The sequence below is a fragment of the Rhizobium sp. BK049 genome (assembly GCF_014193135.1).
In the GTDB taxonomy this organism is placed as follows: Bacteria; Pseudomonadota; Alphaproteobacteria; order Rhizobiales; family Rhizobiaceae; genus Rhizobium.
Window position 1 is genome coordinate 1 of sequence record NZ_JACHYV010000011.1, and the last position, 56673, is coordinate 56673.

Sequence of the window (56673 nt, forward strand, 5' to 3'; positions counted from 1 at the left end):
GAGGGCAAGCTGCGTATAGCATCGGGACATGCCAAAATCTCCAAAGTGAAGCCATTGAAATCATTGGCATGTCGCACTTGGAAATAGAATGTACCCGGCTACAATCGAATCTGGCGTAATCGATCTTATGGAACTTGAAAGCGTTGAGTAAACGCCACTGCGTAATTGCTTGAAAAGTAGCAGCAATACCGCTTTTATTCCTTCCACATCAACGTGCGAGCGTCAGCCAGTCGCCGATCGTTGTCCCGACACGTCGCATGGAACGTGTTGCTGGGATGGCCGGGTGCTCGGTTGCTATGGTCTTTCGGACTTCACGCGGGCTGAGCCCGAATTCATGGCTGAACGCGCGCGTGAAATTGGCTGCAACGTCGAAGCCGGCGGCCTCGGCAATCTCCGAGATCGGCCTGTTGTCGGTCGGATTGGTAAGATCCGCATAGGCCTGCAGCAAGCGACGTTTGCGAATGTAAGCGAAGACGCCCCCGCTCGTTTCGAACAATCGGTAGAGCCGGGTCCGCGAGATTCCCAGCGCTCGGCACATGACCTCAGGCGTCAAGCTATCTGAATGAAGATTGAGGTGAATATAGCGATGCGCCCGCTCCATCAGCCCCATATTGGTCTGTTCCTGGCCGCGGTCCGAACTTGTGGAGGATGCAGCGCATGCAACGACCATATCGCCGATCGTCCGTATGATCCGCGGCACCTCCTCCACCGTCAAGCTGCTCAGGTTCGTTTCCAGGCCGTTAATATAGCTGACCAGCAATTCAGCCAGGCTACCGGAGAAGGCGGTGTTGTTGGCGCTCTGCAGAAGAGTCGCATCACCGGTCAACAGTTCATAGGGCAGGAAGACGAGCACAGCGACTGAATCGGTCATCCGCCCGCGGTACGGATAACCAAGAGACCTGAAAAATATCTCACCCGGGCCGGTTTCCGTTACATGCCGATCGGCTTCGGTCCAGGCCCGGCCGCTGCGCAGTATGCCGACGTTCCAGTGATCAATTGGGCTCGATCGCAGCATCGCCTGATCGCGAATATAGCTGCACGCCTGCGCGCGCTGCTGAACGATGAGGATATCGCCGAGGTGCCAACCGGTCTGTTCCGCGAGGAAACCATCGCCCTCTGATTTTCCATCCGGCAGATGTACATCCATAAGGGGCGCCACATGTGATCGCCAAGCCTGGAACTGTTCTTTCTGTGGCAGTTCGTGCGTCGAAAATCGCAGGGGCACCAAGGCCGGTGGCACGTCCACCCGATGTTCTTTCTGGGAAGAAGGTTCGCGCGGCCAGCGCCGCCGCTCCAGGTGCGCCGGCCATTCCCGTCCCGCAGCCGGGTCATCTCCAGACTCCGCAACCATCCAATTCCTCCAGCGCATTAGCAGATCCGGGCTGTTGAAACTGAAGCAAACAACAGCCATCCGAGATCCGAATTGGCTAAAGCTCTACGTGCATAAGCTACTTATCATATTCCTCTGCGAGCAGAAATGGACGGACCGATAATTTTCTGGATGCTGCGATAACGACAAGCGCATCCCGTTCATATATCTAAATAAGCAATGGTTAATTCCGAAGTAAGTTCGCAAATTCCAAATACTTAGCTGCCGGTGCGATAGCCCCGACAACGCAAAACGACAGTTGTTCAAAACAAAAACACGCAAACATGGGAGGATAGGTCGTGAACTATCGGAGAAGCAGTCGTGCTCGCCCTGCGCAAGCAATGGCTTTCAACGGAATCAATCCAAGGGTGAGCCAGGAAAATTGTATCGCCCGTCGTTTCAGACTGATACGAGGCGCTCCTGAGGCCGACATCGGCAAATAATGGCGCGCGAGGGGTTGCGCGCAGCCGAGGCCATACATGTCGATGCGTAATGGCTCGAGGTCTGTACGCAACCCCTATCATATCCACCCATTGTCGAATTTCTTTGACACTGCCCTTCATGTGGCAGAGGAGGCTAAGATGACTACCGCATGTGATGAGAATGTTATCGAGTTGAGGCCAATTTCGACCTGCAGACGAGAAGTCGAAGTCGCAATGGTGGAAATGCTCGTCAGTTTGCAGAAACGTGGATGGTCGGCCGCGGAATTGGCATTGACGCTCGCCGATGCCTCGGAAGATCTCGTCATGCTGATGGCGACCAAAGAACTTCGGCCGCATTAGAGCCGTTCCGGGCAAGGTGAGAAGCGGGTTCCCCAGGTAAAGCGCGAACCGCTTTTGCCGGGAACTGCGTAAATAAAAAAGTTGGAGCGGTTCTGCGCTTTCGTGAAAAGCCAAACCGCTCCGCTATTTCTGTCTCAACGAGATCGCGGCCTCGCCAGGCGCGGTAATTTCCATCATCCCTATCTACCCATTACCCCCTCTTCAGTCGCCGCGCCGGGCTTGACCACAGGCCAGCGCCACGCCTGCGTCGGTGGCATTTCGTTCAGAGCCGAACTGTTTCTGTCGCAGGTTTACGACCATCACTTGTCTATAAATTTCCATGCGCTAAAGTATGCAAGAATGAGTTGCATCCGTCCGTGTCAGCGCGAGAGCGACGAATGGCTGCAGAGCGATACCTTCGGATGCCAACATGATCTGGAACCATCGCATCACACGCATCGTCGTCGGCCTGTTGCTGCTGGCACTGGTGACCGTCGTCTCATTGCCGACGATTACCGGCTTTACCAGCCTTGATGGCACGGTCAATGCCCGGTTTGCTGTCGTTAATGCCCCAATCGACGGCACGATTGCGGAAGAACCCCTCAAGGTCGGCAGCCCGGTCAAAGCGGGACAATCCCTCGCAGAAATCAGAAATACACGCGTCAATCGCGCAATTCTCGCTTCGCTCGAGGCAGATCGGAACACGGCGCTGGACCGCGTCGCGGCACTTAAAAAGGAACGGGAGGAGCTCTCCGCCCTTCGCGAGGAATTGTCTGCAAGATTGGAAGTCTACAGGCAGACAACCATTGCCAATCTCGAACGCGAGGTCGAAATCCTGCGGAAAAAGGTCGAAGTGTCGCAGGCCCAGGATCTTGTCGCGCAGGTCGACCTGAACCGCCGGATGGAGCTCGAGTCAAAAGGTATTCTTACGCAGAAGCTGGTCGAAGTCGCGCGAGCCGCCGGTGCTGCGACCGGCGGCGAGGTCGAAATCAGCAATCTGACTGTCGATCAACTGGAACAAAGGCTCAATGCGGTCCGCCAGGGTATCTTTGTTTTCGGCGACGGGCAGAATGACGTGCCTTATTCGCGGCAGCGCGAGGACGAGGTTGTCGTTCGCATCAACGACTTGAATTCGCGCATAGCGGAGAATGAGACACGAGCGACAGAAGTTCAAAAACAGCTCGTCAAAGAGGCAAACCGCGTCAGCAGCCTTGAATCCGCAACGGCAATAGCGCCGTTCGACGGCGTCGTTTGGACCAGAAGTATCGTCAACGGTTCCAACGTCGTGCTGAACGACGAGCTGATGCGCCTTCTCGACTGTCGGGAGCTGTTTGTGGATATTCTTGTTCCCGAGGTCAACTATGACGAGATCTATCCCGGACTTGTCGCTCAGGTGCGCTTGTTCGGCCGCAGCGATGTCTTCAATGGTACGGTCATCTCCGTCAGAGGCAGTTCGGCTTCGGTTGAGGCCGATTCCTTTGCTGCCAGCTTGCCGCCGTCGACACAGCGCAATGCCCGCATTCGGGTTCGCCTCGATCCATCCTTCATGAATGATGACTTTGCGAACTCCTGCCAGGTGGGGCGGACAGTACAGGTACGGTTTTCCAAACACGGCATCGACGTGTCCAACTAGGTAAAAAGCCTGTGGTTCAGTATCTTCTAGCGCTGGTTCCGACCTTTCTCGTTTCGGCCTTCTTTTTCCTCGGGCCGTTCAATTGGTCGCGGCATCACACCTGGACACGAGCGGTGACCTGCGCGTTTGTCGCGGCATTCGCATTGCGATACATGTACTGGCGCTTGACCGAGACGGTGCTTCCCTATCCCAGCGACGGTGCGAATTTCTACTGGGTCTGGATCCTCTTCTTCGTCGAGATTCTGGCGTGCGTCGAAGTTATCCTTTTTCTGGTATTGATGAGCCGCTATGTCGACCGGAGCGCGGAAGCGGACAGGCTGGGTCGTGTTTTTTTCGCGCGCGATAAGCGTGAGCTGCCAACTGTCGACGTTTTCATCCCGACCTATAACGAGCCGCTCGACGTGCTCGAGCGAACCATCATCGGCGCCCGCGCGCTGGATTATCCTGCCGACAAATTGACGGTGTATGTGCTCGACGATCAACGCCGGGATTGGCTGAAGGCCTATTGCGAGGAGAAGAACGTCATCCACGTCACGCGTGGCGACAACAGCCATGCCAAAGCCGGCAATATGAACAATGGGCTGAAGGTCAGCTCGGGCGAATTCATTGCGATCTTCGACGCCGATTTTGTTCCCTATCGACATTTCCTTCGCCGGACGCTGCCGTTCTTTTCCGATGAAAGCATCGGCATCGTCCAGACACCCCAACATTTCTTCAATGTCGATCCGGTCCAGTCGAACCTGGGTCTGGAGAATATCTGGCCGGACGAGCAGCGCTTGTTTTTCGACGAGATCGCGCCCAGCCGAGACGCCTGGGACGTCAGTTTCTGCTGCGGGTCATGCTCGATTGCCCGCCGCAAGGCCGTCGACGCAATAGGCGGTTTTCCGACGGAGTCGATCACAGAAGACCTGCTGACCACTCTTTCGATGCTCAACAAAGGCTACAAGACCCGCTACCTGAACGAGCGGCTATCGATGGGACTGGCCGCCGAGAACCTGACCGGTTATTTTGTCCAGCGCGAACGCTGGTGTCAGGGGGGTATTCAAACCCTTTACCTGTACAATGGCCCGCTGCGCGGCCCGGGATTGACGCTCTTTCAACGGATCATGTTCCTGCCCGCGTCATGGCTGGTGCAGTATCTGGTCCGCTTCGCGATATTGCTCGTCCCCATCGTCTATCTCTGGTTTGGCCTGGTCCCGCTCTATTTCACTGATATAGCCGCGTATGTGTCTCATCAGGTGCCGCTGCTGGTGGCCTATTTTCTGCTCATGCTGTGGATCACGCCGACGCGCTATCTGCCTGTGGTTTCCAGCGCTGTCGGGACCTTTGCGACATTCCGCATGTTGCCGACCGTGGTCTCCAGCCTGGTGAGACCATTCGGCAAGCCTTTCAGGGTGACGCCAAAGGGCAGTGGCAACGAGGCGAACCAGTTCGACCGCTACAGTTTCGCCTGGATCGCAAGCATGATCACGATCACCGTGGTTGGCCTGCTGGTCAACGTCGTACCGGAAACGTCGCATGTACAAGGCCAGTTTTCGCCGGTCGCGGCCTGGTGGTCAGGGATCAATATCGTCGTCCTGCTCATCGCGTCACTCATCTGCTTTGAGAAACCTCGGCGCCTGTTCCATGCATTCAAGCTCGATGAACCCGCTATCGTCGACGATGTCCCCGGTCAAGTCGTCAGTCTGGCACTGGACAAGGCGGTCGTTGCAGTCCCCACCATGGCCCGGTTGCAATCCAAATCGGTGATGCTGAAACTCTCCGGCTTCGCCCCAATCAAAGCCGAGCTCGGTCAGGTCACTCAACGGCGAAGAAGCGTAAGTCGCGGCGGCGACAAGAAAGCCTATTACCTGCACCTTTATTTCGAACTCAGCGGCTCTGCCCGCGACAGCATGATTGTAAAACTCTACACCGGCCGATATTCGCGGGACATTCGCGACATCGACAAGGTTGCCGTCTCTCTTAATCTGCTGTTGCGCTCATTCGGGCGGACGCGCACGTTGTAGCCCGGCTCGGGAGCGAAGTTGTCGCGTCTTCGACGAAGTTGTCCCGCCATGGCCGGAGTCGTCACTCTTCGCGAACTACTGGCCAGATCGTTCGTCGAGGATGGACAACGCGTCCTGCAGTCTGAGCGCCGCCAGCGCTTCCGTTGCCTCGTCCGGAGACCATCCTGCTTCGAGCGCTGCAGAAAGAACCAGCGATTCCGTTTGAAGCTCGAGCTTCTCATACAGCGGCTCGATAGCTTCGCGTGCGGTGACGACGTGCTGATCGGGCGGAGTAATGGGCGTCGCGGCAACCGTAGGCATGATGCTCCTCCTTTTAAACGCTAAGGTTCGAAACCCAATTGCAGGCATGCTTGTTCCGTTCACAATCGCATTTTTAGCCGGATCAAGGCTGACGGAAACTGTCCGCAGCTCTGGACGATCGTAATTTCGCCCGTCCTCGGCATCTCTGGGCTCTCAGCGAAATCTTCGCTGGATGTGAACGAATGGACAGGCTACCGCACAATTGCCGAAAGCGGAAGCGACTTGCGGTAATCACTGTTGCCGCAGAAGCGCGCCTCGTGAAGACCGTCGCCACATCTGCCGAAATTTCCTCCACTTCAGAAGCGCCCTGATGACGAGGGCCGACGGTATGTCCTTATGGTCGCCGACGGTCCCCTGCTTGGCGACCGGTGCGTTTGCATAGAGGAGAAACGCGATCAGGGTGGCTGGATCCTTGGCTTCAAGGTCGAGCCGGTCATCGGACAGATGCAGCCCCTGCTCGCCCTGCCTGAAGGTTTGACCATCAACGGCGATTGAGCCACGGAAGACATAGAAGTAGAGATCCCGGCCATGTTTCCGCGGGAATTCCGCCCGCGCGCCCGCTTCCAGTCGGATGTCGAAGATGTCGACGGCGCTACGGACATAAAACGGCGTGCCTTCCCCTTCCGGGCCGACCAGGTGTCGCCAGACATTCGCCGCGACCATAGGGATCGCGCCGTATTGAATTTTCGGCACCAGATCGGCCGCACGCGGACGAATGACGATCTGTAGCATTCGCAGCGGCGGATCGGTCACCATCGTCTCCTCCGAGTGCCAGAAGCCTTTCCCGGCATTCATCACCATCAGATGATGGCGGTCGATCAGCAGCCAGCCTGTGGCCCGATCCTGGTGACGCATCACGCCGTCAGGCACCCAGGAGACGATCTCGTCGTTTCTGTGCTCGTGCATCGCGATCAGCCGGCCAGGGACTAGGATGGATTCGACGATCATAGCGAGAGGGCCGTGGCCATGGTCCGTCGGCTTCGGCTTCAACCATCCCGGCATATTGATGTGCGCGACAAAACCGCCAGCATCCCGCACCAGAAATGTCCGTTCGCCTTTGAGCAGCATCGCGTCCTCCATGCCTGTCAGGCTATGACGACACGTCTTGCTGAGGATGCCGATGAATGGCCTTAGTGGCAATTTGAAAAACATCCGCCGCAATTGATTCGCTGACGGGATCTCCAATGACCATCGAAGCCGCACGAAATCCGCATCCGATCTACTTTGCTGGCGCTTTCGCCACGGGTGGGCTCCTGACTTTCATGGTGCACCTCAATGGCGAGCTGGCACGCTACGGAAATCCGCTGTTTTCTTCCTGGACCGCTCACGGCACAGGCATCATCGCCGCGGTCATTCTTCTCCTGCTCATCCACCGGCGACGCAGGCCAAAGCCGGAACAGAGCTTGCGCGCGCCTCTATGGGCTTATTTCGGCGGTATCTCCGGCGCGGCAACGGTCATGCTGACCTCGACCGCGGTCAACTCACCGCTCGGGCTCTCCGGCACCCTGGCTCTGGGCCTGGCAGGCCAGGTCATCTTCAGCGTCGCGGCGGACAGTTGGGGACTGTTCGGCATGCGCAAGCGGCATCCCGATGCACGAGACATCACTGCGCTCGGCCTCGTCGTTGCGGGGGCGGCGCTCATCATATTGTTCGGGCGAGGTGCGGCGTGACGCTCTTCATTCTGCTTGCTTGCCTCGGCGGCGTGCTCGTCGGCCTGAGCCGTCAGCTCAATGGGCGGTTGAGCATCTCGACGACGCCGCTGATCGCATCCTTTTGGAATCACGCCGTCGGATTTGCCGTCCTCACCTGCCTCGGGCTCTTCGTCGGGGGCCTGCTTCCCGCGGGCGCCGCCGAGGCGCCCTGGTACGCCTATCTAGGCGGTCCGATCGGCGTTGTCTTCGTGGCGGCCGGCAGTTGGGCGATTGCGCGGATCGGCGCCGTCAATTCGGCTCTGCTGATCATCGGCGGGCAGATGGTAACGGGGGTGGCATTTGATTATGTCAGCGGGGCCCCGGGATCATTCTGGGCGAACGCCGGCGGGATTGTTCTCATCGTCGGCGGAATGATGCTCAGTCGGGGACGGCGCAAGGTCGACCGTTCGCAATAGCGAGACACGGGCCATGCGGCGGGGATGGCTCCCCGCAGCCTCACGCCACTGCATTTTCAGGCAAGGTATTTCGTAAACCAGTCGACCGTTCGCTGCCAGGCGAGCTTGGCTGCCGCCTCGTCGTAGCGCGGCGTGGTGTCATTATGAAAGCCGTGGTTGACGTCGGGGTAGATATAGGCCTCGTAGGTTTTTCCCGCCGCTTTCATCGCGGCTTCGTAGGCCGGCCAGCCTTCGTTGATCCCCTTGTCCAGCCCGGCATGGTGGAGAAGCAATGGCGCCTTGATCTTCGGCACGTCCTCGGCGCGCGGCTGCCGACCATAGAAGGGCACGGCTGCGGCCAGTTCGGGATAGGCGACCGCCGCAGCGTTGGCGACGCCGCCGCCATAGCAGAAGCCTGTTATGCCGACCTTTCCGCTGGTGAGATCACCCTTCATCAGGAATTCGACCGCCGCGAAAAAGTCGTTCATCAGCTTTTCCGGATCGACTTTCTGCTGGAGCTCCCGCCCCTTCTCGTCATTGCCGGGATAACCGCCGACCGACGTCAGCCCATCCGGCGCCAGGGCGATGAAGCCGGCTTTTGCCACGCGCCGCGCCACATCCTCGATATAGGGGTTCAGGCCTCTATTCTCGTGAACGACGACCACGCCCGCAACCTTGCCATCGGCCTTCGCGGGCCGCACGAGATAGCCGCGGACATCGCCGTTTCCTTTGGGAGAGGGATAGGTGATGTATTCGGCCGATATATCGGGATCGGTAGACTCGACCTGGGTCGCCAGCGCGTAGTTCGGGCTGAGCGACGCAAGAATGGCGGCTGCCGTCACCCCACCGACCGCAAACTTGGCGGCCCGGTCGAGAAACTCGCGCTTAGTGATTTTTCCATGCGCATAATAATCGTAAAGTTCGAGCAGTTCCTGCGGAAAGTCCTTGGCTGTCATGCGGGTCATGATGGCTCCTCCTTCGGGGTATCGCCCATCCTACACACCCGGGCTCGCTACTCTTTTCAACATTTCGCGATTTTTGCGTGAGCTTGCCGGGTCCGCAACAATGACGTCAGCATTCCTGCTTTGAAGATGGCTCTTCCACCGGTTGCCTCCGCATTTTGGCGGTGGCAGCGCTTTAACGATCCTCGCCCGCGAATTATGAAAATCAATTTCATACTCGCGTCTTGCGCCCCGTTTTCTATTGACGCCCTTTGTTTTTTGTCCCAACTTAAAGAAAATAAATTACTTAATCGGGAACTTGATCGGCATGAAAGTGGGCATCATCGGGCTAGGATTCCGGCTCGGCTATCTCGGCTACGTCTTCAAAGCGATCGATAGCAGTTTCGATATCGTCGGCTACGTCGACCCCGATCCTGCCGGCCTTCCCGGTTTGACGGAAAAGGGCGTTTCCGCCGGCAAGGCCTACGGCTCGCCGGAGGAGCTCCTCGCCTCCGAAAAGCTTGATCTGCTGATGATCGGCTCCCCCAATCACATGCATCTCGACCATATCAAACTCGGGCTGCAAGCCGGTCTCAAGGTCTTCTGCGAAAAGCCGATCGTCACGACCATCGCCGAAAGCATCGAGCTTGCCCATCTCATGGCGAAGTTCGGCCATGAGCGGCTGATGGTCGGTCTGGTGCTGCGTTACTCCCCTCTCTACAAGGATCTGCGCGCCATCCAGGCCGAGGGCAAGCTCGGCCAGATCGTGTCGATCGAGGCTTCCGAACATATCGAGCCCTATCACGGCGCCTTCTTCATGCGCGATTGGCGCCGCTACGAGCGCTATTCCGGCAGCTTCATGCTGGAGAAATGCTGCCACGATCTCGACCTTTATAACGGCGTCGTCGGCGCGCGGCCGGAGCGTGTCGCCAGTTTCGGCGGCCGCAAGAGCTTCACGCCGGCCAACGACCCGGCGCGCGAGGGCATCAACGATCTCGAGCTTTTCCACCGCAAGCCGAGCGGCTGGATGGGATCGGACAAGGTCTTCGACAGCGATGCCGATATCATCGATTATCAGGTGGCGATCGTCGAATATGAAAATGGCGTCGGCATGAACTTCCACACCAATCTGAACGTGCCTGACCAGTTCCGCCGTTTCGCCATCATGGGCTCGCGCGGCATGGCCGAGGGCGATTTCGTCCGCGGTTATCTCAATGTCCACGAACAGCTGACCGGCAACAAGGTTGTCGAGAACACCTATGCCGCTACCGAACTCTCCCAGCATTACGGCGCCGACGAACAGATGGCGAGCGACCTGCTCGAGAGCGTGCGCACCGGGCTCGAACTTCCCGTCTCCACGCTGAACGCGCTCGAAGCCGGCATTCTGGCTCTGGCGATGGACGAAGCGAGGATCAAGAAAACGGTCGTCGATTTGCGTCCTGTTTGGGACCGCTTCGACGAAGCCCTTCACGCCAGAGCGGCTTGAGGAAGGCGGCAAGATGAGTGTCCAAAGAAGCGCCTTCATCTTCGCCTGGATCCTCCTCCTTCCGGCCGTTCTCTACGTTCTCGCAATCGTCGCTTATCCCCTCGTCGATACGTTCATTCTCTCCTTCACCGATGCGTCGCTGAAGAAGACCACCAATTGGGTCGGCTGGGTCAATTACGAGAAGATCTTCAACGCCACATTTGCGGAGGTTATCCTCCGCACCTTCGTCTGGACCTTCTTCTCCGTCGCCCTGAAAATGGTGATCGGCACCTTTGGCGCATGCATGCTGAATGCCGCCGTACCTGGCCGCTCGCTGTTCCGGCTCTTGACGATGCCGCCATGGATCGTGCCGATGGCGATCGGCATCTTCATGTGGGGCTGGATGTATAATGGGCAGTTCGGGATGATCTCGGGCCTGTTGCAGCGCTTCGGCCTCGTCGACGGCCCGGTCGCCTTCCTCGCTTATGGCAGCACCGCCTTCTGGGCGACGATCGTCACCGATGTCTGGATTGGCGTACCGCTGGTGACGATCTATTTCCTGGCCGCGATCCAGTCGATCCCGAAGGATCTCTACGAAGCCGCCTGGACCGACGGCGCCGGCCGCTGGTACCGTTTCCGCCGCATCACCCTGCCGCTGATGGTGCCCGCCATCATCACCATGTCGATGCTGTCGCTGATCGCCACCTTCAACTCGTTCGACATCATCTGGATCCTGACGCAGGGCGGCCCGAGCGGCGAGACGACGACGATGATCATCGATACCTATCAGACCGCGATCGGTTCGAAGAAATACGGTGAAGGTGCGGCGCGCGCCGTGCTGATCTGCATCTTCCTGTCGCTCTTCTGCTTCGCCTATTTCCGTGTCACTCGCCGCCTCAATCCGGAGAAGCGCGCATGAGCAGCCCCGCCATGATCGACCGCTACCGCTGGTGGGAAATCGTCCTGATCTATTGCGGTATCGCGGTGTTCCTGTTCTTCGTGCTGGCGCCCTTCGTCGAGGGTTTCCTGGTTTCCCTGAAGCCCCTCGCCCAGCTTTTCTCCTCGCCCTACCGCTTCTGGCCTGAGAACGGCTCCTTCGAGGCCTACCGGACGATGTGGATCAGTGTGCCGGGCTTCGGGCGCTATATCTTCAACTCCTTCTTCATCTCGATCATCGTCACGCTGATCGTGCTCTGCCTGGTCATTCCGGCCGCTTACGCCTTCGCCAAGTTCGAATTCAAGGGCATGGGCATCCTGCTCGGCGCCTTCCTGACGGTGAACATGTTCTCCGGCGCCGTGCTGCTCATCCCGCTCTTCCGGCTGATGCGCAGCATGGGCGTGCTCAACACCTATCTCGCCATGATCGTGCCGGGCGTCGCCTTCCTGATCCCCTCGGCGATCTGGCTGCTGCGCACTTATATGATCCGTATTCCCCAGGAGCTCAACGAAGCCGCCTTCATGGATGGCGCCAGCCATTTCTATACGCTTCGTCGCGTCATCCTGCCCATCGCGATGCCGGGCATTATCGTCGTCGCCATTACCACCTTCATCGGCGCTTACGCCCAGCAATTCATCTTCGCGCTGACGTTCAACTCGAAGACCGAATACATGCCCTTGCCGGTGGGACTCTTTGCTTACTTCGGCAAGCAGGAGGTCATCTGGAACGAACTGATGGCGGCTTCCTTCGTCGGCATTGCGCCGGCGATGGTCGTCATCTTCTTCCTTCAGCGTTATCTCGTCGGCGGTCTGACCGCCGGTGCGGTGAAACAATAAGAGCAATAATCAGTGAACAGCTAACAACCACATTGGGAGTCACAACGTGAGCATAGCAATTAAGACAGGCCTTATGGCGCTCGCCCTGCTCGGTTCGACGGCATTGACCGCGGTCACTGCACATGCGGCCGACAAGGAAATCAGCTGGATCTATTGCGGCGACACGATCGATCCGGTCCACACCAAATACATCAAGCAGTGGGAAGAAAAGAACGCGGGCTGGAAGGTCACGCCTGAGGTCGTCGGCTGGGCGCAGTGCCAGGACAAGGCAACGACGCTCGCCGCTGCCGGCACGCCTGTTGCGATGGCCTATGTCGGCTCGCGCACACTGAAGGAATTCGCGCAGAACGATCTCATCGTCCCGGTGCCGATGACCGATGACGAGAAGAAGGCCTATTACCCTCATATCGTCGATACGGTGACCTTCGAGGGCAATCAGTGGGGCGTTCCGATCGCCTTCTCCACCAAGGCGCTCTACTGGAACAAGGATCTCTTCAAGCAGGCCGGCCTCGATCCCGAGAAGCCGCCGAAAACCTGGGCTGAAGAAATCGAGATGGCCAAGACCATCAAGGAAAAGACCGGCATTCCGGGCTTCGGTCTTTCCGCCAAGACCTTCGACAACACCATGCACCAGTTCATGCATTGGGTTTACACCAACAACGGTGCGGTGACCGACGCCGAAGGCAAGATCACGCTCGACAGCCCGCAGATCCTCGCTGCGCTGAAAGCCTACAAGGATATCGTGCCCTACTCCGAGGAAGGCCCCACGGCCTATGAGCAGAACGAAGTCCGCGCCATCTTCCTCGACGGCAAGGTTGCCATGATCCAGGCTGGATCGGGCGCCGCCTCCCGCCTGAAGGAAACGAAGATCAACTGGGGCATCACGACGCTGCCGCTCGGTCCCGACGCCAAAGGCCCCGGCACGCTGCTGATCACCGACAGCCTTGCGATCTTCAAGGGCTCGGGAGTCGAGGACAAGGCAACCGAATTCGCCAAGTTCATCACCTCGCCGGATGTTCAGTCGGAATACGAACTGCAGGGCGGCGCCGGCCTCACACCGCTGCGTCCCTCGAAGAAGGTCGACGAGTTCGTCGCCAAGGACCCCTACTGGAAGCCGCTCATCGAGGGCATCAGCTATGGTGGTCCCGAGCCGCTGTTCACCGATTATAAGGGCTTCCAGAACTCGATGATCGAGATGATCCAGTCCGTCGTGACGGGCAAGGCCGAGCCCGAGGCCGCGCTCAAGAAGGCGGCTGGCGAAATCGAAGCCTTCAAGTAAGCTATCTCCAAGGGGTCGCTGCATAAGCCGCGGCCCCTCCCCTTATATCGAGCGTGCGACGAAGGCCGCCGGCGGAGACAGATTTTTGGGACAGCTTCTTCTCAACAAAGTCCAGAAGTTCTATGGCGACTACGAGGTTCTGAAGGGCGTGCAGCTCGAAGTGAGGAATGGCGAGTTCGTCGTCTTCGTTGGCCCGTCCGGCTGCGGCAAGTCCACGCTCCTGCGCATGATCGCCGGCCTCGACGCGACGACGGCGGGCGACATCGTCATCGACGGCGTCAGGGTCAACGACCTGCCGCCGGTCAAGCGCGGCATCGCCATGGTGTTCCAGTCCTACGCGCTCTACCCGCATATGTCGGTGTTCGAGAACATCGCCTTCCCGCTTCGCGTCGAAAAGATGGAAGAGTCGAAACTCAAGGCCAAGGTCGAGAATGCCGCGCGCATCCTGCATCTCGACCAGCGGCTGCAGCAGAAACCCGGCATGTTGTCCGGCGGCCAGCGCCAGCGCGTCGCGATCGGCCGCGCCATCGTGCGCGAACCGAAGATATTCCTTTTCGACGAGCCGCTCTCCAACCTCGACGCGGCGCTGCGCGCAGACATGCGCATCGAGCTTGCCAAGCTGCACCGGGCGTTGAAGGCGACGATGATCTATGTAACGCACGACCAGGTCGAAGCCATGACCATGGCCGACCGCATCGTCGTCCTCGACTCCGGCAATATCTCCCAGACCGGCGCACCGCTGGAGCTTTATCACAAGCCCGCCAATCAGTTCGTCGCCGGCTTCATCGGCAATCCGAAAATGAATTTCCTGCCCGTGACCTGCAAGGGCGTTAGCGCCAACGGCGTCGAAGTGGATTATCAGGGCCAGACCGCCGTTCTGCCGGTGACCCCGCGCGATGGCATGGCCGGCAAGACGCTGACGCTCGGCATCCGGCCGGAGCACATCCAGCTGAACGGCGGCGATATCGTCTTCACCGTGACCCCGACGGTCATCGAACGCCTCGGCGCCAATACGGTAGCTTATGCCTCACTCAACGGCGAGGCCGAAAATTTCTGCGCCATGCTCCCCGGCAGCGTCGGCATCCGCCCCGACGCACCTGTGACAACCGGCATCAATGCCGTTGACTGCCACCTCTTCGACGAAGCGGGCATTGCATTCGAGCGTCGCGTGGAACTGACCGAAATCGATACGAACGTGATCAACCCGACGGCGGCTTGAGCCGACGGGCTTGGTTTGTTCCACCGGGAGTCCCGTCGGGGGCGAGATGACACCCTCTTCCGTCAATCATCGCCGCCAAGAGTATCGCCAATGGGATGGGAAGCGCTCGGACAATGGGGTGAAGACGCGGTCCGCATCAACGGCTGACGGGCGGAGTTGCCAATGACGTGTGGAGCGTTCGCATCCACGGCCAGGTCGCGGTCGGTCGTGTCGGCTACAGAACCGACGCCGATCTCACATGGGAAACCGAGCTCATCCCAGTAAAGGCATGCACGTTTTCAGCGCTGATCCCGACGACCGACGGCCGGCTGTTCGCGAACGGTCTGGTGGTGATGAAATACATGGGGCCGCCCGAGACAGAGTCCGACTGGCGTCGCGTGGCCGACACGCTCCGCGAATGCATCGGTTGACACAGGGCAGCGGCCGCCTAGGGAGAAATCACAACAAGAGCCGTCGAGATTCCCTCGCCTTCCCGGCGGTAACTGTGCGGAACGCTTGAGTCAAAATACGTAGCGTCGCCCGCATCCAGCGCTGTCTCCTTGCCGTCCACAATGACGACGAGCCGACCGCTGAGCACGTAGATGAACTCGGCGCTGCCATGTTGATGCGGCTCCGAGGGCGACGAATCGATCGGGAACTCGGCGTAAAACGCCTCCATCCGGCGGTCGGATGCGGGATAATCGAGGCTTTCGAAGAGGAAGGCCGGGTTCTTTTCGCCCGGCGGGCTTGGAAGTTTGAGGCGCTCGTGCTTGCGGACGACCGCAATGAGCGGCTCCTCCTTGTCGGATTTGAAGAAGTGATCGAGGCCGACCCCGAAAACCATAGCGATCCGAAGCAGCGTGGGCAGCGTCGGAAACATCTGCCCGCGCTCGATCTTCGAAAGCATCGCAGGCGAGAGCCCTGTATGCCCCGCCAACTGCACCAGCCCCAGCTTCTTTCTCAGTCGCAGTGTCTTGATACGCGGGCCGATCGCGTAGCGCTGAAGCTCATTGGACAGCGTGTCGGAGAGCACTCGTAAACTCCTTTTCGTTTCGGGAAACTACCCCAATGACTATTTTCATTACAAGATAATTCGGTTTCTGCTCACGAAAATTTGAGTGGCAATAAAATCTATGTTCTCCAAATGAAAGACGTGAGGTGCAACGCGCACCTGTCATCGAGAGGAGAATGACATGAAGTTGAGAAGCCTTTTAGTCGCTGCAGCAATCACGCTTGGCAGCAGTTTCAGCGGGGTCGCCGCGGAGAAGGATGTCGTCGACACTGCCGTGGAGGCGGGTAAATTCAAGACGCTGGCGACCGCGCTCGAAGCGGCAGGCCTGGTCGCCACTCTCAAGGGAACGGGTCCGTTCACGGTCTTCGCTCCGACCGATGAAGCCTTCGCCAAGTTGCCGGCCGGTACCGTCGAAAACCTTCTGAAGCCGGAAAACAAGCAAAAGCTCACCGCGATCCTCACCTACCATGTGGTCGCGGGCAAGTTCATGGCTAAGGACGTGGCGGGTATCAATGAGGCGAAGTCGGTCAATGGCAAAACGATCGACGTCAACGTCGAGGGCTCCACCGTCAAGGTGAACGACGCCGTTGTAACTGCCGCCGACGTTGCTGCCTCCAATGGTGTCATCCATGTCATCGACAAGGTGATCGTGCCGCCGGAAGGCTGACCCTGGTCCCCTCAACTGGAGAAGAACCATGAAGTTCCTCAACATACTAACGCTCATCCTCGTGATCGTAGGCGGCCTGAACTGGGGGCTGGTCGGGCTATTCGGCTTTGACCTCGTGGCCGCCATATTTGGGGCCGGCTCGGGGCTCGCCCGGGTCGTTTACGTCCTGGTGGGGCTGTCGGCCGCCTGGCAGGTCATCCCGCTGTTTTCTGCAGTGGGTTCCGGCGAGTTCGCTGCTCGCCTGAACCAATAGGCCTTTGGAGGGACCCGCTTGCCGCGTCGGCGGCTCCCTCCACCTTTTGTCGGATGGACATGGATTCCCTTCTTGTGCTGGTCGCCTTTCAGGCCGCGAGCTTTGCTGCGGCGGCCACCGGCGTGATTTTTCGGCCAGGCGACTGGTACAAGCAGCTCGACAAGCCACGATGGCGGCCGCCCGATTGGCTGTTCGCCCCGGTCTGGACGGTACTCTATGCCTCGATCGGACTGTCGGGCTGGCTCCTGTGGCTGGAGGCAGGCATTGCCGGCGCAGCATTCCCGCTCAGTGTCTATGCAGTCCAGCTTCTGCTCAATGCTGCGTGGTCGCCGATCTTTTTTGCGCTTCACCAACCCGGGCTTGCCGCGGTGGAGATCATGCTGCTTTGGGCTGCGATCCTGGCGACGATCATCTTGTTTTATCCCGCGAATTCGGGTGCTGCCCTGCTCCTTGTTCCTTACCTCACGTGGGTGAGTTTCGCGGCGGCACTGAACGTGTCCATCTGGCGGCGCAACCGCCCGAAACCGCTGTCGGAGGGCGCCCGATGAAACCCTGGTGGATCGTCGTGAATGATCGGATGCAGCAAGGCTACCGATACGTTCTCGCTGCACCGAGTGGCCGCAACTTCCATCCCGACTTCCGGCCAGAGCTGACCCCCGCCGAGATGCTTGCACTCGGCGTGTTCGGCGGCAAATACATGACCGATTGTCGTGACGAATTCCCGGAAGGCTGGTTCGCAGAGGCCCGTCTGTCGCCGCTGCGAAAGGATCCGTCACTGAATTGCTTCGGTGTCGACGCCAGCCAACCCCTTAACGTCTGGCGAGCCAAAGGATGGATACATCCCGACGATCCGCGTGGCTGGTTCCAGTGGTATTGCCGCTATTATCAAGGTCGCCGCATGCCTGGCGAGGACGAGCGACAGATCGCCCGCTGGAAAGCCATTCGCCGCCATATCGCTCAGCTTCGCCGAGCCTGCGAGCCTGGAGATTGCTGGTGCCGGCCGCGCCAGCGCCAGGCGCTGCTGCATTGGGCATATGACAGTCGTTCGATCTAACGGCCGCTGTTGCGCCGTTATGCACATCGAGCTTGCCAAGCTGCATAGGGCGTTGAAGGCAACGTTGATCTATGTGACGCACGACCAGGTCGAAGCCATGGCGATGGCCGACCGCATCGTCGTGCTCGACGCCGGCAACATCTCCCAGACCGCGGCACCGCTCGAGCTTTATCACAAGCCCGCCAACCAGTTCGTCGCCGGCTTCATCGGCAATCCGAAAATGAATTTCCTGCCTGTGTGAAGCAGTCGCACCGGTGCCTGATCGTCATGGGCGGATGCACACCTGCGGGTACGCTACTGGGCCATCCGCGCGCGGAGGCGAGGCCCGATCCAGTCGAGGAACCACCGCACCTTCAGCGATAGGGGATCGGCTGGACCGTGCATAACGTTCACAGGCAGAGGTTCCGGTGCGAACTCGGTCAGCAGTTCCTGCAGAGCGCCGGAGCGCAGCTGATCGGAAATCTGGTAAGACAGCACGCGGATGATGCCGATGCCGGCCATTGCAGCCTGAATCGCCGCTTCCGTCGTGTTGACCGCGAGTTTGGACCGCGGTTCGATGGTGAAGGCCGGACCGTCCCGGCGGTAGCGCCATTCTGGCGCGGTCGCAAAGCCCTGGAAGCTTATGCCGTCATGTCGCCCGAGGTCTTCCGGTCGACGCGGCACGCCACGGCGGGCCAGATATTCGGGGCTCGCGCAGATAACCCGGCGGACGCTGCCGACGCGCGTCGCGATCAGCGCGCTGTCCGTCAGGTGACCAATTCGCAGAGCCACGTCAACCTGCTCATCTGCCAGATTTATCTGCCGATCAACCAGCGTCAGGCGCAGGTCGATGTCGGGTTGCTCCTTCAAAAATTCCAGCGCGATTGGCAGCAGATAGCGCTCGCCGAAAGCAATCGGTGCGGTCACATGAAGCCCGCCACGCAGCGCGCCATGATCGCCGCTGGCCTGCCGCTCCGCCGCGTCCAGGTCCTCGAGAATGCGACGTGAGGCGGCGACGAAGGCGCGCCCCTCCTCTGTCAGCGAGAGACCGCGGCGCGTGCGCAGCACTAAGCGCGCTCCGAGGTGCTTTTCAAGATCGGCGACCTTGCGGCTGACCGTCGCGAGCGGTGCGTTGAGCCGCCGCGCCCCGGCCGAAAGACTGCCGGCATCGACCACCGCCAGCAGTACCGACATCGCGTCAAGACGATCCATCCAATCCTTCCGAAATCTGAGAGTAAGCTTCCCGAAATGGCAGGATACCCTACTGGTTGTGGATGTCATAGCTTCACGTCATTCGAGGGCGCTGCCAGGCTCCCCATATTTGCCAATCATCAGGATGGACGTCATGCCCCAGCTTTCGCGTCGTGCCTTTGCAAGCGCTCTCCCTCTTGGCCTCCTCGGGGGAAGCCTCTTTGGCGGAGGTATGATTGAAGGAGCGTCCGCGCTTGCTGCGACGCAGGAGGCCGCCAAAGCGCCGGTCAGCGTTACGCCGCTCGCGCAGATCCGCATCGGCCGCTTTACGGTGACGGCGTTGACGGACGGGTATGCCGACATGCCCTATGAATATTTTCCGGGGCGTACCGCAGCGGAGGTCGAACAGGCGGCAGTCGCGCAGTTCACCGCCCGGCCGAGTGGGGTGCGATTCCTCTTCAACCAATACCTCGTTGAGGATGGCGAACGCCGCATCCTGATCGATGCCGGTACAGCGGGCTCGATCGGGCAGACCGGGCAGTTGCCGCAGGCGCTCGCCGCTCTCGGCCTGCAGCCCGACCAGATCGACGCGGTGATCGTAACGCACATGCATCAGGACCACATGGGTGGGCTGATTCTCGGCGGCAAGAACAACTATCCCAAGGCCGAACTATATGTAGATCGCCGCGACGTCAGCCATTGGACTGATCCGGCCAAGCGCAACGGCGCGCCCGATTATCTTCAAACCAGCTTCAAGATGGCGGAGGAGGTCGTGCGTCTCTACCCGAGACTTCAGGCGATAGATGGAGAGCGAGAAATTGTACCGGGCGTCTCAATTGTCGACCTGACCGGCCATACACCCGGACATATCGGGGTGCGTGTCGAAGATGGCGCACAGAGCCTGATCATGGTCTCGGACATGATCTTTCCCGTCGTGCATCCTGCGGCCACCGATGTGTTCTTCCTGTTCGAGCAGGATCGTGCAGCAGCCAAAGCGATGCGCGACCGGTTTTTCCCTCGCGCCGCTTCGGAAGGCGCCCTCATCGCCGCCACCCACATGCCCTTCCCAGGGCTCGGCCGTGTCGTTGCCGACCGCGGGCAGATGCGCTGGCAGACTGCGGACTGGGCCTTGCAGAACTGAAGTTCGCTTCGAAGATGCGGCTGTTCTGCGCCGTCGCGGCCCCTTGTTGAGCAGGCGCAGAAGGTTGATTGCTGCCTATCCGTTGGCCATATGTCATGCTCAATACGGCAGGTGATTGCCAAATTTCATTTGCCAGTAGAAGGTCGCTTAGCATAGGCCGGCACCTGAAACCGGCGGCGATAGTTGCCGGGAGCCAAGCCGGTTACCCTCCTGAACAAGCGTCGAAAGAAGGCCGGTTCCTCATACCCTACCTGCCAACTTATCTCGTCGACGGAAGCCTCCGTTCGCTCTAGCCGCCGCTTCGCCTCCTCGATCCGCAGCCGTTGCACATAGGCGATCGGGCTCATGCCGGTCGCCCGTGTGAACCGCCGCTTGAAGGTCCGCTCCGTGAGCCCCGCCTGCTTGACCATCTCCTCCAGCGGATTGGCGACTGAAAAATGGACGGCAAGCCAGTCCTGTGCGGTCTGGATCGCCTGGTCGCCATGGTCGCGCCGCCCCTCGAACACCATATAGGGAGCCAGCCCGTCCTGGTGCCATTGCAGCGCAAAATAGCGGGCCACCGTCTGCGCTGCCGTCGCCCCCGCATGGCGGGCGATCAGGTAAAGCACAAGATCGTGCCATGTCATCGAGGCGCCCGATGTAATCAACTCGTCCCGCTGGCCAGCGACCACCAGCACCTGTTCCGGATGGATCGGGATCTGCGGATAGGCGTCGCGGAACGTCTGGGCATAGCCGAAGTGGACGGTGGCATCGGCGCCATTGAAGACCCCGGTCTCGGCAAGCAGGAAGATTCCCGAACAGGCCGAGCAGATCAGCGCCCCTTTCTCGTGCATTCTCCGGCACCATTCCACCAGCGCCGGATATCGGCGCTTCACCCAGCCTTCCGGCCCGAGCACGACCGAGGGCACGATGACGATGTCAGTCCGCTCGATTTCGGCGACCGGTCGCTGCACCACCAGCGGCACGCGGCTGGCGAGCGTCAGCGGGCCGGCCCGTTCGCCGACGATCTCGACGTGGAAAGGAGGCGTCTTGGCAATGCCGTCTTCCGGCGGGACGATGGAAAAGGCGTTCATCACATCAAAGATGCCGCTGAGCGTCGAGACTGCCGCCTCCGGCAGCGCCACCAGGCTGACATGGAGCGGCTGCGGCCCCGGCGCCCGCTCTGCCTCCTGCTGCGTTCCGGTCATCATCGGTTCCCCCTTGGCAGCAATGATAACCCCGGAGCGCAGCCGGGGCCACTGCGGACGTGCAGCTTCCCTGGCGTGGCGCAAATGGCCCGATCATGGCCAGCACCGCTCTGCCGCTGACGCTCCCGGTCTGCGATCTTCCCTGGACCTCGAACGGAGGTTTCCAACCAGGGAGAAACATCATGGATACCATGCAAAGCAGGACCATCGACAGTGCGAAGCTCGACACGCTGGTCGGCCGCGTCGTCAGCGATCTTTCCGCCGGCTATGGCGGGGTCATGGTCAGCCTCGGCCACCGCCTCGGTCTCTACAAGGCAATGGCCGACCGCGGTCCGCTCACGTCTCGCGAGATCGCCACCCGCGCCCGCTGCGCCGAACGATATGTGCGCGAATGGCTGAATTCGCAGGTGGCCGGCGGCTATGTCACCTATCATGCCGTCAGCGGCACCTATGAGCTGACGCCGGAACAGGCCTTCGTGCTGGCGAACGAGGACAGCCCCGTCTTCATCCCGAATGCCTGGGCAACGCCGGCTTCCATGTGGGCCGACGAGGAAAAGGCGGTCGAGGCCTTCCGCACCGGCGCCGGCATTCCTTGGGGTGACCATGATGGCCGGCTCTTCTGTGGCGTCGCGTCCTTCTACCGCAACGCCTACCGCGCCAGCCTCGTGCCGGAATGGCTGCCGGCGCTCGACGGCGTGGTGGAGAAGCTGAAGGCCGGCGCTCTGGTCGCCGATGTCGGCTGCGGCCACGGCCATTCGACGGTGCTGATGGCGCAGGCCTTCCCGAACTCGAAATTCCACGGCTTCGACACGCACGAAAAGTCGGTCGACGAAGCACGCAGGGTGGCGGGCGAGGCGGGCGTTTCCGATCGAGCGGGCTTTTCGGCCGCACGCGCCGAGACCTATCCGGGGAGGGGCTATGACCTCATCTGCTTCTTCGACTGCCTGCACGATATGGGCAATCCGGTGGCAGCCGCCACGCATGCGGCCAAGGCGCTTGCCAAGGATGGCACGGTGATGCTGGTCGAGCCCTTCGCCAATGACCGGGTGGAGGACAATATCTCGCCGGTCGGCCGGCTCTATTATGCCGCTTCGACGACGATTTGCTGCGCCCATGCGATTTCCGACGGCGGTCACATCGTGCTCGGCGCCCAGGCTGGCGAGGCAAGGCTCAAGGACGTCTTCCGCAAGGCGGGCTTCACCCGCTTCCGCAAGGCCATGCAGACGCCCTTCAACCTGATCCTGGAAGCCCGCCTCTGACAAGACCCGGCGACCGAGGGTGCCGGAACTCGCGGGACCAATGCAGGCTTCTATGTTAGGACGGAGCCTGCATTGTAGCCCTTAATCAAACAATCAGAGCATGGTGCGCCCGTCGACCCATTTCGCCCTCAACCGGAAACCAGCTCTACCAGACGAGGCCGCGGGCCGCGACGTCCTCGACGCGGGTCACCACACCGCCGCGATGGAAAACCATCGTATCGAACAGGTTTGATACCACGCAGGTGTGGTTCGGGATGATGAAGAGCCTCTCACCGATCTGTGGCCGCGGGCCAGTGCAGTTCGACAGATCGATCACGCCATGTTCTTCCGACAGGCTGGTGATGCGCGCCTGGGGATAACCGACGATCAGGCCGTAATCGCTGAAACCCTGAAGATCCGATGTCAGCGCCTTCGAACCGGCATCGATGACGGCCCGGTCGGCAGTCGGCCGTGAGACGACAGTCGTCAACACGTGCATGGCGCAATCGTCTTCGGTGCAATGGCCCATGCGCACCATCTGGCGGTCGTTATAGATATAGGTGCCGGCGCGGTGTTCCGTGGCCGATGTGACGAGATGCGCCTCGAACAGGCTCGGCGTTCCGCCATTGCTGACGATCGGGCAGCTTATGCCTTCCGACTGCAGACGGCCCACCGTTTCGGCGATGAAGGCTTCCACGGCGGCGGCCGATTGCGGCTTCGGATAGGTGACGATGCCGCCGAAGGTGAGGCCGTCGGCTGCGGCGATGCGCTTGGCGAGCGAGGCCGCCTCCTCCGGCGTCTGCACGCCGCAGCGGCCGGCGCCGGTGTCGCATTCCACAAGCACCGTCAGCGGCTTATGGCCGGAAAAATGTGCGGCGAGCCCATCGACCGTCACTTCGCTGTCGGCGACGACTTTCAGGGCTGGAATTTTCTCGTTCAGCCTAGCCAGGCGCTCGAGCTTCTGCTGTCCGAGAATGTTGAAGGTGATCAGAATGTCGCCGAAGCCGGCTTCGGCAAAGACCTCGGCTTCCGTCACCTTCTGGCAATTGATGCCCTTGGCGCCGGCGGCGACCTGCGCGACGGCGAGCGCCGGAATCTTGTGCGTCTTGATATGCGGGCGGAAGTTCAGCCCGTGCTCGTCCATATAGGATTGGACGCGGGCGATGTTGGCAGCCAGCCGGTCCTCGTCGATCACGGGTCGCGGCGTCGAGAGATCGGCGATCCGGTCACCGGCCTTGGCAACGACGGCAAACCGATTGTCATGCATTCAGGCGGCTCCGCGTTCTGTCCCATGTGGATCGGCCACGATCGGCCAGATGGTCTTCGGCGCCCGCCGGTATGGCGTCGTCGCCGGATTATTGGGATAAGGCGTTCCGGCGGAGCAGTAAAGGATTTCCGCCGCAATCTTCGAGAATGACGCGAAGAAGTGGTTGGTGGATTTGATCACCAGGATCTTCTGCTTCTTGGGATCGATGCCCATGACCGAAAACAGGCTGGGGTCGAAGCTCTGGGCGCGGGTCGAATTGAGAATGATGTCGATGCCGTTGAGAACGATATGGGCGGCATCGCCGAAGGGTGCCAGGCTCTCACCAAACTGCATCTCGGCATTCCTCACCAGCTTGACGACCCTGACGGTGCCGTCGACGGGATTGCCGGTGCCGGGGGCTGACTTGGCGCCGAAGCGCAGCGGAATCTCCGCCCCCTCGCCCGCCGCAAAACAAATCTGCACGGCCACCGGATCCCAGATGGTACCGATGGCGGCGCTCGTGACGCCGCGGGCCATGAGCTCCGCGAGAATGACAGTCGCATCTCCTGCCGTGCCACCGCCCGGATTGTCCCAGACGTCGGCGATGACGACGGGCCATGCGGTCGCGGCCATTGCGCGCGCGACGGCCTGCCTCTCGTCGATCTGCGGGACCATGAAGGTGCCGCGCTTGGAAAAGAGTTCAAGGCCAAGTTCGCGCGCCAGCGCCGCGCCCTTTTCCGGCTTGTTGTCGGTCACGACAAGCAGCTTCGTTCCCATTTCGGGGACGTCGCCGACCATGAAACCGTGGATCACCGAGATCGAGAGAATCTCGGGGTCGTCCTTTTCGATATGCATGATCTTGTCGACGAAGGAGCGCATGGGTTCGCGCGAGGTTGGGAAGACATCGATCATGCGGCAATCAAACACCGACATGACTGGCTTGATCCGGCCTTCGAGCGTTTCCACGGCGATGCGCCAGACATCTTCGGCGCGGTCGACGAAGTCCGTATGCGGAAATTCCTTGAAATAGACGGCGAAATCGAGCGCTGCGACGCGTTTTGCCGTGAGATGGCTGTGCGGATCGAGTTCGGCTGAGATGAGCACGTCAGGCCCGACGATTTCGCGCATGCGATGGAGAAGATCGCCTTCCGTATCCTCATATCCGGACGCCACCATGGCGCCGTGCAGGCCCATGACGACGGCATTAACAGGCATTGCCGCCCTGAGCTGCCCGAGGATTTCGTCGCGCAGCTCCTCGTAGGTGGCCCGGTTGACGAGGCCGGCGGGGTCGGCCCAGGTGGCGGTTCCCTCGATCAGCTCCCATCCCTTCTCTTTGGCGACGCGCCTGCCGACGGTGATCGGCGCGGTGCAGAGCGTCGGCGTTTCGGGATGCTGGCCGGGCGGGGCATAGAGTGAGGCTTCGAAGGCGCGGCGATCCACGCAGATCGGGGAGAAGGTGTTGGTCTCGGTCGCCAGTGCTGCCGTGAAAATGCGCAAGAAAGTGGCCTTCTTCTTATCGGCTCCGCTTCAACCCATCGGGTTCGGCAGGTAGCCGGTGAAACCTGAGATCTTCCAGCGTCCTTGGTGAAGCCGGCAGTAATAAAGCGTCTGCCATTGCAGGACATCGCGGGTGCCGTCCGCCTTGGTAATGCCGCCGTCGAATTTCTTGCGAACAAGCGCCGTGTCGCCTTCGATCTCGATATCTTCGAGCGTCGTTGTGGTGAAGATCGCCGTGCGCGCATCTTCGGCGAAGCTCTGTTTGGCGAAATCCTCCGCCTGCCTCAGCCACTCGTCGCGGTAGGCTCTAAGCGTCGGGAAAGCGAGCCGCCATTTGTCGGGGTTTGTCTCCTTGCGGCCATCGATGCCGATGAAGCCATCTTCCACGAAGTCATGCTCCACCATCGACCAATCAGCGGCCAGAAAGGCATCGATATCGCGGGAAACGAGCATCTCCCAGATCGCGTGGCGGGCGCTATCGGATGGGAAAGGATTCTGGAATGGATCGCGCATGGCTGCCCCGGATTGAAATTCTTTTCATAAAAGGCGTTTTTCACTGGTCAAATTCTGCTTTCTATGGTCACTTGTCAACTTATCAAGAAAATAATTTGCAAGGACTTGAGAATGCCTATCAAGCGCTATGGCACTGTTCAAACCGGCGCCGGCGGCAAGGCGCTGCCCTTCGCGCGCGCTGTCGAAGCTGACGGATGGCTCTATGTTTCCGGCCAGGTCGCGATGGAAGGCGGCGAGATCATCGATGGCAACATCATCGCCCAGACCCATAAGACGATCGCCAATGTTCTTGAGATCCTGGAGGAAGCCGGTTACGGCGTCGAGCATGTCGTGCGCGTCGGCGTCTGGCTCGACGATCCGCGCGACTTCTGGACCTTCAACAAGATCTATCAGGAGTATTTCGGCGAGCATCCGCCGGCGCGTGCCTGTGTGCAATCGTCGATGATGGTCGATTGCAAGGTTGAGATCGACTGCGTGGCCTATAAGAAGAAGGGTGATTAGCGGATACCATCGGGGGAGCGGGTTTGGATATCTTTTCGACATTGCAGGAAGACAAGGGCCGGCTCTCTCCCTCCGAAAGCCGCATCGCCGAGATCATCGTCAACGATTTCGAGTTTGCAGTGAACGCCTCGATCATCGAGCTCGCCGAACGCGCCGAGGTGTCGCCGCCGACCGTCACGCGCTTTTGCCGGCGGCTGGGCTGCGAGAGCTTTTCCGATTTCAAGGTGCAGCTTGCCCGCACCGCTCATATCGGCGTGCGCTATCTGAAGCCGGAATCGAAAAGCACCGATCCCGCCGATGTCGCCCAGGATATCATCACCAAGGCCCAGAACGCCCTCTTTCTCCTGCATCGGTCGCTCGATCTGGCCGCTATCGAAGCCGCCGTTTCCCATATCGCCAAGGCGGACATGATCTACGCCTTCGGCTCGGGCGGCAATTCGTCGATGATCGCCGATGAGCTGCAGAACCGCCTCTTCCGTCTCGGCGTTCGCATCACGGCGAGTTCCGACCACAGCATGCAGCTGATGATGGCGGCCGCGGCGAAACCGGGCGACGTGCTGATCGGCTCGTCCTTCTCGGGGCGCAATATGGAACTGGTGCGGGCCTTCGAGCTTGCCCGCGACACCAAGGTGAAAACGATCGCTTTGACCCAGACGGATAGCCCGGTTGCCAAGGCCGCCGAAATCGTCGTGCCGATCGATCTTCCCGAAGGCAACAATATCTACCGCCCGACCTCGACGCGCATCGCCTACCTTGCGATGGTCGATATCCTGTCGAGCCTCATCGCCTACGCCATTCAGCCGAAGGCGACGGTGACGCTGCGGCGTATCAAGCAGCAGCTTGTCCTTCACCGCGACGGCGACGACCGCCAATTGCTTGGAGACTGAAGCATATGAACGGGAGCGACAATCAATGACCCAATCGATCGCCGTCGTGACCGGCGCTGCAGGCGATATCGGCGCGGCGATTGCCGCGCGGCTCGCCGATGACCATGATGTCGTACTGCTTGCCGATATCGATGCGGCTGCCGCTGCCGCCGCGGCTTCGAAACTCGGACCGGAGGAGCGTTTCGTCGTCGTCGGATGTGACGTAACCAGCGAGGCGAGCATTGCCGGATTGGCAAAACGTGCTGCCGGCAGCGGCGTCGTGCGAACCCTCGTCAACAATGCCGGGGCCGCCCGCGCCACCAGCCTGCACAATACAACGCCAGAGATCTGGCGGGCCGATAATGCGCTCAATCTCGAAGCGGCGTTTTTATGCTTCCGCGCCTTCGAGCCGATGTTGAAGGCCTCGAAGGGCTCCGTCGTCAACATCGCCTCGGTCAACGGAATGAACGTTTTCGGGCATCCGGCCTATAGCGCCGCCAAGGCGGGCCTCTTGCATTTCACCCGGCTGGTCGCCGTGGAATACGGCAAGTTCGGCATTCGCTCCAATGCCGTCGCACCCGGCACCGTGAAGACGCAGGCCTGGGAAGCGCGCGCGAGGGCCAATCCGAACGTGTTCGAGGAGGCGCGCCGCTGGTATCCGCTGCAGCGCGTCGTCGATCCGAAGGATGTTGCCAATGCCGTGGCCTTCCTTGCCGGGCCGCTCGCCGCAGCGATCACGGGCATCTGCCTGCCGGTGGATTGCGGCCTTACGGCCGGCCAGGCCGAGCTGGCGAGAACCTTTTCCCAATCCGAACATTACTGACAGTCAGGGCTTTGTTCTTAGAGACGCGATAGCATGACATGACCTTCGGGACTGCCCGCCGCGGCTGCGCCTGCCGATTTCCCTGACGATTGATGATTTCATGAGCCGCCTCTTTCCCGACGTCTTCCGCAATCCGGCGATCCGCGCCAGCATGATCGCCATTTTCACCTTCGGCATGGCGGGAGCGATGACCGCGCCCTATCGTTCGATCGTCGGCATCCGCGAATTGGGCTTGAGCGACGGTCTCTATTCCTTCCTGGCCTTTGCTTCGGCGGCGGTGAATGTGATCATCAGCGTTCTGCTCGGCAATCTCGCCGACCGGCTCGGCGAATACCGTTCAGCGATGATCGGCGCCTGCATCTTCGGCATTGCCGGCTACGGCATGGTCTATGCCTTTCCGAGCGCGCCCGTCTTTGTCATCAGCGCGCTGCTGCCGCTCCCGATCTATGGGGCGCTGAATTCACTGCTGTTTGCCAATGCGCGCGCGGCGATGCAGGGCATGAGCCGGGACGACATGGTGACGGCCAACTCAGGCGTGCGCGCCATGATCTCGCTCTCCTGGGTGCTGATTCCCGGCATCACGGGCCTTCTGCTTTCGGGCGCATCGAGTATGCTGCCGGCCTATCTCTTTGCCGCCATCTCCTGTCTCTTATGCCAGAGCATCATCCTCTTGGCCCTGCCGAAGCGGGCGGCAACGGAGATCGCCACCATTGATCATCTTTCCTATCTCGGCGCCCTGCGGCAGGTGATTTCACCGCGGATTTCGGCGCATATCATCGGGGTGGCGCTGATCACCAGTACGCTGCATCTCAACGACGCCCTGCTGCCGTTGATCGCCACCGGCGCGGCCCACGGCGCGCTCAGCGACGTCGGCATTCTGGTCGGGATCGTCGCCTTGCTCGAGATCGTCTTCATCATCGTCTGGTCGCGGATCGCGCGGGATGCGGGTCAGATGACCGCGCTTGCCGCCGGCACCATCGTCTATGCCGCATTCCTCGGCCTCCTCGGTTTTGCCTCCCAGCCGTGGCATCTCTACGCGCTCACCTTGCTCGCTGGCATCGGCGCGGCGGCGATCATCAGCATCCCGATCACCTATCTGCAGGATCTCATCGCCGACCGGCCGGGGCTCGGCAGCGCACTGATCTCCGTCAACGTTTTTGCCAGCGCGGGCATCGGGGCGCTGGTCTTTGCCGCCGGCACCTATGTGACCGGTTATTCCGGGACCGCCATGCTGAGCGCCGTCACCGGATTGTCGGGGATCACGATCCTCGGCCTGCTGCAGAGACGAAATGCCGTTGCGCCTGCCGACGCCGAGCTTCGATAATCAGTCAAAGAATGTGGCTTTCATCGCCATCCGTCTTGTGACAAGGGTGGTGCTTCACTTGCTTCGAAAGCGACATGAAGGCGATCTCCGGCACCAATCTCGAGCAGGCCAAGTCTCACAACCGGCGCGTCGTGATCGAGGCTGTGCGCACCCACGGTCCGCTGTCGCGGGCCGCCATCGCCCGGATGACGGCGCTGACGCCCCAAACCGTCTCGAACATCGTCGAGGAACTGGAGAACTCGCACCTTCTCGTTGCGGCCGAGGCGCAGAAGCTGGCGCGAGGCCAGCCGATCATTCCCTACACCATCAATCCGCACGGCGCCTATTCGATCGGCCTGGAGCTTGGCCGCCGGCGCGCCAGCGGTGTTCTGACGGACCTCTCGGGCGCCGTCTGCGCCCGCATCGAGCACCAGGTCGAACACCCCGATCCGCAAAGGGCCATGCCGGCGCTGCAAACAATCGTCGAGGATCTTCAAGAGGCTTTTGCATTCGACAGGAACAGGCTGCTTGGTATCGGCATCGCCCTGCCCGGCCGCTACGCCGATGGCGGCACCACATCTCTCAGCCCGCACAGCCTGCCGGGCTGGCAGGATTTTCCCGTCGGGCATGCACTGGAACAACGGGTCGGAGTGCCGGTTCTGGTCGAGAACGACGCGACGGCGGCGGCGATCGGCGAGCGCCTTCACGGTGTTGCCCGGGGTCTCGGCAGTTTCGTCTATCTGTTTCTGGCTGGCGGCGGCGGTATCGGCGCCGGAATGTTTCTCGACGGCCACCTCTACAAGGGCAGCCGCAACAATGCCGGCGAGATCGGCCATATTATCGTCGAGCCGCATGGCAGGCTCTGCAGCTGCGGCAAGCGCGGCTGCCTCGATCGCTACATCTCGCCCTCAGTCGCTTACGAATTCATGGGCATCGCCAATGCCGGCGAGCTTTCCCCCGACAATCTCGACGCGCTGATCGCCGAAGGCGGCGAAGGCGTTGATGCCTGGCTCGATCAGGCCATTGAGCCCCTGCGGCAGACACTCGATTTTCTGGAACTCGCCTTCGATCCGCAGACCATTGTGCTCGGCGGCAGCGTATCGACATCGCTGATGCGGCGGCTCGCCGAGCGGCTCGAGCCGCTGCACGATCCGATCGATCCCGACCGAAAGCGGACGATACCCCGCGTTATGATCGGCATGACCGGCAAGGATACGGCGATCCTCGGCGCTGCCGCCCTGCCAATTTTTTCGGAAACCAATCCGCGCTTCGACGTCCTGCAAAAGCCGGTCGGCTAACACCCTCACCCGCCTGCCGGCAGCCGCGCATCTGCTTGGCGCACGCGACGGGGCAGAGGTCGTGCAAATATGACGACATTCCCGAGAAGCGTCAGCCCCAGGCCGATCAGGCCGAGACCGCTCCAGTGGTAGCCCTCGAAGATCGTCGACAATGACAGGGCGACGATCGGGAACAGGACGGTGGCATAGGCAGCGCGCGAGGAGCCGATGCGGGAGACCAGCATGAGATAGGTGGTGAAGCCGATCACCGATCCAATTGCCGCGAGATAAAGCAGGGCGGCAAGATAGCTGATGTCGGGCGGCGCCACGATCGGTGTTTGCGTCACTGCGATCAGCAAGAGGAGGACGATCGCGCCGTAGGTCATGCCCCAGCCATTGGCGGTCAGCGGTGAGATCCCGGCCGCGCTGTTTCGGCGCGATGCCATGTTGCCGAGCGAGAAGAACAGCGTGCCCAGCGCTGCGAGCCCGATCCCTTTCAATGTGCCCATATCGAAATCGACGACCACCTCCTCTCCGAACAGCAAGAGAAGGCCGGTGGCTCCGAGCGCCGCTGCGAGAAGCGTGCGGCCTGTGATGCGGTCGCCGAAGAACAGGCGCGCATTAACGGCATTGTAGATCGTTGCCAGCGAGAAGATGACCGAGATCAATCCGGACGGGATAAAGGCGGCGGCGTTGTAGAAACAGATGAAATTGAGGCTGAAGAGGCAGAGCGCTTGCCCCAGGAGGAATGGTTGATCGCGCAAGGCAGGGAGGTTGAGCCGCCGCATGAAAGCCAGGATGGCAACGAGGATCACTGCTGCGACGGCAAATCTGTAGAAGACCGAGACCAGGACCGGCACGGGACCGACCTGCATCGCAATGGCGATCCAGGTCGTCCCCCATATGAGGACAGTCGCGATGAAGAGAGCGGCATTTGCCATGGAGTGATCCTCGTTTTCTCCATGAATAGGCGAACGGTGAGCCGGTCTCTTGCAGATTCTTGCTATTAAATTTCTCGCCCCGGAGTTCCCGCTCGCCACGTCGGCCGTCCATCGGTATTGTTCGCAAGACGTCACATGTGTGGGAAGAATTGGTGAAAGATAGCCGCCTCTCGGTTTTCAGGTTTTTGTCTGCATCGCCCTCGGCGCGGATGTCGCAGTCGATCGATCTGGGGTTCGGGCGATCGGCGGCCCTCTGGAGCAATGGCAGCGACAGGATGAGCTATGAACGGCCGGACGGACATACGTTCAGCCTTTATCTCAACGGGGGCGCCGGAACGCGCCGCCTGGATGGCAGCCCCGCCGCGCGAGGCCGGCCCGGCGCCTTGTGCGTCATGCCACAGGGGCACTCGTCCGAATGGGAAATCACCGATCCATTCGACTTCGTTCATCTCTATGTTCCGGACGATCAGATGCGCCGGATGTTTGCCGAGACGTTCGACCGTGATTCCAGGCTTATGGCTGTCTCCGAAGTGACCTTCGCCGATGCACCCGTCTTGGCGCGCACGCTTCGGCAGCTGAGGCAAGCGATGTCAGCGGGTGAGCATCTGCTGGCTGAAGAAGCGATGACTGAGACGATCAACAATTTTTTGGTTGATCCGCGTTATGGAGGGACGCGCCCCTGCGCGATCAGCGGCGGGCTCGCTCCCCATATCAGGCGCCGCTGCCTGGATTATATCGAGGCTCATCTCGGTGAGACCATCCGCTTGCAGGATCTGGCGGCGATCGGGCAGCTCAGCGCCTTTCACTTTCAGCGGATGTTCCGGGCAAGCTACGGCGTGTCCCCGCATGGCTGGGTGGCCCACCGGCGTATCGAGCGCGCCAAATCGATGTTGCGCGGCACGGACCCGATCGCGCAGATCGCCTCGGCTTGCGGCTTCAGCAGCCAGAGCCACATGACCCGCGCATTTAAGGCGGGCACAGGCGTCACGCCCTCTGCCCACCGGCCGCGACAGTGAAGCCGGGCGCTATGACTCCTGCAATCCATAGAGCAGCGGCATCAGCCCAGCGAGCGCCTTGAAGCGTTCCCATGACTTGGACGAGGGTTTCGTCCAGCCGGTTTCGGCAAGTGCCGAAAGGCGCGGGAAGACCAGGCGATCGAAGACGGCGCGGTCCGTCATCGGTTCGGACCAGATGCAGGCCTGGATGCCGAGCAGCTGCTGTTTCTGGCTCGCTGTCCAGCCGCCGACCGGATCGAAATTATAGAGATTTTCCGCGTCCGAATTTCCTGCCCAGCTGGCGCCGGGCTCATCCCAGTCCGGCCTCAGCGCCATGTCGAGATAATAGACCTGGCCGGGGCAGACGACCATTTGATAGCCGCGTTCGGCGAGTTCGGCCGAAACCTCAACATTGCGCCAGCTGCAGAGATAGCTTTTCGACTTGTCGATGACGTCGCCGTGCGCGGCTTCCTCCCAGCCGCCGGTGATGCAGCCCTTGCTTGCCAGGAAGCGCTGGACACGCTCGAGGAATTCTGCTTGCAGGATGGCGGCGCCCGAGCCGTGAATGTCGTCGGCGCCATGGGTGTTGGTGACGACGTTCAGCCGCTTGGCATGCGCATCGGCAACCTCGTCGCCGGCGATGGCGCGCAGCCGCTTGAGCGCTTCCGGCGAGCCGGACCATGCGCCCAGGGGAACTTCATCGGCGCCGAGGTGGATCGTCTTGAACGGGAAAAGCTCGATCAGTTCCGAGAGAATGGTCTCGACGATCTCATAGGTCTGCTCGCGCGCTGGATTGATGCAGTTGTCGGGAAAACCCTGAACCGAGTAATAGCTGCCCTTCTCGTCCGGATCGCGCAGCTCAGGTATCGCCTGCTGCATGGCATAACAATGTCCAGGCATATCGATCTCCGGCACGATTTCGATGCCGAAGTTCTTTGCGAGGGCGACGATCTCGCGGATGACAGGCTTTGTATAGTAGCCGCCCGTCCGGGCCGGGCTTGAACCCAGAAGCGGCGGCACGGCAAGGCCGTGGCCGCGCCAGGCGCCGATCTCGGTCAGCGCCGGGTAGGCATCGATCTCCACCCGCCAGGCTTCGTCATCGGAAAGGTGCCAGTGGAAGCGGTTGAGTTTGTTCCAGGCCAGCACCGCGATCAGCTTCTTGACTTCGGCCGCGCCATAGAACTGGCGGGCGACATCGAGATGCAGGCCGCGCCAGCCCATCGACGGCTCGTCGACGATCTCGCCGAATGCGGGAAACTGGAAAACGCCGGGATGCAGCTTAGCGCCGCGCCAGATCTGGCCGAGCGTGACGAGGCCGTAAAGGAAGCCGGTCCGGCTGCTTGCCTCGATCGTGATCGCCTCTTCTTCGAAGCTCAGCCGGTAGGCCTCCAGCCCGAAGGCGGCGGCGTCCTTCAGGCCGACACGAACCGCGCCTTCGGCCTCGGTGCGTACGATTCCCTCGACGGCGAAGAGATGCTCCACCAGTGCCGCGAAGCTTTTCGCCGCCGCCTCTCCTTCAGGGCTCTGCGCCCGCGGCGCAAAACCGGCCGGCAGCGGGCGGCGCGAGGCGACCGCCACATGGTTCGGCCAGGGAATGATCGACACCGCAACGGGCGCGTTGACGGGAACTGGATAGATCTCAGCGCCCCGCTTCAGCGGCGCATTGCTGACGGAAGAGCGCGTCGGCTCGACAGCGAGCACGATGGTGTTGCCGTCGGACAGTACGAGATAGGCGCTCGTCGCGCCGTCCGTCCAGTGGCGGAACTGCCAGCTGAGCGCATAGACGGAGATCGTCCAGGTTTCGCCTGCGCCGAGCACGAAGTTGGCCGGCGGCTGGAATTCGGTGAAATTCGAAAGCCGTTGCGACACCGTTGCGCCTTCGACGCGTCCGGCGGGGTCGACGCGGCCCGGACCGCTGACGCAGAGGGAAAAATTCGAAAGCGGTTCGCTGCCGAGGTTCTTGAGGCGCAGGACATAGGAGAATTCCTTGCCCTCGGTAGGCGGGTTCCAAAGGGTTTCAAGCCGCAGGGCATTCGGTCGCGGTGTCGACATTGGTCACTCTTCCTTTGAGGAAAACGAGTTTTTTGGACGTTCCTGCACGGCCACGGGATGGGAGCAGCGGTTGAAGTCAATCAAATTGATTTAATAGTGATAACCAGTTTCCCGCCGGGCCGTCAATCGGACACACGGAATTTCTGCTGGCCGGCATCAGGACAAATTCTGCCGACGGCATCGCCGGGGTGTCGTGATTTGGGAAAAAATAATGGCTTCGCCGTTTGCGTTAACGATTAAGGTACCTTCAAGTACCATAATTGGCTCAAACAGTGGCGAATTGACCACCCCGAAGAGGGATCGATAAGCATGAGGCTGCTCGCCACGGCCCGGATGTCCCCGGGATGCAACACATCCAACTTCCGAATCAGGCGACATTTCTATGACCAGCATCAATACCAACAATTGCGCGATGGCAGCCCTTCAGACGCTGCGCAGCGTCAATTCCAATCTCGAATCGACACAGAACCGTGTTTCCACCGGCTACCGGGTCGACACCGCATCCGACAACGCCGCCTATTGGTCGATCGCGACCACGATGCGGTCCGATAACAAGGCGCTGTCAGCCGTGTCCGACGCCCTCGGCCTTGGTGCGGCAAAGGTCGATACGGCTTACACGGCAATGGACAGCGCGATCGACGTCGTCGACGAGATCAAAGCCAAGCTCGTGGCCGCGACCGAAGACGGTGTCGACAAGTCCAAGGTCCAGGAAGAAATCAGCCAGCTGCAGGAGCAGCTGATGAGCATCGCTCAATCGGCTTCCTTCTCCGGCGAAAACTGGGTCGCCGGCGCTGATGGAACCGTGAGCGTCGTATCGTCCTTCGTCCGCGACGGCTCCGGCGCCGTTTCGGTGAAAATGACGGATTATGCTCTGGATACCGCCTCGATGGGCAACGTGCTGTTCGGCATGAGCGGCGGCTCGATCGAAACCTCCACCGGCATTCTCGGCACGTCGTCCGGCGCGACCGGCTCGGTCTACTCGATGGATATCACCAACTTCACACTCGGCCAGATCCAGTCGGCGCTGACAACCGTCGAATCGGCGCTCTCGGCGATGACGTCGGCAGGTGCACAGCTGGGTTCGATCTCGACCCGCATCGAACTCCAGGAAGACTTCGTCGGTGCACTCTCGGATTCGATTGACTCGGGTGTCGGCCGGCTGGTCGATGCCGATATGGAGGAGGAGTCGAGCAGGCTTTCTGCCCTGCAAACCCAGCAGCAGCTGGCGATCCAGTCGCTGTCGATCGCGAATTCGTCGTCCCAGAACATCCTGTCGCTCTTCCGCGGCTAATCCTGGCCGACGCAAAGGGAGCCGGGCGCATAGAACGTCCGGCCCAAATTCGCCGATCGAACACCGAGCCTGGCCTTCCCGGTCAGGCTCGGTCGCGTTTCGGGCATGAGCGACCAACGCCCGGCTGGTGACGATCTCCTCGCTCTGCCGGTTGACATGGCGATCGTTTCGATCGCAATCATGAAGGCTCTAGATTTCTCACCGATGCAGACATTGCCGCGCTGGCGGGATCCTCGCATGTCGGAACGACTTGAAGCTGCTCGTCCTGATGGAAGGCCCGCCATCGTCTGGCTCGGCTTCCTGGCCATGTGCGTCGGCATGTTCATGGCGATCCTCGACGTTCAGGTGGTGGCGACATCGCTGCCGACCATCCAGTCGGCGCTTGATATCGATCCGGATCAGATGAGCTGGATACAGACCGCCTATCTGATCGCCGAGGTGGTCGCGATCCCGCTGACCGGCCTGCTGACGCGGCTTCTGACCATGCGGTGGCTGTTCGTCGTCGCCATAACCCTGTTCGTGACTGCGTCCGCCGGCTGTGCGGCCAGCAGCAGCTTCGGCGCGCTGGTCGCCTGGCGGGTGCTTCAGGGCTTTTCCGGCGGGACGCTGATCCCCTCGGTCTTTTCAGCCGTGTTCATCCTGTTTCCAGATATGCGGCAAGCGCTTGCGACGACGATTGCCGGCGTGCTTGCAGTGCTTGCGCCCACTGTCGGCCCGATCGTCGGCGGCTGGCTGACCGAAACCTATTCCTGGCACTGGCTGTTTCTGATCAACATTCTTCCGGGGCTTGCCTCGGCGATCCTGGCGGCTCGCTTCCTTCCGAGGCAGGCAGCCGATCCCTCCGAGCTCAGGCATCTCGACGGTCTGTCGCTCCTGTTGATGGCGGCAGCGCTGACAGCGCTGGAACTCAGTCTCAAAGAGGCGCCGACCAGCGGCTGGACCTCGGCCTATGTGCTGAGCCTGCTGGCCGTCTGCCTTCTTTCGGGGAGCGCGTTCATCACGCGAACACTGCGCCGAGGCCGGCCGATCGTCGATCTTAGCAATTTCGGCGATCGGAATTTTCTGGTCGGCTCGGTTCTGAGCTTCATACTCGGCATCGGCCTGTTCGGCTCGGTCTATCTCATGCCGGTCTTTCTCGCTTTCATCAGGGGACACGACGCGCTCGAGATCGGCGTGACCATGCTGGTCACCGGCATCGCACAGCTGGTCACGGCGCCAGTCGCTGTTGCGCTGGAGAAGCGCATGGATGCGCGGCTGCTCTCGGCCGCCGGTTTCGCCCTGTTTGCGATCGGTGTCGGCATGAGCGCGTTTCAAGATCCGCGCTCGGATTACGATGCGATGTTCTGGCCTCAGGTCGTGCGCGGCGTCGCCATCATGTTCTGCCTGCTGCCGCCGACGCGGCTGGCGCTCGGCACGCTTCCGGCCGATCGCGTTCCCGATGCGAGCGGGCTTTTCAATCTGATGCGCAATCTCGGCGGCGCCATCGGCATCGCGCTGATCGACACCATCATCTACACACGCTCGGAGCCGCTGGGACAAGACCTCTGGGCACGCCTCCAAGCCGGCGCCATCGAGGCGGCCACGTTTGTCGGCGCGCCCGCCGAGATCCTATCGAGACATAGCGGCAGCTTCGATGCGGATACCATGGCGACGCTCGATCCGCTGGTCCAGACCGCGGCAAGCGTTCAGGCGATCAACGAAGCCTGGATGGTCGTCGCTCTCCTCACAGGCTGCGCCCTGCTCTCAGTCCCCTTCGCCAGGCGGCCGGCGCCGGCATGAGACCTGGGGAAATATCAATCGGATACAGAAACGTCGATCCATCGACCGGTTCTTTGGTCACCGTAGATATCAACGTCAATCCATGCATTGCCACGCAGGATCATATTGGCGGCTTCTCGCGTCATCGTTCCGTTCCGGAGCATCTGCTCCAGAGCTTGGCGATTTGCCGGATTGGCAAAGAATGAGTCGGATTGATCGTCATGATCGCGCACATGGTACTGATGGAAATTCGCCCTGTCTTGTCGGATGATCTGCCACGGCTGGGTAAGTCTAGCCCCATTTGAATTGTAAAGATCAGCGTCGCCGATATAGGCGCGATAGCTCTCGATCAGGCGATTGCTGTGGGTGGCCTGGACTCTCGCTTGAGCGTGCGCTGTTCCCGCCACGATGACTGAGCTGAAAAGAATCGATAATAATCTTCGCATGTTGCCCTCTTTCAAAAAGAGGGGTCTTACCGAGCGTTAAGCCAATTCGCCAAGCAAAAAGTTCGAAGGGATGTGCGGCTGCACTCGATCGCTTTACGGCACGCTCCAAATACCGATGCGTACACAGCGGTCTATACGCAGTGAACCGCTCCTTGGAACAAGACGAGCGACAGTCACCGCTTCGCATGGCGGGGCTCCCGCGTGTGAGGGAACCGCTGGCGGCCACCAAGGTTTAGCCTTTTGAAGCAATCTGCGGAGATGCGTTCAATGGCAAAACGAACCGAACTCGCTCACCAGCACCGATGGCTCGCAGACTATCGTGTTGAGGCCATCATCGCCTACCGTGGGAATTCAGCATGAACACCGAGACGATTATTTTCGATGAGAGCGACTGGGTTCCGAACAACCCGCGCCTTCCTGTAGTGCTCTACCGGGAGGTCTTTGCCGACGGTGGACCTCGCGATTTCAAAAGTCGCTTCGCGACAAATGGGTGGACCGGCATCTGGACGAACGGTGTCTTCGATTATCAGCACTACCATTCCGGTGCTCATGAAGTGCTCGGAATTACACGTGGCAGCGCTACACTGCTGATCGGCGGTCCCGGCGGTCGAGCGATCGAAGTCGCGGCGGGAGACTGTCTGGTGCTTCCAGCCGGAACCGGGCACCAAAATCTCGGCTGCACGGCGGAGTTCGAGGCCATCGGGGCCTATCCCAAGGGGCAGCATGCCGATATTCAGACTTCGGCTGCTTCGAAGGAAATGCTGTCGAAAATCTCGTCAGTACCCCTGCCCGATACGGATCCCGTTCAAGGACGGTCGGGATTTCTCCTCGAAAAGTGGCGGTAGCAATTTGCACCGCCGTTATATTTTCGTTTTCTAATCCGCTCTGCCTGACTCTGTTCCGCTTTAGGCGAGTTTCGGTAGCACTTTGATGTGAGTTTATCAGCCGCGGCAACTTGTCGGTCTTCCCATCACCGGTAAGATTTCTCTCAATCTTTTTACGCCATCCTTTGATTCCCCTCTGATATCAATCGACGAGATCTCAATGGCCCTGAACCTCAAGCGCAGTTTGCAAGTGCCACGACGCGAAGAGCTGGGTCTCCTTGCGATCAGCAACGGTTCCGGCCTGTCGATCTCGGCGCTGCCGAACGGCACGCTGTTTGAGATCCAATATGCCGACGACAAGGGAGCGGTGCAGATCAATCAGATCCAGGGCTCGCCGCTCTGCGGCGGCATCAGTCGCCTTTATCTGCGCATCGGCGGCGGCAAGCCTGATGTCGTAGAGATCGTCGGCCCGCGTGCCGATGGCCGCTTCGGGCACGACGGGGCGAGCTTTTCCTGGAGCGGCATGGCCGGCGATATCAGCTACACCGTCCGCCTCGAGCTTCATGCTTCCGAAACGGCCTGGTTCTGGCGCGTCTCGCTCAAGCATCCGAAGAAGGGAACGCTGCCGGTGGATCTGGTGCTCGTCCAGGACGTCGGTCTCGGCGATCGCGGCTTCCTGATGAACAGCGAGGCCTATGCTTCGCAATATGTCGATCACCATATCGCCGATCACGAGACATTCGGCCCGGTCGTCATGAACCGGCAAAATCTCAAGCAGTCGGGCGCCCGCAATCCCTGGCTCGTCCAGGGATGCTTCGATGGCGCGGCCGCCTACGCCACGGATGCGATCCAGCTGGTGCAGGCGAAGCACCGGCAGGGCGACCATCTGGTCGGGCCCTTCGGCAGCAGCCTTCCGGGCGAACGGCGGCAGCAGGAGACGGCATGTCCCGCCATTCAGTCGAGGCCGCTTTCCGTGTCAGCAGACGGCGCGACAGCCACCTTCGTTGCCCTGTTCGCCGCCGATCATCCCGAGGCCTCGAGCGATGCCGACCTTTCGCGGCTTGACGGTATCGCGGCACCGGAGAGTGCAACCGCCGATCCGGAGGGGGCCGCGGCCGTTCGCAGCCTGCTCCAGGATGCGCCCCTGCTGGAGGCCGAGGCGTTGGACCTGAAGGCGATCCGACAGCTCTACCCGGAGCGGAGCCTCGAAGAGCGCGCGCACGGAAAGCTTCTTTCATTTTTCATGCCGGATGGCGTCCTCAACCGCCACGTCGTCCTGCGTGACAAGGAACTCGTCGTCGCGCGGCGCCATGGCGCCATCGTGCGGAGCGGCCAAAACATGCTGCTCGACGATACCACCCTTGCCGCCAGCTGCTGGATGCAAGGAATTTTCGCCGCGCAGTTGACGATCGGCAATACGTCCTTCCACAAGCTCTTTTCGGTGTCGCGCGATCCCTACAATCTGACGCGCGCCAGCGGGCTGCGCATCATGGCCGACCTCGGGGCGGGCTGGCAGCTTCTGGCGGTGCCGTCGGCTTTCGAAATGGGACTGAGCGACTGCCGCTGGATCTATCAGTGCCCGGAGCGCAGGATCATCGTCACGGCGGTCGCTTCCGGCGAGGATGCGGCAATGCAGTGGAGCGTTACCGTGGAGGGCAAGCCGTGCCGCTTCCTGGTGTTTGGCCATATCGTGCTCGGGGAGCGCGAATATGACGCCGGTGGGCAGATCGAATTCGATCCTGAGCGTAAACGCATCTCTTTCCGGCCGGACCCGGCCTGGCTCTGGGGCGAGCGTTATCCCGATGCCGTCTACTGGCTGGTGAGTCCGACACCCGACGCCATCGATGAGATCGGCGGCGACGAGCTCCTCTATGCCGATGGCGTTGCGCGCAACGGCGCGTTCATCGCACTCAAGTCCCGGCCGACGCAAGCGCTCTCCTTTGCCGTCGTCGGCTCGATGACCGATGCCGAAGAAGCCGAACGGCTGGCGCAGCGTTACGAGGGCGGCGTCACCAATGAGGCGATGCTTGCGCCGGCATCGGCATTCTGGCGCAACGCCGTGCGCGGCATGACGATCGACAGCTCTTCCCCCGATCTCGCTGCCCAGGCGACCCTCCTGCCCTGGCTCGCGCATGACGCCATCGTGCATCTGAGCGTGCCGCACGGCCTGGAGCAGTACACCGGTGCTGCCTGGGGCACGCGCGACGCCTGCCAGGGACCGATCGAATTCCTGCTCGCCTATGAGCACGACCGCGAAGCCAGGGAGGTGGTGAAGACCGTCTTTAGCGAACAATATCTGGAAAAAGGCGACTGGCCGCAATGGTTCATGCTGGAGCCCTATGCCAACATCCGGGCGGGCGACAGTCACGGCGACGTCATCGTGTGGCCGTTGAAAGCGCTCTGCGACTATATCGAAGCGACCGGCGATCTCGCCATCCTCGACGAGAAGGTCTCCTGGCGCGACGAAAAGACCATGCAGAAGGCGCCCGTGGCCGATGCCATCGCCACCCATGTCGAGAAGCTGCTCGAGACCGTCCGCACACAGTTCATCCCGGGAACGCATCTGATCCGCTATGGCGAGGGAGACTGGAACGATTCACTGCAGCCGGCCGATCCGCATCTGCGCGATTGGATGGTCAGCAGCTGGACAGTTGCTCTGCTTTATGAGCAGATCGTCCGGTATTCCGCCATTCTGCGCCGCCTCGGCCTTGATGATAAGGCCAGGGCGCTAAGGAAGATCGCAACCGCGATGCGCCGGGATTTCAACCGGCATCTCGTGCGTGACGGCGTCGTCGCCGGCTACGGCATCTTCGATCCGGCCCATGACGGCGTCGAATTGCTGCTGCATCCGAGTGACAAACGCACCGGCCTTTCCTTCTCGCTGATCTCGATGACGCAGGCGATGCTCGGCAAGCTGTTCACGCCGGCGCAGAGGCGGCATCACATGCGGCTGATCGAAGAGCACCTGCTCTTCCCCGATGGCGTGCGGCTGATGGAAAGGCCGGCGACCTATTCCGGCGGGCCCGAAACGCTGTTTCGCCGGGCCGAATCCTCGTCCTTCTTCGGCCGTGAGATCGGGCTGATGTATGTGCATGCGCATCTGCGCTATTGCGAAACGCTGGCGCTGGAGGCGGAAGCGGAAGAGCTGTGGAAGGCAATCGCGGTCGTCAATCCGATCGCCGTCACGACGGTCTTGCCGCATGCTTCACTGCGCCAGCGCAATACCTATTTCAGCAGCAGCGACGCGGCTTTCCCCGACCGCTATCAGGCGGCGGCGCAATGGGCGCGCGCCAAGACCGGAAAGATTGCCGTCGACGGCGGTTGGCGCATCTATTCGAGCGGACCTGGCCTCTACGCCAGGAGTTTCGTCGAAAACATCCTCGGCTTCAAGCGGCGCTTCGGCCGGCGCAGGCGCACGCCGCTTCTGCCTGCGGCGCATGCCGCCGTTGCCCTGCAGACCGATCACGCCGCCTGGCGGCGACTGATGAAGCCGAAGGTGTAACCGTTCAGGAGTAAGTGCTGGCGTCGCGCAGTTCCTCGAAGCGGGCGGCACTTTTCGACAGATGGCTCCGGATGGCGCGCCGCGCGGCAGGTTCGTTGCCGTCGCGGATCGCCGAGAAAATGGCGTGGTGTTCCCTGCGCATGCGAGCGGCATGGCGCTTGCGCTCCGCAGCCGTCATCTTGTCCAAACGCGCCCATTGCCGCGGCACCATGATATTGCCGAACGTATCGAAGAGGCGGCCGTAGTAGGAATTCTGCGTCGCGACCAGGATCGACCGGTGGAAGGCGTAATCCTCCTCTGCCCCGTATCCGCCCTCTTCCAGCGCCCTGTCGAGAGCATCGAGCCGGTCCTGCATCCGGTCGATATCTTCCGGCGTGCGCCGCAGCGCGGCAAGACCGGCCGCCTCGTATTCGACCCCCATGCGCAGTTCCAGCACCCGCAGGACCTCATCGATCGACTGCAGGTCATTCGGAATGATGGAGAAGGATTTCGGTGTCGGATCGTCCGAGACGAAAGCCCCGAGGCCCTGATGGGTGGTGATCAGTCCTTTGGCGCGCAGGGTGGCGAGCGCCTCGCGCACGATCGTGCGGCTGACGCCGGTCGCCGCCATGATCGCCTGTTCGGTGGGAAGGCGCTGGCCCGGCTTGAGGTCGCCGGACTCGATCTGCGCCATCAGCGTATCGGCAAGGTTGCTGCGCAGGTTCGACGGCTGGCGAATGGTGCTGGAAAGCGCGTTGTCTTTGTCTGTCATCCCTTGTCAAATCCTGCCTTTCGGAGCGGCTGCGCCGGCCGGTATGCTTTTGCTAGCGCATGCCGGCCGGAAAGGCAAAGACGACGCGAGCCGAGACCCTGTGCTTCGTCAGTCGGCGAAAGCGATCACCGCGCCAGCCAGCCGCCGTCGACGGGCAGCACCGTTCCGTGCACGTAATCGGATGCAGGCGACGCCAGGAATACGGCAGCACCGCCAAGTTCGGACGGCGTTCCCCAGCGTCCCGCCGGAATACGGGCCAGGATGGCGGCGTTGCGATCGGGATCCTCACGCAGCGCCGTCGTGTTGTTGGTGACGAAATAACCCGGCGCGATGGCGTTGACGTTGACGCCTTTGCCGGCCCATTCGCAGGCGAGCAGCTTCGTCAGCCCCGCAAGACCGCTTTTCGAGGCGGTATAGGACGGGATGCGGATGCCGCCCTGGAAGGAGAGCAGCGAGGCGATGTTGATGATCTTGCCCCTGCCCTTCTCGACCATGTGGCGGCCGGCCGCCTGCGACAGGAAGAAGGCCGTCTTCAGGTTGACGTCGATCACCGCGTCCCAATCTTCCTCGGTGAAGTCGAGCGCATCGGCACGGCGGATGATGCCGGCATTGTTGACGAGAATGTCGAGGCCGCCGAAGGTCTGGGTCGTCTCGGCGACGATCCCCTTGACCGGTTCGATCGTGCCGAGATCGGCCTTGATAACATGGAAGCGGCTTCCTGCCTGCTTCACCAGTGCCTCGGTTTCCTCCATCGAGGAGCGGCCGACCGCAACGATCGCCGAACCAGCCTCGGCCAGGGCGGCCGCGATGGCCTGGCCGATCCCGGTATTGGCGCCGGTGACCACGGCGGTTCTTCCGGAGAGGTCGAAGAGGTTTGCCACGGTGCTCACCTCAGATCCGCAATGGCGATATGATCCATGTCGGTAAAGCTCTTGTTGTCACCGGCCATCGCCCAGATGAAGCTGTAGTTTTTGGTGCCGGCGCCCGAATGGATCGACCAGGGCGGCGAGATGACCGCCTGTTCGTTGGCGACGAGCATATGCCGGGTCTGCTGCGGCTCGCCCATGAAATGGAAGACGCGTTGGTCGGCTTCGAGATCGAAATAGAGATAGGCTTCCATGCGCCGGTCATGCGTATGCGCCGGCATGGTGTTCCAGACGCTCCCCAGCTCAATCATGGTGAAGCCCAGGGTGAGCTGGCAGGACTGGCAGACCTCCGGGTGGATGAACTGATAGATCGACCGCTTGTTGGCCGTCGCGGCTTCGCCCGGCGTCAGGTGGCGCGCCTTCTCGCGGGTGAGCAGCACGGTCGGGTGCGCTTGGTGCGCCGGCGTCGAGACCAGATAGAACTTCGCCGGATTGGCAGCATCGGCGCTCTCGAACTTAATGTCCTTGGAGCCCTTGCCGGCATAGAGGCAGTCATACTTGGCCAGGTCGTAGCTCGTGCCGTCGACGGTGATGCGGCCGGCGCCGCCGATGTTCAGGGCCCCGAGTTCGCGTCCGGCGAGGAAGGTTTCCTGTCCGATCGCCGTCGGCGCGGTCAGCGTCAGCGCGGGGCCAAGCGGCGTGGCGCCGCCGATAACCATCCGGTCATAATGGGAATATGTCAGCCGGATCTCGCCGCCTGCGAAAACGGTCTCCACCAGAAAGTGACGCCGCAGCGTTTCCGTGTCGTAATTGCGCACGGCCTCGGGGTGGGAGGCGTGCCTCACGTCGATCTGCATGTCAATTTTCCTTCAGCTTCGTTGTCGTCACCCATCGTCGCTATTGCGCAAGCCCATCCGTCAGGCGTCTTCCGCTGCGGCGGTATCCGTTTGGTTACATAGTTGTACGACAAGTTTGGTGTCAACAGGTTTGTCCGGGACTTGGCTGAGCAGACGTGAAGCGATCGCCAGCGGCCGCTTTTGGCGCGGCGGACACACTCCTCCGCCGAAACGAAAAAAGCCTGCCGCGGGAGGAGGTGCGGCAGGCTTTCGATAAAAACCGAACGACAGCTGGGAGGAGGAGTGCTGCCGTTCCCGCAAGCGACCCTGGGAGGAGGATGGGGCGCCTGCATGTTCGAAGGGATGCGGGAGGAGGTGCATCGCTTCGATGGAATAATCATACTTATTTCCTGCTCAGATGATAGGCATTTCTTTGCAGGGCAGCTATGCGTTATGCGAAAAGCGGGGATCTCGCCATCGGACGGCCAAACGCCAAAAGCAAAGCGCCCGCTCGGGAGGAAGCAGGCGCTGGGCAAGTCTCGAAAATGGTGGTCTGTCTGGCGTTAGCGGGCGACGGCTGCGCGCGCAATGTTGCGGATGTCGCCGCGGCCGATGCCGAGGTCATCCAGTTCGCGCGTGGACATACGGCCCAGTTCAGCGACCGTCTGACGGTACTTGCGCCAATTGTTGAAAGAGCGTGCTACGTTCATGATGATCCCCTTTCCGTGGGCTTTCGAAGCCTAGCTGCCAGTCCTTGGCGCTTCGTTTGCTTCGATGCGCTGCATATAATACGGGACCCTCGGTTGTTGCAGCGCCAATGCATCACTGCACCTATGCGATAACTGCATGGGTTCTAAAGCGCAGCGGTCGACGTCAGGCTTTGAAGCGGTCGAACGCCGTCAGCCGGACGAGCGGCGGATCGGCCTCCCACCGGTAGATTTCCGACCGCAGAAAGGAAAGCTCGCCACCGAGATCGTCTTCGCCGACTTCGATCCACCAGGATTTCAGGCGGCCATCGCTTCCGTCCGACCAGCGGTAGCCCCTTGCCTTCAGATGATCCTTCATCTCGAATGGGCTGTGTTCGGCAAAGATGCGGATGCGGCAGCGCTGGCTGGCGCGGTACAGCTCGGCGAAGGGGCTTTCACCGTCGCCTTGCTGTCGATCGAGAATCTCCAGGAGCGCATGGCAATCGTCCACCGCTCGGTGGCCTTCGTGAAAATAACCGGCCTGGCCGACGAGATAACCGAGCTTCGTGCCCTCGAAGCCGCGGGCGCTCCAGTCGATCTCCGAAACCGAGCACGCCCATGCCTTGCCGGCGAAAATGGGTGAGAAGGCCTCGCAGAACGGCCGGTCGAACCCGGCATTGTGGGCAATGATGAGGTCCGCCGGTTCGATCAGGGCACTCAGTGAGGCCATGTCGATGACCTGTCCTTCGACCATAGCCTCGGTAATCCCGGTCAGCCTGGTAATGTCGGGCGGGATCGGCCTGGAGGGCTGCTGCAGGCCGCCATAGATGCCGACCACATCGCCGACCGCGCCGTCATCGCTGAAGGTGAAGGCGACGGCGCCGATTTCGATGATCTCGTCGCTGCGGTGATTGAGGCCCGTTGTCTCGGTATCGAGGATGACGCCGAGCCGCGAAAATCCAGGCTGTCTCGCCACCGCGACCGGCCGGGCGGCGAGTTTCCTCAGGATCCGGTAATTGCCGCTCTCCTCGAGTGCGCGCGCCATGTCTTCAGCGGAGGGGGCCGGCGGTGACGGCCGCCGGCGCGATGGACCGCGTCCTTCGGCCATTGCGGGCGATGCCTTGGCAAACATGTCGAGTTGCGAATCTCTGTGCACGCTCATCGAACCTGTATGTCACGGAGGCGCGGGCGAATCCATCGCCCGCGGCGCGCTATGCCCAGCCCTTGCCTTTCATGGTCAGGAAAGTTTAGCTGAGGATCAGCGGCTGAAGGAGAATCCATGTCCCGTGACGACATCATGGACGCCGACGAAGACGTCGTCATCATCGGCGCCGGCGCTGCCGGTATTGCCGCTGCCCGACGCCTACTGGCAATCCGGCCCGGTCTTTCTGTCCTCCTGCTCGAAGCCGCTGACCGCCTTGGTGGCCGGGCCTGGACGGTCGGGCTGCCCGGAACCGGCGATGTGGGTTTCGATCTCGGTTGCGGATGGCTGCACGGGGCGCGGACCAATGCCTGGACGGAGATTGCCGGTGAGATCGGTCTGACGGTCGACCGCTCGCCGGCACCCTGGAACGGCGGGCGGCGGCTCCAGCGGGATGATGCGGAGATCCAGGCGGCGCAGCAGGCGATCGGCGCTTATTTCGAACGCCTCGAAAGCCATGAAGGCACGGATAGCGACCTGGCAGCAGAGCTCCAGCCGGACGGTCGCTGGAACGGCCAGATCCGGGCGATCGGCACTTACATCACCGGCGCAGAATTGGAGCGCTCGTCGATCGCCGACTACAACAGGTATGATCCGGGCGCCGGTCCCGACTGGCGTGTGCGGCAGGGCTACGGAACATTGATCGCGCTTTATGGTGCGCCGCTCCGGACAAGGTTTGGCGTTGAAGCAAGACGAGTCGACCACCGCCATGCCGGCCGTATCAGCATCGAGACGAGCCAGGGATTGATCACCGCCCGGACTGTGCTCGTCACTGTTTCCACGAACGTGCTTGCCGCCGGCAGGATCGCCTTCGATCCTCCCCTGCCCGACAAGATCGAAGCGGCAGCTCGTTTGCCGCTGGGGCTTGCCGACAAGCTTTTCCTCGGCCTCGCCGATCCGGAGGCAATGCCGGCGGATACGCATATGCTCGGCTCGACCAGTCGCGGTGCGACCGGCACCTATCAGCTGCGGCCGTTCGGCGCTCCAGTCGTCGAAGCTTATTTTGCCGGCGATCTCGCGCATGATCTGGAGCGGGCGGGAGCGGAGGCTGCCTTCTCCTTCGCCGCGGACGAGCTGGCGGCACAATTCGGCGCCGACATCCGCAAGCAGCTGTCGATGGCGGCGGTCTCGGCTTGGGCCGCGACGCCTCATATCGGCGGTTCCTATTCCTATGCGGAACCCGGCGCCTCCGATCTGCGCGGGGTCCTTGCCGCACCGCATGACGGGCGGATTTTCTTTGCCGGCGAAGCCTGTTCGCGCGCCCGTTATTCGACGGCACATGGCGCCTATGAGACCGGTGTTGCCGCCGCCGATCTGATCGCTGCTCTGTTTCGGCAAAATCCGTAAACGTTGTCGGAAATATTTTTTCCCACTTGTCGCACGGGCGGGATTGGCTATTCTGCACTCGCCCCCGCGCTACCCCAGCTTGGGGCGCTATACCTCATCCGGCGGCAGAGGCCGCTTCAAGCACGATATTGTCATTGATTGCAGGAGCCCCGGCTTCTACCCCGACGATTTTGCGCGTCGGCCGCGGGTATCCGCATGAGGAGGAAGACATGGATTATCGCAAGCTCGGTCCGAGCGGGACCGTCGTCACCGCCTATTGCCTCGGCACCATGACCTTTGGCGCGGAGGCCGACGAAGCGGCCTCGCACAAGCTGCTCGACGATTATTTCGCCTGGGGCGGCAATTTCATCGACACCGCCGACGTCTACAGTGCCGGCAAGTCGGAAGAGATCATCGGCCGCTGGCTGAAGGCGCGCCCGACTGAGGCCCGCCAGGCGATCGTCGCCACCAAGGGGCGTTTTCCGATGGGCAACGGACCCAACGATATCGGCCTGTCGCGCCGGCATCTCGGCCAGGCGCTCGACGACTCGCTGCGCCGCCTCGGCCTCGAGCAGATCGACCTCTACCAGATGCATGCCTGGGACGCGCTGACGCCGATCGAAGAGACGCTGCGCTTCCTCGACGATGCGGTTTCATCAGGCAAGATCGGCTATTACGGCTTCTCCAATTATGTCGGCTGGCATATCGCCAAGGCTTCGGAGATCGCCAAGGCGCGGGGTTATACCCGTCCGGTGACGCTGCAGCCGCAATACAGCCTGTTGGCGCGCGACATCGAGCTCGAAATCGTCGCGGCCTGCCAGGATGCCGGCATGGGTCTCCTGCCGTGGTCGCCGCTCGGCGGCGGCTGGCTCACCGGCAAGTACAAGCGGGACGAGATGCCGACCGGCGCCACCCGCCTTGGCGAGAATCCCAATCGCGGTAGCGAATCATATGCGCCGCGCAACGCTCAGGAACGCACCTGGGCGATCATCGGCGCGGTCGAGGAGATCGCCAGAGCCCGCGGCGTCAGCATGGCGCAGGTGGCGCTCGCCTGGACGGCGGCGCAGCCGGCCGTGACCTCGGTCATCCTCGGCGCCCGCACCCCCGAACAGCTCGCCGACAATCTCGGCGCGATGAAGGTCGAACTCTCCAAGGAGGAGATGGCGAAGCTCAACGAGGTCAGCGCCCCGCAACCTCTGGACTATCCCTACGGCAAGGGCGGCATCAACCAGCGCCACCGCAAGATCGAAGGCGGCCGCTGAGCCCTCCGGCCGCAACTGAACGAAGCCTGTCTGCTTCATGCCGAAGCGGACAGGCCGTCCGGGTCGAGGCTTATCGACTCGTGCTTTGGGCTGCTGGTCGGTCGCCCGTGCTGCCGATTGTCTTCAGGTAGATCGATAAAAGCTGCGTCTGCGAGGAGATGCCGAGCTTGCGGTAGACGTTGCGGCGATGGACCTTCACCGTGCCCGTCGAGATGTTGAGCCTGAGGCCGATCGATTCCGAGGAATGTCCCTGCAATACCAGATCGACGATCGCGGTTTCGCGGCTCGTCAACTTGAGGTCGCGCCAGACAGTGTCGGCCGGCTGCAGCGCCTGCGCCGCCGCACCGCTTTTCCTCCCCTTTCGCAAGCCGGCATCGCGTTGCGCGTCGAAGCGGGCGCCGAGCCGCGGCCAGAAATGCCGGACAAGGCTCGCCACCAAAGGTTCGGCCTTTTTCAGAAGCGCGAATTCAGCCGGCGGAAACGGGCCGGTCTTTTCCCGGCGCATCAGCGACAGCACGACGGTGATATCGTGGTCGAGTGTCACGAAGAAGCCGATCTCCTCGGCAAGTCCCGTCTGGACATAATAGCTCCGGTAATATTCGCTGGAGAAGAAGCGGTCGGGCGCCAGCTCGCGCATGCGGAAGACGCCCGGGCGGCGCGCGCGGGCGGTATGGTAAAATGGATCGAGCAGGTACGGACCAACCTGATAGAGGGTGACGAAAACGACGTTTTCCTCTGGATCGAAGGTGCTGTAGAGATCAATCGGCCGCTCCTTGCCGCGATAGGCAAAAACCACGACATAATCGAAGCGCACCAGCGCCGCCATCATCCGGCGGAAAGTCTCACCAAACTCCGCATCCGCCATGGCGGGCTTTCCGACGGTGACGTCGAAAGCCTGAAACAGCGCCTCGAGATCAATGCTCATCGATAGCCTCTCCAAACCGTCTCAGCAGGAATACGCTAAGTTTCATATACACCTTCCACGAAGAGATGTGAGGCAGAATACCTCTTTCGGGGTATATACCGCGCCGACGGCCCTGGCTTACTGTTTCCCCAACGACGGTGGCAAAAAGGCAGCGCTAGACTGCCCATACCAACCAACCGCAGGGAACAGACGCGTGGCATCCGCTTCGACGAACGATATCGAATTCCGTTCGGTCACCAAGAATTATGGCGCGGTGACCGCCGTGACCGACATAAATCTGAATGTACCGAAGGGGGCTTTTCTCGCTCTGCTCGGCCCTTCCGGCTGCGGCAAGACCACGTGTCTGCGCATGATCGGCGGCTTTGAGCAGCCGAGCGAGGGCGCCGTGCTGATCGACGGCCGGGAGATGAACGGCGTTCCGGCCTATCGCCGCCCCGTCAACATGGTCTTCCAGCATTATGCCCTGTTTCCGCATTTCAACGTCGAACAGAACGTCGCCTATGGCTTGCGGCAGATGCGGCCAAGGATTGCGGCGGCCGAGATCAATCGCCGCGCGGCAGAAGCGCTCGAGATGGTGCGGCTTGGCGGTTTCGCCAAGCGGCGCATCCACGAGATGTCCGGCGGCCAGCAGCAGCGGGTGGCCTTGGCGCGCGCGATCGTCAACCGGCCTTCGGTGCTGCTGCTTGACGAGCCGCTGGCCGCGCTCGACAAGAAGCTGCGCTCGGCCATGCAGATCGAATTGCAGACGTTGCAGCGCGAACTCGGCATCACCTTCGTGCTCGTCACCCACGATCAGGAAGAAGCGCTGTCGATGGCGGACGTCGTCTGCGTCATGAGCGCCGGGCGCATTCGTCAGCTCGGTACGCCGCAAGAGGTCTACGACCGCCCGGCCGATCTTTTCGTCGCCGATTTCGTCGGCAAGACCAACCGGATCGGTGCGACGATGGAAACCGGTGGCACGACGCTGCGCCTTGGCGACGGTTCGGCGCTTGCAGCCATTGCCCGCCCTGGCCTTGCGACGGGCGACGTGATCGTTGCGATCCGTCCCGAGGCGATCCGGTTGACGCGGGCTGCGGTCGGCAGCACGTCCTTTGCCGGCACGGTCACGCACCGCATCTTCCTCGGCTCCTCGGCCGAATATGCCGTCACTGTTCCGGGTCTCGGCGATTTCCTCGTCACCGCCGACCGGCGCAGCATGAATGAGAGCGATCTGGTCGAGCCAGGTGAAGCGGTTTTCCTCGGCTTCGATCCCGATATGGCTCACGTTTTTCCAGGCGAGGTTTCTTCACCCCAAGTTTCACAAGCACCGAATGCATAAACCAGAACAAGGGAACAGCATCATGAGCAAGGACTACAAGGATCATCTGCCTATTACGCCTGAAGGCTTCATGGACGAGTTCATGCGCCTGAAGCGCGGCTCCGTCAGCCGCCGCCACTTCCTCGGCGTCACCGGCCTCGGGCTTGCGACCGCCGTGCTGTCGCGTTTCCCGGGTGCCCTGTCGACGCCCGCCTACGCCGAGGACCTCGGGACCCAGATGTCGATCGCCACCTGGCCGAATTACCACGACCCTGCGACCTTCGAGAATTTCAAGGCGGCGACCGGCGTTGCCGTCGAGGTCAACGTCTTCGGCTCCAACGAGGAAATGCTGGCCAAGCTCCAGGCGGGCGCCTCCGGGTGGTCACTCTTCGTGCCGACCAACTACACGATCTCCACCTACCACAAGCTCGGCCTGATCGACGAACTCGATCTCTCCAAGATCCCGAATTTCAGCCAAGCGACGGAAAATCCGCGCTTCACCAAGGAAGGCATGATCGACGGCAAGACCTATGCCGTGCCGAAGAACTGGGGTACGACCGGGTTCTCGGTCAATACCGCGAAGATCAAGACCAAGCTTTCGAGCTGGAAGGACTTCTTTGACATCGCCCAGACGGAAGCCGACGGTCGCGCGATGGTGCACGACTATCAGTTGACGACGATCGGCAGCGCGCTGGTGTCGCTCGGCTACGATTTCAATTCGATCAAGGCGGACGAACTCGCCAAGGCCGAGGAACTGCTGATTAAAGTCAAACCGCACCTTTTCGCCATCAACAGCGACTACCAACCGGCCATGCGCGCCACCGACGCCTGGCTCACCATGTGCTGGACCAATGACGGGGCGCAGCTCAACCGAGACGTTCCCGAGATCGCCTATGTGCTTGGCACCGACGGCGGCGAAATCTGGACCGACTATTACGCAATCCCGAAGGACGCGCCGAACAAGGCGGCGGGTTACGCGCTGCTCAACTACCTCATGGATCCGGCCAATGCCGTCAAGGAGCACGTCGCCAATGGTGCACCGACGACTGACAGCCGGGTCATCGCGCTGCTGCCGAGGAGATCACGGCGAACAAGATCGTCTATCCGGACGAGGCTTCATTGACGCCGCTGGAATTCGGCGCGGCGGTGACGTTGACCGATCCAGGCCGGGCGGAGCTGATGGCGCGTTTCAAGTCGGCTTGATCGCCGTTCCCAACTCCGGCCCCACCGCCTTGGCGCGAGGGGGCCGGTCTCGTGCCTAGAATCGGCGGATAAAGAACCTTTCGATGCCTTTTGCTCCTGAAACCAATCGGCGCCTTGTCACCGCGGCTCTTGTCGGTCCGGCCAGCATCTGGCTGTTCGTGTTCCTGGTGCTGCCCTTCATCGCCATCATCGTATTTGCCTTCGGCGAGCGGGCGCCCGAAGGTGGTTATCAGGCGGCTTTTACCTTTGCGCAGTTTGCCAATCTCGGTTCGCGCGCCGCAGCCTTCAAGAACACGCTGATCCTTGCGCCGATCGGCGCTTTCGCCTGCCTGCTCGTCGCCTATCCGGTTGCTTATTACCTCGCCGTCAAGGCGAGCGCCAAATACCAGCTGCTGCTGGTCTCCCTTGTCGTCGTGCCCTTCTGGACGAGCCTTCTCGTGCGCACCTACGCCTGGATGTACATCTTGGGCGCGCGCGGCATTCCGCATCTCTTGGAGATGGTCGGCATCGAAAATGTCAGGCTGCTGAACACACCGGGCGCCGTGCTGCTCGGCATCGTCTACGGCTACCTGCCGCTGATGATCATGCCGATCTATGTCAGCCTCGAAAAGCTCGACCGCCGCCTTCTGGAGGCCTCCGCCGATCTCGGCGCGCGGCCGCTTTCGACCTTTTTCGGCATCACGCTGCCGCTGTCGCTTCCTGGCGTGATGACCGGCATCGCCCTCGTCACCATCCTGCTGCTTGGCGAATATTTGATCCCGCAGTTGCTTGGCGGCGGCAAAGTCTTCTTCATCGGCAATGCGCTGGTTGATCTCTTCCTGCAGTCGCGCAATTGGCCGTTCGGCTCTGCGATCGCCGTCACTCTCGTCGTTGTCGTTGTCATCGTGCTGTTGATTGCCATGCGCATCGCCTGGCGCGTTGCCGGTACCCGCCAAGTGGATCTCGTCTGATGCGCGCGCTGGTCACCGCAGTCTACCTGTTCCTCTATACGCCGATTGCCCTTGTCGTGCTGTTCTCCTTTAATGCCGGCCGCAATGCCAGCGATTTCACCGGCTTCTCGACGCAATGGTATGGCAAGGCGCTTGCCAACACCTTCCTGATGGAAGCGCTGCAGAACAGCCTGGCCATCGCCTTTACCAGTGCCGGGCTGGCGGCCATTTTCGGCACGATGGCGGCGATCGGCATGGAGCGGCTCGGCGCCCGGGCGCGAGCGGTCTTCGACGGGCTGTTTGCTGCGGCGATCGTCGTTCCCGGCGTCGTTATCGGCATTGCGACGCTGGTGGCGCTGGTCGAGGTCTTCGGCTTCGTCAATCCGCTGATTGCCGCCGTCTGGCCAGGCGAACAGGCGCCGAAGCTATCACTCGGCTATGGCTCGATCATCGCCGCCCACGGCCTCTTCACCATGGCGCTGGTGACAATGATCGTCAAAGCACGCATCGCCAGCCTAGGCCGTGACATCGTCGAAGCGTCGAGCGATCTCTACGCCACGCCTTTCACCACTTTTCGCCAGATTGTGCTGCCGCAGATCCTGCCGTCAATCCTGGCCGGCTTTCTGCTCGCCTTCACCTTCTCCTTTGACGATTTCATCATCGCCTTTTTCGTCGCAGGTTCGAACACGACACTGCCGATTTATGTCTTCGCCTCGATCCGTCGTGGCGTGACGCCGGAGATCAACGCCATCGCCACGATGGTGCTTGTCGCATCGCTGGGACTAATCCTCATCGCGCGCTTTCTGATGCGCGAGAAAACAACAAACTGAACGGGAAACACCAATGATTCTTGAAAATCGCGTCGCGATCGTCACCGGAGCGGGCTCGGGCATCGGCCAGGCCGGCGCGCAGATTATGGCAGGAGAAGGTGCTTTCGTCGTCGTGGCCGACCTGAATGCCGCCAGTGCCGCCGAAACCGTCGGCCGGATTGAGGCCGCCGGCGGCAGGGCTGAGTGCCTTGTTCTCGACGTCACCGACGACACGGCACTCGAAGCCGGCATCGCTGCGGTCGCCGAACGTCACGGCCGGATAGACATCCTCCACAATCACGCCGGCGCACAGGTGGCGGGCGATCTGGAGCAGGTCGCTGTCGAGGGTTTCGACAGGTCCTGGAGCCTGAATGTCCGAGCGCATTTCATGGCGGCTCGCTTCGTCATGCCGCTGATGAAGAAGGCGGGCCGCGGCGTCATCCTCAACACCTCTTCCTCGTCGGGCGTACTCTACGATCGCGAGATGATCGCCTATACGACGACAAAACATGCGGTCATCGCGATGACCCGGCAGATGGCCGGCGACTACGCCAGGTTCGGCATCCGCGTCAACGCGCTCTGCCCGGGCTGGGTGGATACGCCGTTCAACGAACCCTTCATCGCCCAGATGGGCGGCCGCGGCGCGATCGAGGCCTATGTCGCCGAGAAGGTGCCGCTCGGACGCTGGGCTGATGTCTCTGAAATCGCCGAGCCCATTCTCTTCCTGGTCTCGGACCGTTCGTCCTACATGACCGGGCAGATTCTCGTCGTCGACGGCGGCGAGACCATTGTCTGACGGTGGTGGAATGGGTTTGCCCCTAGGTCGGATCGGCTGACCCTCATCGGATCAAATCAAGGAATCAGCGCATGAAAAAGCCGCCATGTTTCCATGGCGGCTTGGCGGCTTTTCTGCTTGGGAGGCGATTTTAAGCCGGAAGCTGAAAGAACCAGTTGGCGAAAAGGACGATTGCCAGGCCGCCGACAAGTGCGAGATAGGGCAGCATGCCGGCTTTCTTGACGCCGAGATCCTGGCCGATGAGGCCGAGATCCTCCATCGCGCCTGCCGGGAACTTGCCGCCGTCGCGGACATAGTGGCGATAGGCGAAGACCGGCAGGATCAGGGCGGCGAAGATGAAGCCGACCCAGAGCGCATTGGAGTAACCCCAGACCTTGGCGCCGGCGCCGAGGAAGAGCGCGTTGACAAAGGCGAGCACGGTGTTGAGGCCGATCAGCCAGCTCGGCGCCTTCCAGGGGCGTTCGATATGGCCGGAATCTATCCGGTGGATCCAGCCGGAATTGAGGTTCAGGAAATTGAAGATGATGTAGCCGACATTCGAGACGGCAAGCACGAAGAAATAGCCGCCGGCATCCGAAGCGATCGCCAGAAGGAAGAGGTTGAAGGCGAAGTCGGTCCACATGGCCCGCGTCGGGGCGCCGTGCTCGTTGGCATGGTCGAGATATTTCGGCAGCCAGCCATCCTTCGAACCCTGGTAGAGCGTGCGCGACGAGCCGGCCATCGCCGTCATGATGGCGAGGAAGAGCGCCAGGATCATCAATACGACGAGCAGCTGGGTGATCACCCGGCCGGCGCCGATCAGGCCGCCGAGCGCTTCGGCAACGCCCGTGCCGTCGACGATGCCCGGGGCGAGCATACCGGCATGGCCGAGAACGCCCTGGAAGGCGAATGGCACCAGGAAGAAGAACAGGCAGCAGGCCAGGCCGGAATAGAAGATCGCCTTGAAGGTATCGGTCTTCGGGTTCTTCAGTTCCCGGGTGTAGCAGACCGCCGTCTCGAAGCCGTAGGTCGACCAGGCGGCGATGTAGAGGCCGCCGAGAAACAGCGTCCAGCCGCCATTGCTCCAGGTGCCGTCGGAGGCAGTATAGGCGGCGGTCGGCGGCAAGAGGCCGGTGACGTTGGCGGCGACCACCTGGCCGCTGATGATCGGGTAGAGGCCGATGATCAGCAGCGGCACCAGCACGATGATCGCCAGCCACTTCTGCACGCTTGCGGTTTCCGAGATGCCGCGATGCTGGATCGCGAAGATGATCAGCATCAGGATGCCGCCGATGAAGAAGGTGGCGTTGATGTTGGCGGTGGCGAGGTATGGGATGCTGAAGCTTGCGAGCGACCAGCTGCGGATCGCCGGCGTCAGAGCGGCGACGCCGTCGGCGCCGAGCAGCGCCTTGACGGCATCATCAGGCGTCGTGCCGGCA

Annotated in this window: 52 protein-coding genes and 3 pseudogenes (1 of these 55 only partly in view); 35 read left to right on the plus strand and 20 right to left on the minus strand. The window is 61.3% G+C overall.

What is annotated here, in order from left to right; translation table 11 throughout:
• Positions 1 to 208: 208 nt before the first annotated feature.
• Positions 209 to 1351 (minus strand): AraC family transcriptional regulator, encoded by a 1143-nt coding sequence (locus FHT70_RS13450; RefSeq protein WP_183702229.1) that lies wholly within the window; start codon positions 1349 to 1351, stop codon positions 209 to 211.
• A gap of 599 nt (positions 1352 to 1950) precedes the next feature.
• Here FHT70_RS13450 and FHT70_RS13455 point away from each other — a divergent pair.
• The 3 genes from FHT70_RS13455 (at position 1951) to FHT70_RS13465 (ending at position 5769) form a co-directional block, all read left to right on the plus strand.
• Positions 1951 to 2151: a hypothetical protein gene (locus FHT70_RS13455; RefSeq protein ID WP_183701859.1), complete on the plus strand. Its 201-nt coding sequence runs from the start codon at positions 1951 to 1953 to the stop codon at positions 2149 to 2151.
• Positions 2152 to 2560: 409 nt separating this feature from the next.
• The gene (locus FHT70_RS13460; RefSeq protein WP_183701861.1) at positions 2561 to 3763 is read left to right on the plus strand and encodes an HlyD family efflux transporter periplasmic adaptor subunit; all 1203 of its coding nucleotides are present in this window, start codon (positions 2561 to 2563) and stop codon (positions 3761 to 3763) included.
• A gap of 11 nt (positions 3764 to 3774) precedes the next feature.
• The gene (locus FHT70_RS13465) at positions 3775 to 5769 is read left to right on the plus strand and encodes a glycosyltransferase (RefSeq protein ID WP_183701863.1); all 1995 of its coding nucleotides are present in this window, start codon (positions 3775 to 3777) and stop codon (positions 5767 to 5769) included.
• 75 nt (positions 5770 to 5844) lie between these two features.
• On the opposite strand, the gene FHT70_RS13470 is transcribed toward FHT70_RS13465, so the two are convergent.
• Both FHT70_RS13470 and FHT70_RS13475 read right to left on the minus strand, forming a co-directional pair.
• Positions 5845 to 6069, minus strand: a complete 225-nt coding sequence (locus FHT70_RS13470; RefSeq protein WP_064695708.1) for a hypothetical protein — start codon at positions 6067 to 6069, stop codon at positions 5845 to 5847.
• 231 nt (positions 6070 to 6300) lie between these two features.
• Positions 6301 to 7137 (minus strand): pirin family protein, encoded by an 837-nt coding sequence (locus tag FHT70_RS13475; protein WP_183701865.1) that lies wholly within the window; start codon positions 7135 to 7137, stop codon positions 6301 to 6303.
• A 116-nt stretch (positions 7138 to 7253) separates the two neighbouring features.
• On the opposite strand from FHT70_RS13475, the gene FHT70_RS13480 reads away from it, so the two are divergent.
• Positions 7254 to 7739 (plus strand): DMT family transporter, encoded by a 486-nt coding sequence (locus FHT70_RS13480; RefSeq protein WP_097601391.1) that lies wholly within the window; start codon positions 7254 to 7256, stop codon positions 7737 to 7739.
• Entirely contained in the window at positions 7736 to 8176 is a 441-nt protein-coding gene (locus tag FHT70_RS13485) for a DMT family transporter (protein WP_183701868.1), read from the plus strand. Before FHT70_RS13480 ends, FHT70_RS13485 begins: the two co-directional genes overlap by 4 nt.
• A gap of 56 nt (positions 8177 to 8232) precedes the next feature.
• Here the strand turns inward: FHT70_RS13485 and yghX are convergent, their stop codons facing one another.
• Positions 8233 to 9120 (minus strand): YghX family hydrolase, encoded by an 888-nt coding sequence (yghX, locus tag FHT70_RS13490; protein WP_183701871.1) that lies wholly within the window; start codon positions 9118 to 9120, stop codon positions 8233 to 8235.
• 304 nt (positions 9121 to 9424) lie between these two features.
• On the opposite strand from yghX, the gene FHT70_RS13495 reads away from it, so the two are divergent.
• The 6 genes and pseudogenes from FHT70_RS13495 to FHT70_RS13520 form a co-directional block, all read left to right on the plus strand.
• A complete protein-coding gene (locus tag FHT70_RS13495) occupies positions 9425 to 10582 on the plus strand; it encodes a Gfo/Idh/MocA family oxidoreductase (protein ID WP_183701873.1) in 1158 nt (385 codons plus the stop codon).
• Positions 10583 to 10595: 13 nt separating this feature from the next.
• A complete protein-coding gene (locus tag FHT70_RS13500) occupies positions 10596 to 11480 on the plus strand; it encodes a sugar ABC transporter permease (protein ID WP_097601388.1) in 885 nt (294 codons plus the stop codon).
• Positions 11477 to 12334 carry a carbohydrate ABC transporter permease gene (locus tag FHT70_RS13505; RefSeq protein WP_085781164.1) on the plus strand — a complete coding sequence of 286 codons (858 nt, stop codon included), beginning with the start codon at positions 11477 to 11479 and terminating at the stop codon, positions 12332 to 12334. Before FHT70_RS13500 ends, FHT70_RS13505 begins: the two co-directional genes overlap by 4 nt.
• Positions 12335 to 12407: 73 nt before the next feature.
• The gene (locus tag FHT70_RS13510) at positions 12408 to 13613 is read left to right on the plus strand and encodes an ABC transporter substrate-binding protein (RefSeq protein ID WP_183702232.1); all 1206 of its coding nucleotides are present in this window, start codon (positions 12408 to 12410) and stop codon (positions 13611 to 13613) included.
• Between the two features lie 85 nt (positions 13614 to 13698).
• On the plus strand, positions 13699 to 14832 hold the full coding sequence (ugpC, locus tag FHT70_RS13515; RefSeq protein WP_183701875.1) for a sn-glycerol-3-phosphate ABC transporter ATP-binding protein UgpC: 1134 nt from the start codon (positions 13699 to 13701) through the stop codon (positions 14830 to 14832).
• A 90-nt stretch (positions 14833 to 14922) separates the two neighbouring features.
• Positions 14923 to 15250: pseudogene (locus tag FHT70_RS13520) on the plus strand (aminoglycoside phosphotransferase); the annotation flags it as partial.
• A 9-nt stretch (positions 15251 to 15259) separates the two neighbouring features.
• Here the strand turns inward: FHT70_RS13520 and FHT70_RS13525 are convergent.
• On the minus strand, positions 15260 to 15844 hold the full coding sequence (locus FHT70_RS13525; protein ID WP_183701877.1) for a cupin domain-containing protein: 585 nt from the start codon (positions 15842 to 15844) through the stop codon (positions 15260 to 15262).
• A gap of 160 nt (positions 15845 to 16004) precedes the next feature.
• Here FHT70_RS13525 and FHT70_RS13530 point away from each other — a divergent pair, with 160 nt between their 5' ends.
• From FHT70_RS13530 to FHT70_RS13550, 5 genes and pseudogenes are all read left to right on the plus strand, one after another.
• Complete coding sequence (locus FHT70_RS13530) at positions 16005 to 16490, plus strand: fasciclin domain-containing protein (protein ID WP_183701879.1); 486 nt, start codon at positions 16005 to 16007, stop codon at positions 16488 to 16490.
• A gap of 28 nt (positions 16491 to 16518) precedes the next feature.
• Entirely contained in the window at positions 16519 to 16743 is a 225-nt protein-coding gene (locus FHT70_RS13535; protein WP_183701881.1) for a DUF378 domain-containing protein, read from the plus strand.
• Between the two features lie 59 nt (positions 16744 to 16802).
• Positions 16803 to 17291 carry a TspO/MBR family protein gene (locus FHT70_RS13540; RefSeq protein ID WP_183701883.1) on the plus strand — a complete coding sequence of 163 codons (489 nt, stop codon included), beginning with the start codon at positions 16803 to 16805 and terminating at the stop codon, positions 17289 to 17291.
• Entirely contained in the window at positions 17288 to 17797 is a 510-nt protein-coding gene (locus FHT70_RS13545) for a hypothetical protein (RefSeq protein WP_183701885.1), read from the plus strand. The genes FHT70_RS13540 and FHT70_RS13545 overlap by 4 nt, the downstream gene beginning before the upstream one ends.
• A 25-nt stretch (positions 17798 to 17822) precedes the next feature.
• Positions 17823 to 18035 (plus strand): annotated as a pseudogene (locus FHT70_RS13550) (ABC transporter ATP-binding protein); the annotation flags it as partial.
• A 56-nt stretch (positions 18036 to 18091) separates the two neighbouring features.
• Here FHT70_RS13550 and FHT70_RS13555 read toward each other — a convergent pair.
• Positions 18092 to 18988, minus strand: coding sequence for a LysR family transcriptional regulator (locus tag FHT70_RS13555; RefSeq protein WP_183701888.1), 897 nt, complete (start codon positions 18986 to 18988; stop codon positions 18092 to 18094).
• Positions 18989 to 19121: 133 nt separating this feature from the next.
• Here FHT70_RS13555 and FHT70_RS13560 point away from each other — a divergent pair, with 133 nt between their 5' ends.
• A complete protein-coding gene (locus FHT70_RS13560) occupies positions 19122 to 20108 on the plus strand; it encodes an MBL fold metallo-hydrolase (RefSeq protein WP_183701891.1) in 987 nt (328 codons plus the stop codon).
• Between the two features lie 125 nt (positions 20109 to 20233).
• On the opposite strand, the gene FHT70_RS13565 is transcribed toward FHT70_RS13560, so the two are convergent.
• Positions 20234 to 21298 carry a helix-turn-helix domain-containing protein gene (locus tag FHT70_RS13565; protein WP_183701894.1) on the minus strand — a complete coding sequence of 355 codons (1065 nt, stop codon included), beginning with the start codon at positions 21296 to 21298 and terminating at the stop codon, positions 20234 to 20236.
• Between the two features lie 179 nt (positions 21299 to 21477).
• On the opposite strand from FHT70_RS13565, the gene FHT70_RS13570 reads away from it, so the two are divergent.
• Positions 21478 to 22554 carry a class I SAM-dependent methyltransferase gene (locus FHT70_RS13570; protein ID WP_183701897.1) on the plus strand — a complete coding sequence of 359 codons (1077 nt, stop codon included), beginning with the start codon at positions 21478 to 21480 and terminating at the stop codon, positions 22552 to 22554.
• A 145-nt stretch (positions 22555 to 22699) separates the two neighbouring features.
• Here FHT70_RS13570 and FHT70_RS13575 read toward each other — a convergent pair whose 3' ends face one another.
• From FHT70_RS13575 to FHT70_RS13585, 3 genes are read right to left on the minus strand one after another with little or no spacing between them, the layout of a single operon-like run.
• Positions 22700 to 23800 (minus strand): D-TA family PLP-dependent enzyme, encoded by a 1101-nt coding sequence (locus tag FHT70_RS13575; RefSeq protein WP_183701900.1) that lies wholly within the window; start codon positions 23798 to 23800, stop codon positions 22700 to 22702.
• A complete protein-coding gene (locus FHT70_RS13580; protein ID WP_183701903.1) occupies positions 23801 to 25276 on the minus strand; it encodes a M81 family metallopeptidase in 1476 nt (491 codons plus the stop codon).
• Between the two features lie 30 nt (positions 25277 to 25306).
• Positions 25307 to 25789, minus strand: coding sequence for a hypothetical protein (locus FHT70_RS13585; protein WP_183701906.1), 483 nt, complete (start codon positions 25787 to 25789; stop codon positions 25307 to 25309).
• A gap of 111 nt (positions 25790 to 25900) precedes the next feature.
• Here FHT70_RS13585 and FHT70_RS13590 point away from each other — a divergent pair, with 111 nt between their 5' ends.
• The 5 genes from FHT70_RS13590 to FHT70_RS13610 all read left to right on the plus strand — a co-directional run bounded on the left by FHT70_RS13590 (position 25901) and on the right by FHT70_RS13610 (position 30580).
• On the plus strand, positions 25901 to 26290 hold the full coding sequence (locus FHT70_RS13590) for a RidA family protein (protein WP_097601376.1): 390 nt from the start codon (positions 25901 to 25903) through the stop codon (positions 26288 to 26290).
• 23 nt (positions 26291 to 26313) lie between these two features.
• A complete protein-coding gene (locus FHT70_RS13595) occupies positions 26314 to 27177 on the plus strand; it encodes a MurR/RpiR family transcriptional regulator (RefSeq protein WP_183701908.1) in 864 nt (287 codons plus the stop codon).
• A 25-nt stretch (positions 27178 to 27202) separates the two neighbouring features.
• Positions 27203 to 27979, plus strand: coding sequence for an SDR family oxidoreductase (locus tag FHT70_RS13600; protein WP_183701911.1), 777 nt, complete (start codon positions 27203 to 27205; stop codon positions 27977 to 27979).
• Positions 27980 to 28079: 100 nt separating this feature from the next.
• Positions 28080 to 29303: an MFS transporter gene (locus FHT70_RS13605; RefSeq protein WP_183701914.1), complete on the plus strand. Its 1224-nt coding sequence runs from the start codon at positions 28080 to 28082 to the stop codon at positions 29301 to 29303.
• Between the two features lie 74 nt (positions 29304 to 29377).
• Positions 29378 to 30580: an ROK family transcriptional regulator gene (locus tag FHT70_RS13610; protein WP_183701916.1), complete on the plus strand. Its 1203-nt coding sequence runs from the start codon at positions 29378 to 29380 to the stop codon at positions 30578 to 30580.
• A 5-nt stretch (positions 30581 to 30585) separates the two neighbouring features.
• Here FHT70_RS13610 and FHT70_RS13615 read toward each other — a convergent pair whose 3' ends face one another.
• Entirely contained in the window at positions 30586 to 31500 is a 915-nt protein-coding gene (locus FHT70_RS13615; RefSeq protein ID WP_183701919.1) for a DMT family transporter, read from the minus strand.
• A gap of 275 nt (positions 31501 to 31775) precedes the next feature.
• Here FHT70_RS13615 and FHT70_RS13620 point away from each other — a divergent pair, with 275 nt between their 5' ends.
• A complete protein-coding gene (locus tag FHT70_RS13620) occupies positions 31776 to 32516 on the plus strand; it encodes an AraC family transcriptional regulator (RefSeq protein ID WP_221138899.1) in 741 nt (246 codons plus the stop codon).
• Positions 32517 to 32525: 9 nt separating this feature from the next.
• Here the strand turns inward: FHT70_RS13620 and FHT70_RS13625 are convergent, their stop codons facing one another.
• On the minus strand, positions 32526 to 34547 hold the full coding sequence (locus FHT70_RS13625) for a beta-N-acetylhexosaminidase (protein ID WP_183701925.1): 2022 nt from the start codon (positions 34545 to 34547) through the stop codon (positions 32526 to 32528).
• A 382-nt stretch (positions 34548 to 34929) separates the two neighbouring features.
• Between FHT70_RS13625 and FHT70_RS13630 the strand changes: the two genes are divergently transcribed.
• Positions 34930 to 35838: a flagellin gene (locus FHT70_RS13630; RefSeq protein WP_183701928.1), complete on the plus strand. Its 909-nt coding sequence runs from the start codon at positions 34930 to 34932 to the stop codon at positions 35836 to 35838.
• Positions 35839 to 36075: 237 nt separating this feature from the next.
• Positions 36076 to 37617, plus strand: a complete 1542-nt coding sequence (locus FHT70_RS13635) for a DHA2 family efflux MFS transporter permease subunit (RefSeq protein WP_183701931.1) — start codon at positions 36076 to 36078, stop codon at positions 37615 to 37617.
• A gap of 14 nt (positions 37618 to 37631) precedes the next feature.
• On the opposite strand, the gene FHT70_RS13640 is transcribed toward FHT70_RS13635, so the two are convergent.
• Positions 37632 to 38042 carry a hypothetical protein gene (locus tag FHT70_RS13640; protein WP_183701934.1) on the minus strand — a complete coding sequence of 137 codons (411 nt, stop codon included), beginning with the start codon at positions 38040 to 38042 and terminating at the stop codon, positions 37632 to 37634.
• Positions 38043 to 38398: 356 nt separating this feature from the next.
• On the opposite strand from FHT70_RS13640, the gene FHT70_RS13645 reads away from it, so the two are divergent.
• Positions 38399 to 38887: a cupin gene (locus FHT70_RS13645; protein ID WP_183701938.1), complete on the plus strand. Its 489-nt coding sequence runs from the start codon at positions 38399 to 38401 to the stop codon at positions 38885 to 38887.
• Between the two features lie 199 nt (positions 38888 to 39086).
• A complete protein-coding gene (locus tag FHT70_RS13650; protein ID WP_183701941.1) occupies positions 39087 to 42368 on the plus strand; it encodes a cellobiose phosphorylase in 3282 nt (1093 codons plus the stop codon).
• 4 nt (positions 42369 to 42372) lie between these two features.
• Here the strand turns inward: FHT70_RS13650 and FHT70_RS13655 are convergent, their stop codons facing one another.
• The 5 genes from FHT70_RS13655 to FHT70_RS13675 form a co-directional block, all read right to left on the minus strand.
• Positions 42373 to 43119, minus strand: coding sequence for a FadR/GntR family transcriptional regulator (locus FHT70_RS13655; protein WP_183701944.1), 747 nt, complete (start codon positions 43117 to 43119; stop codon positions 42373 to 42375).
• Positions 43120 to 43244: 125 nt separating this feature from the next.
• Positions 43245 to 44009, minus strand: a complete 765-nt coding sequence (kduD, locus tag FHT70_RS13660) for a 2-dehydro-3-deoxy-D-gluconate 5-dehydrogenase KduD (RefSeq protein WP_311043969.1) — start codon at positions 44007 to 44009, stop codon at positions 43245 to 43247.
• Entirely contained in the window at positions 44006 to 44842 is an 837-nt protein-coding gene (gene kduI, locus FHT70_RS13665) for a 5-dehydro-4-deoxy-D-glucuronate isomerase (protein ID WP_183701947.1), read from the minus strand. Before kduI ends, kduD begins: the two co-directional genes overlap by 4 nt.
• 542 nt (positions 44843 to 45384) lie before the next feature.
• Positions 45385 to 45531, minus strand: a complete 147-nt coding sequence (locus tag FHT70_RS13670; RefSeq protein ID WP_097601364.1) for a DUF1127 domain-containing protein — start codon at positions 45529 to 45531, stop codon at positions 45385 to 45387.
• Positions 45532 to 45694: 163 nt separating this feature from the next.
• Positions 45695 to 46669, minus strand: coding sequence for a 3'-5' exonuclease (locus FHT70_RS13675; protein ID WP_183701949.1), 975 nt, complete (start codon positions 46667 to 46669; stop codon positions 45695 to 45697).
• Between the two features lie 117 nt (positions 46670 to 46786).
• Here FHT70_RS13675 and FHT70_RS13680 point away from each other — a divergent pair, with 117 nt between their 5' ends.
• The gene (locus FHT70_RS13680) at positions 46787 to 48055 is read left to right on the plus strand and encodes an NAD(P)/FAD-dependent oxidoreductase (protein WP_183701951.1); all 1269 of its coding nucleotides are present in this window, start codon (positions 46787 to 46789) and stop codon (positions 48053 to 48055) included.
• A 209-nt stretch (positions 48056 to 48264) separates the two neighbouring features.
• A complete protein-coding gene (locus FHT70_RS13685; protein ID WP_085781189.1) occupies positions 48265 to 49296 on the plus strand; it encodes an aldo/keto reductase in 1032 nt (343 codons plus the stop codon).
• A 70-nt stretch (positions 49297 to 49366) separates the two neighbouring features.
• On the opposite strand, the gene FHT70_RS13690 is transcribed toward FHT70_RS13685, so the two are convergent.
• Positions 49367 to 50221, minus strand: coding sequence for a helix-turn-helix transcriptional regulator (locus FHT70_RS13690; protein WP_183701954.1), 855 nt, complete (start codon positions 50219 to 50221; stop codon positions 49367 to 49369).
• Between the two features lie 193 nt (positions 50222 to 50414).
• On the opposite strand from FHT70_RS13690, the gene FHT70_RS13695 reads away from it, so the two are divergent.
• From FHT70_RS13695 to FHT70_RS13715, 5 genes and pseudogenes are all read left to right on the plus strand, one after another.
• A complete protein-coding gene (locus tag FHT70_RS13695; RefSeq protein ID WP_183702014.1) occupies positions 50415 to 51539 on the plus strand; it encodes an ABC transporter ATP-binding protein in 1125 nt (374 codons plus the stop codon).
• Positions 51540 to 51561: 22 nt separating this feature from the next.
• Positions 51562 to 52721 (plus strand): annotated as a pseudogene (locus FHT70_RS13700) (spermidine/putrescine ABC transporter substrate-binding protein).
• A gap of 83 nt (positions 52722 to 52804) precedes the next feature.
• Positions 52805 to 53671: an ABC transporter permease gene (locus FHT70_RS13705; RefSeq protein WP_183702017.1), complete on the plus strand. Its 867-nt coding sequence runs from the start codon at positions 52805 to 52807 to the stop codon at positions 53669 to 53671.
• Entirely contained in the window at positions 53671 to 54480 is an 810-nt protein-coding gene (locus FHT70_RS13710) for an ABC transporter permease (protein WP_183702021.1), read from the plus strand. The genes FHT70_RS13705 and FHT70_RS13710 overlap by 1 nt, the downstream gene beginning before the upstream one ends.
• Positions 54481 to 54493: 13 nt before the next feature.
• Entirely contained in the window at positions 54494 to 55255 is a 762-nt protein-coding gene (locus FHT70_RS13715) for an SDR family oxidoreductase (RefSeq protein ID WP_183702024.1), read from the plus strand.
• Between the two features lie 130 nt (positions 55256 to 55385).
• On the opposite strand, the gene FHT70_RS13720 is transcribed toward FHT70_RS13715, so the two are convergent.
• Positions 55386 to 56673 carry the 3' portion of an APC family permease gene (locus FHT70_RS13720; RefSeq protein ID WP_183702028.1) on the minus strand. It continues 497 nt past the right edge of the window, so the window shows 1288 of its 1785 coding nt (coding positions 498-1785); the start codon falls outside the window, past its right edge; its stop codon occupies positions 55386 to 55388.

Excerpts from the sequence above, each read along its gene's own strand:
- FHT70_RS13450 (WP_183702229.1), bottom strand. The coding sequence starts at position 1,351 with ATGGTTGCGGAGTCTGGAGATGACCCGGCTGCGGGACGGGAATGGCCG.
- FHT70_RS13455 (WP_183701859.1), top strand. The coding sequence starts at position 1,951 with ATGACTACCGCATGTGATGAGAATGTTATCGAGTTGAGGCCAATTTCG.
- FHT70_RS13460 (WP_183701861.1), top strand. The coding sequence starts at position 2,561 with ATGATCTGGAACCATCGCATCACACGCATCGTCGTCGGCCTGTTGCTG.
- FHT70_RS13470 (WP_064695708.1), bottom strand. The coding sequence starts at position 6,069 with ATGCCTACGGTTGCCGCGACGCCCATTACTCCGCCCGATCAGCACGTC.
- FHT70_RS13475 (WP_183701865.1), bottom strand. The coding sequence starts at position 7,137 with ATGCTGCTCAAAGGCGAACGGACATTTCTGGTGCGGGATGCTGGCGGT.
- FHT70_RS13480 (WP_097601391.1), top strand. The coding sequence starts at position 7,254 with ATGACCATCGAAGCCGCACGAAATCCGCATCCGATCTACTTTGCTGGC.
- yghX (WP_183701871.1), bottom strand. The coding sequence starts at position 9,120 with ATGACCCGCATGACAGCCAAGGACTTTCCGCAGGAACTGCTCGAACTT.
- FHT70_RS13495 (WP_183701873.1), top strand. The coding sequence starts at position 9,425 with ATGAAAGTGGGCATCATCGGGCTAGGATTCCGGCTCGGCTATCTCGGC.
- FHT70_RS13500 (WP_097601388.1), top strand. The coding sequence starts at position 10,596 with ATGAGTGTCCAAAGAAGCGCCTTCATCTTCGCCTGGATCCTCCTCCTT.
- FHT70_RS13505 (WP_085781164.1), top strand. The coding sequence starts at position 11,477 with ATGAGCAGCCCCGCCATGATCGACCGCTACCGCTGGTGGGAAATCGTC.
- FHT70_RS13510 (WP_183702232.1), top strand. The coding sequence starts at position 12,408 with ATGGCGCTCGCCCTGCTCGGTTCGACGGCATTGACCGCGGTCACTGCA.
- FHT70_RS13530 (WP_183701879.1), top strand. The coding sequence starts at position 16,005 with ATGAAGTTGAGAAGCCTTTTAGTCGCTGCAGCAATCACGCTTGGCAGC.
- FHT70_RS13535 (WP_183701881.1), top strand. The coding sequence starts at position 16,519 with ATGAAGTTCCTCAACATACTAACGCTCATCCTCGTGATCGTAGGCGGC.
- FHT70_RS13540 (WP_183701883.1), top strand. The coding sequence starts at position 16,803 with ATGGATTCCCTTCTTGTGCTGGTCGCCTTTCAGGCCGCGAGCTTTGCT.
- FHT70_RS13545 (WP_183701885.1), top strand. The coding sequence starts at position 17,288 with ATGAAACCCTGGTGGATCGTCGTGAATGATCGGATGCAGCAAGGCTAC.
- FHT70_RS13555 (WP_183701888.1), bottom strand. The coding sequence starts at position 18,988 with ATGGATCGTCTTGACGCGATGTCGGTACTGCTGGCGGTGGTCGATGCC.
- FHT70_RS13560 (WP_183701891.1), top strand. The coding sequence starts at position 19,122 with ATGCCCCAGCTTTCGCGTCGTGCCTTTGCAAGCGCTCTCCCTCTTGGC.
- FHT70_RS13565 (WP_183701894.1), bottom strand. The coding sequence starts at position 21,298 with ATGATGACCGGAACGCAGCAGGAGGCAGAGCGGGCGCCGGGGCCGCAG.
- FHT70_RS13570 (WP_183701897.1), top strand. The coding sequence starts at position 21,478 with ATGGATACCATGCAAAGCAGGACCATCGACAGTGCGAAGCTCGACACG.
- FHT70_RS13575 (WP_183701900.1), bottom strand. The coding sequence starts at position 23,800 with ATGCATGACAATCGGTTTGCCGTCGTTGCCAAGGCCGGTGACCGGATC.
- FHT70_RS13585 (WP_183701906.1), bottom strand. The coding sequence starts at position 25,789 with ATGCGCGATCCATTCCAGAATCCTTTCCCATCCGATAGCGCCCGCCAC.
- FHT70_RS13590 (WP_097601376.1), top strand. The coding sequence starts at position 25,901 with ATGCCTATCAAGCGCTATGGCACTGTTCAAACCGGCGCCGGCGGCAAG.
- FHT70_RS13600 (WP_183701911.1), top strand. The coding sequence starts at position 27,203 with ATGACCCAATCGATCGCCGTCGTGACCGGCGCTGCAGGCGATATCGGC.
- FHT70_RS13605 (WP_183701914.1), top strand. The coding sequence starts at position 28,080 with ATGAGCCGCCTCTTTCCCGACGTCTTCCGCAATCCGGCGATCCGCGCC.
- FHT70_RS13610 (WP_183701916.1), top strand. The coding sequence starts at position 29,378 with ATGAAGGCGATCTCCGGCACCAATCTCGAGCAGGCCAAGTCTCACAAC.
- FHT70_RS13615 (WP_183701919.1), bottom strand. The coding sequence starts at position 31,500 with ATGGCAAATGCCGCTCTCTTCATCGCGACTGTCCTCATATGGGGGACG.
- FHT70_RS13620 (WP_221138899.1), top strand. The coding sequence starts at position 31,776 with ATGAGCTATGAACGGCCGGACGGACATACGTTCAGCCTTTATCTCAAC.
- FHT70_RS13625 (WP_183701925.1), bottom strand. The coding sequence starts at position 34,547 with ATGTCGACACCGCGACCGAATGCCCTGCGGCTTGAAACCCTTTGGAAC.
- FHT70_RS13630 (WP_183701928.1), top strand. The coding sequence starts at position 34,930 with ATGACCAGCATCAATACCAACAATTGCGCGATGGCAGCCCTTCAGACG.
- FHT70_RS13635 (WP_183701931.1), top strand. The coding sequence starts at position 36,076 with ATGTCGGAACGACTTGAAGCTGCTCGTCCTGATGGAAGGCCCGCCATC.
- FHT70_RS13640 (WP_183701934.1), bottom strand. The coding sequence starts at position 38,042 with ATGCGAAGATTATTATCGATTCTTTTCAGCTCAGTCATCGTGGCGGGA.
- FHT70_RS13645 (WP_183701938.1), top strand. The coding sequence starts at position 38,399 with ATGAACACCGAGACGATTATTTTCGATGAGAGCGACTGGGTTCCGAAC.
- FHT70_RS13650 (WP_183701941.1), top strand. The coding sequence starts at position 39,087 with ATGGCCCTGAACCTCAAGCGCAGTTTGCAAGTGCCACGACGCGAAGAG.
- FHT70_RS13655 (WP_183701944.1), bottom strand. The coding sequence starts at position 43,119 with ATGACAGACAAAGACAACGCGCTTTCCAGCACCATTCGCCAGCCGTCG.
- kduI (WP_183701947.1), bottom strand. The coding sequence starts at position 44,842 with ATGCAGATCGACGTGAGGCACGCCTCCCACCCCGAGGCCGTGCGCAAT.
- FHT70_RS13670 (WP_097601364.1), bottom strand. The coding sequence starts at position 45,531 with ATGAACGTAGCACGCTCTTTCAACAATTGGCGCAAGTACCGTCAGACG.
- FHT70_RS13675 (WP_183701949.1), bottom strand. The coding sequence starts at position 46,669 with ATGAGCGTGCACAGAGATTCGCAACTCGACATGTTTGCCAAGGCATCG.
- FHT70_RS13680 (WP_183701951.1), top strand. The coding sequence starts at position 46,787 with ATGTCCCGTGACGACATCATGGACGCCGACGAAGACGTCGTCATCATC.
- FHT70_RS13685 (WP_085781189.1), top strand. The coding sequence starts at position 48,265 with ATGGATTATCGCAAGCTCGGTCCGAGCGGGACCGTCGTCACCGCCTAT.
- FHT70_RS13690 (WP_183701954.1), bottom strand. The coding sequence starts at position 50,221 with ATGAGCATTGATCTCGAGGCGCTGTTTCAGGCTTTCGACGTCACCGTC.
- FHT70_RS13705 (WP_183702017.1), top strand. The coding sequence starts at position 52,805 with ATGCCTTTTGCTCCTGAAACCAATCGGCGCCTTGTCACCGCGGCTCTT.
- FHT70_RS13710 (WP_183702021.1), top strand. The coding sequence starts at position 53,671 with ATGCGCGCGCTGGTCACCGCAGTCTACCTGTTCCTCTATACGCCGATT.
- FHT70_RS13715 (WP_183702024.1), top strand. The coding sequence starts at position 54,494 with ATGATTCTTGAAAATCGCGTCGCGATCGTCACCGGAGCGGGCTCGGGC.